48 protein-coding genes, 21 tRNA genes, 1 rRNA gene and 1 riboswitch are annotated in these 55,085 nt (G+C 59.8%); of the genes, 10 read left to right on the top strand and 60 right to left on the bottom strand.

From position 1 onward, the window contains the following. Positions 1-9: 9 nt before the first annotated feature. The 3 genes from MITSMUL_RS04380 to MITSMUL_RS04370 form a co-directional block, all read right to left on the bottom strand. Positions 10-222, bottom strand: coding sequence for a hypothetical protein (locus tag MITSMUL_RS04380; RefSeq protein WP_040635891.1), 213 nt, complete (start codon positions 220-222; stop codon positions 10-12). Between the two features lie 279 nt (positions 223-501). Beyond that, the gene (locus MITSMUL_RS04375; RefSeq protein ID WP_005840292.1) at positions 502-1,356 is read right to left on the bottom strand and encodes a histidinol-phosphatase; all 855 of its coding nucleotides are present in this window, start codon (positions 1,354-1,356) and stop codon (positions 502-504) included. Beyond that, on the bottom strand, positions 1,357-2,160 hold the full coding sequence (locus MITSMUL_RS04370; RefSeq protein ID WP_005840291.1) for an HAD family hydrolase: 804 nt from the start codon (positions 2,158-2,160) through the stop codon (positions 1,357-1,359). A 177-nt stretch (positions 2,161-2,337) separates the two neighbouring features. Between MITSMUL_RS04370 and nagA the strand changes: the two genes are divergently transcribed. Beyond that, positions 2,338-3,501, top strand: coding sequence for an N-acetylglucosamine-6-phosphate deacetylase (nagA, locus tag MITSMUL_RS04365; protein WP_005840287.1), 1,164 nt, complete (start codon positions 2,338-2,340; stop codon positions 3,499-3,501). A 48-nt stretch (positions 3,502-3,549) separates the two neighbouring features. Here nagA and MITSMUL_RS04360 read toward each other — a convergent pair whose 3' ends face one another. Then, positions 3,550-4,917, bottom strand: a complete 1,368-nt coding sequence (locus MITSMUL_RS04360; protein WP_040635454.1) for an MFS transporter — start codon at positions 4,915-4,917, stop codon at positions 3,550-3,552. A 210-nt stretch (positions 4,918-5,127) separates the two neighbouring features. Between MITSMUL_RS04360 and MITSMUL_RS04355 the strand changes: the two genes are divergently transcribed. Then, positions 5,128-5,367 carry a DUF4405 domain-containing protein gene (locus MITSMUL_RS04355; RefSeq protein WP_005840281.1) on the top strand — a complete coding sequence of 80 codons (240 nt, stop codon included), beginning with the start codon at positions 5,128-5,130 and terminating at the stop codon, positions 5,365-5,367. Between the two features lie 51 nt (positions 5,368-5,418). Here the strand turns inward: MITSMUL_RS04355 and nirJ2 are convergent, their stop codons facing one another. From nirJ2 to MITSMUL_RS04340, 3 genes are read right to left on the bottom strand one after another with little or no spacing between them, the layout of a single operon-like run. Then, complete coding sequence (nirJ2, locus tag MITSMUL_RS04350; RefSeq protein ID WP_005840279.1) at positions 5,419-6,417, bottom strand: putative heme d1 biosynthesis radical SAM protein NirJ2; 999 nt, start codon at positions 6,415-6,417, stop codon at positions 5,419-5,421. After that, positions 6,414-7,604 carry a putative heme d1 biosynthesis radical SAM protein NirJ1 gene (nirJ1, locus tag MITSMUL_RS04345; protein ID WP_005840278.1) on the bottom strand — a complete coding sequence of 397 codons (1,191 nt, stop codon included), beginning with the start codon at positions 7,602-7,604 and terminating at the stop codon, positions 6,414-6,416. The genes nirJ2 and nirJ1 overlap by 4 nt, the downstream gene beginning before the upstream one ends. A gap of 53 nt (positions 7,605-7,657) precedes the next feature. Next, the gene (locus tag MITSMUL_RS04340) at positions 7,658-8,257 is read right to left on the bottom strand and encodes a TetR/AcrR family transcriptional regulator (protein ID WP_040635890.1); all 600 of its coding nucleotides are present in this window, start codon (positions 8,255-8,257) and stop codon (positions 7,658-7,660) included. A 243-nt stretch (positions 8,258-8,500) separates the two neighbouring features. Here MITSMUL_RS04340 and MITSMUL_RS04335 point away from each other — a divergent pair. Then, positions 8,501-8,578: transfer RNA gene (locus MITSMUL_RS04335), tRNA-Arg, on the top strand. 89 nt (positions 8,579-8,667) lie between these two features. Further along, the gene (locus tag MITSMUL_RS04330) at positions 8,668-9,063 is read left to right on the top strand and encodes a hypothetical protein (RefSeq protein WP_005840274.1); all 396 of its coding nucleotides are present in this window, start codon (positions 8,668-8,670) and stop codon (positions 9,061-9,063) included. A 56-nt stretch (positions 9,064-9,119) separates the two neighbouring features. Here the strand turns inward: MITSMUL_RS04330 and MITSMUL_RS04325 are convergent, their stop codons facing one another. From MITSMUL_RS04325 to dcuC, 9 genes are all read right to left on the bottom strand, one after another. Continuing rightward, the gene (locus MITSMUL_RS04325; protein ID WP_005840272.1) at positions 9,120-10,523 is read right to left on the bottom strand and encodes a glycoside hydrolase family 1 protein; all 1,404 of its coding nucleotides are present in this window, start codon (positions 10,521-10,523) and stop codon (positions 9,120-9,122) included. Between the two features lie 108 nt (positions 10,524-10,631). Next, positions 10,632-10,717 (bottom strand) — tRNA-Tyr (locus tag MITSMUL_RS04320). Between the two features lie 4 nt (positions 10,718-10,721). Next, positions 10,722-10,799 (bottom strand) — tRNA-Arg (locus tag MITSMUL_RS04315). Positions 10,800-10,825: 26 nt separating this feature from the next. After that, positions 10,826-10,902 (bottom strand) — tRNA-Ile (locus MITSMUL_RS04310). 37 nt (positions 10,903-10,939) lie between these two features. Beyond that, positions 10,940-11,014: transfer RNA gene (locus MITSMUL_RS04305), tRNA-Gly, on the bottom strand. 3 nt (positions 11,015-11,017) lie between these two features. Then, a tRNA-Gly gene (locus MITSMUL_RS04300) sits at positions 11,018-11,092 on the bottom strand. A 147-nt stretch (positions 11,093-11,239) separates the two neighbouring features. Beyond that, entirely contained in the window at positions 11,240-11,905 is a 666-nt protein-coding gene (locus MITSMUL_RS04295) for a trimeric intracellular cation channel family protein (protein ID WP_005840271.1), read from the bottom strand. Between the two features lie 38 nt (positions 11,906-11,943). After that, the gene (locus MITSMUL_RS04290; RefSeq protein WP_005840270.1) at positions 11,944-13,077 is read right to left on the bottom strand and encodes a M20/M25/M40 family metallo-hydrolase; all 1,134 of its coding nucleotides are present in this window, start codon (positions 13,075-13,077) and stop codon (positions 11,944-11,946) included. Between the two features lie 60 nt (positions 13,078-13,137). After that, complete coding sequence (gene dcuC / locus MITSMUL_RS04285; protein WP_005840269.1) at positions 13,138-14,409, bottom strand: C4-dicarboxylate transporter DcuC; 1,272 nt, start codon at positions 14,407-14,409, stop codon at positions 13,138-13,140. A gap of 223 nt (positions 14,410-14,632) precedes the next feature. Here dcuC and MITSMUL_RS04280 point away from each other — a divergent pair, with 223 nt between their 5' ends. Further along, the gene (locus MITSMUL_RS04280) at positions 14,633-15,097 is read left to right on the top strand and encodes a low molecular weight protein-tyrosine-phosphatase (protein WP_005840267.1); all 465 of its coding nucleotides are present in this window, start codon (positions 14,633-14,635) and stop codon (positions 15,095-15,097) included. Between the two features lie 69 nt (positions 15,098-15,166). On the opposite strand, the gene rbr is transcribed toward MITSMUL_RS04280, so the two are convergent. The 3 genes from rbr to MITSMUL_RS04265 form a co-directional block, all read right to left on the bottom strand. After that, positions 15,167-15,715 carry a rubrerythrin gene (rbr, locus tag MITSMUL_RS04275; protein ID WP_005840266.1) on the bottom strand — a complete coding sequence of 183 codons (549 nt, stop codon included), beginning with the start codon at positions 15,713-15,715 and terminating at the stop codon, positions 15,167-15,169. A 141-nt stretch (positions 15,716-15,856) separates the two neighbouring features. Next, on the bottom strand, positions 15,857-16,441 hold the full coding sequence (locus MITSMUL_RS04270; RefSeq protein WP_005840264.1) for a hypothetical protein: 585 nt from the start codon (positions 16,439-16,441) through the stop codon (positions 15,857-15,859). A gap of 40 nt (positions 16,442-16,481) precedes the next feature. After that, a complete protein-coding gene (locus tag MITSMUL_RS04265; protein ID WP_005840262.1) occupies positions 16,482-17,438 on the bottom strand; it encodes a LysR family transcriptional regulator in 957 nt (318 codons plus the stop codon). Between the two features lie 146 nt (positions 17,439-17,584). Between MITSMUL_RS04265 and MITSMUL_RS04260 the strand changes: the two genes are divergently transcribed. Both MITSMUL_RS04260 and MITSMUL_RS04255 read left to right on the top strand, forming a co-directional pair. Continuing rightward, positions 17,585-18,595: a YeiH family protein gene (locus MITSMUL_RS04260; protein ID WP_005840260.1), complete on the top strand. Its 1,011-nt coding sequence runs from the start codon at positions 17,585-17,587 to the stop codon at positions 18,593-18,595. A gap of 82 nt (positions 18,596-18,677) precedes the next feature. Then, on the top strand, positions 18,678-18,905 hold the full coding sequence (locus MITSMUL_RS04255; protein ID WP_005840259.1) for a hypothetical protein: 228 nt from the start codon (positions 18,678-18,680) through the stop codon (positions 18,903-18,905). A gap of 46 nt (positions 18,906-18,951) precedes the next feature. On the opposite strand, the gene MITSMUL_RS04250 is transcribed toward MITSMUL_RS04255, so the two are convergent. Further along, a complete protein-coding gene (locus MITSMUL_RS04250; RefSeq protein ID WP_005840256.1) occupies positions 18,952-20,841 on the bottom strand; it encodes a M48 family metalloprotease in 1,890 nt (629 codons plus the stop codon). A gap of 172 nt (positions 20,842-21,013) precedes the next feature. On the opposite strand from MITSMUL_RS04250, the gene MITSMUL_RS04245 reads away from it, so the two are divergent. Both MITSMUL_RS04245 and MITSMUL_RS04240 read left to right on the top strand, forming a co-directional pair. Continuing rightward, positions 21,014-22,342 carry a threonine/serine exporter family protein gene (locus MITSMUL_RS04245; protein WP_040635452.1) on the top strand — a complete coding sequence of 443 codons (1,329 nt, stop codon included), beginning with the start codon at positions 21,014-21,016 and terminating at the stop codon, positions 22,340-22,342. 149 nt (positions 22,343-22,491) lie between these two features. After that, positions 22,492-24,036, top strand: coding sequence for an SLC13 family permease (locus MITSMUL_RS04240; protein WP_005840254.1), 1,545 nt, complete (start codon positions 22,492-22,494; stop codon positions 24,034-24,036). Between the two features lie 70 nt (positions 24,037-24,106). Here the strand turns inward: MITSMUL_RS04240 and MITSMUL_RS04235 are convergent, their stop codons facing one another. From MITSMUL_RS04235 to MITSMUL_RS04180, 12 genes are all read right to left on the bottom strand, one after another. Continuing rightward, positions 24,107-24,688 carry a hypothetical protein gene (locus tag MITSMUL_RS04235; protein WP_040635450.1) on the bottom strand — a complete coding sequence of 194 codons (582 nt, stop codon included), beginning with the start codon at positions 24,686-24,688 and terminating at the stop codon, positions 24,107-24,109. Positions 24,689-24,843: 155 nt separating this feature from the next. Continuing rightward, a complete protein-coding gene (locus tag MITSMUL_RS04230; RefSeq protein WP_005840252.1) occupies positions 24,844-25,527 on the bottom strand; it encodes a formate dehydrogenase subunit gamma in 684 nt (227 codons plus the stop codon). Then, complete coding sequence (locus MITSMUL_RS04225) at positions 25,527-26,339, bottom strand: 4Fe-4S dicluster domain-containing protein (RefSeq protein ID WP_005840251.1); 813 nt, start codon at positions 26,337-26,339, stop codon at positions 25,527-25,529. Before MITSMUL_RS04225 ends, MITSMUL_RS04230 begins: the two co-directional genes overlap by 1 nt. Continuing rightward, positions 26,340-27,269, bottom strand: a complete 930-nt coding sequence (locus MITSMUL_RS12085) for a formate dehydrogenase accessory protein FdhE (RefSeq protein WP_050751635.1) — start codon at positions 27,267-27,269, stop codon at positions 26,340-26,342. A 16-nt stretch (positions 27,270-27,285) separates the two neighbouring features. Beyond that, a complete protein-coding gene (gene fdnG, locus MITSMUL_RS04215) occupies positions 27,286-30,303 on the bottom strand; it encodes a formate dehydrogenase-N subunit alpha (RefSeq protein WP_005840247.1) in 3,018 nt (1,005 codons plus the stop codon). An 86-nt stretch (positions 30,304-30,389) separates the two neighbouring features. Further along, positions 30,390-31,190, bottom strand: a complete 801-nt coding sequence (gene fdhD, locus MITSMUL_RS04210) for a formate dehydrogenase accessory sulfurtransferase FdhD (protein WP_005840246.1) — start codon at positions 31,188-31,190, stop codon at positions 30,390-30,392. A 183-nt stretch (positions 31,191-31,373) separates the two neighbouring features. Next, a complete protein-coding gene (gene mobB / locus MITSMUL_RS04205; protein ID WP_005840244.1) occupies positions 31,374-32,474 on the bottom strand; it encodes a molybdopterin-guanine dinucleotide biosynthesis protein B in 1,101 nt (366 codons plus the stop codon). Between the two features lie 34 nt (positions 32,475-32,508). After that, positions 32,509-33,435: an MOSC domain-containing protein gene (locus MITSMUL_RS04200; protein ID WP_040635448.1), complete on the bottom strand. Its 927-nt coding sequence runs from the start codon at positions 33,433-33,435 to the stop codon at positions 32,509-32,511. Positions 33,436-33,484: 49 nt separating this feature from the next. Beyond that, positions 33,485-34,474: a GTP 3',8-cyclase MoaA gene (gene moaA / locus MITSMUL_RS04195; protein WP_005840241.1), complete on the bottom strand. Its 990-nt coding sequence runs from the start codon at positions 34,472-34,474 to the stop codon at positions 33,485-33,487. Between the two features lie 9 nt (positions 34,475-34,483). Then, the gene (locus tag MITSMUL_RS04190) at positions 34,484-35,683 is read right to left on the bottom strand and encodes a molybdopterin molybdotransferase MoeA (protein ID WP_005840240.1); all 1,200 of its coding nucleotides are present in this window, start codon (positions 35,681-35,683) and stop codon (positions 34,484-34,486) included. A 12-nt stretch (positions 35,684-35,695) separates the two neighbouring features. Continuing rightward, on the bottom strand, positions 35,696-36,727 hold the full coding sequence (locus MITSMUL_RS04185; RefSeq protein WP_040635446.1) for a molybdopterin-binding protein: 1,032 nt from the start codon (positions 36,725-36,727) through the stop codon (positions 35,696-35,698). Between the two features lie 93 nt (positions 36,728-36,820). Next, positions 36,821-36,948, bottom strand: a riboswitch (molybdenum cofactor riboswitch). Positions 36,949-37,140: 192 nt separating this feature from the next. Continuing rightward, a complete protein-coding gene (locus tag MITSMUL_RS04180; RefSeq protein WP_005840238.1) occupies positions 37,141-37,347 on the bottom strand; it encodes a hypothetical protein in 207 nt (68 codons plus the stop codon). A 209-nt stretch (positions 37,348-37,556) separates the two neighbouring features. Here MITSMUL_RS04180 and MITSMUL_RS04175 point away from each other — a divergent pair, with 209 nt between their 5' ends. Beyond that, positions 37,557-38,453: a LysR family transcriptional regulator gene (locus tag MITSMUL_RS04175; RefSeq protein ID WP_005840237.1), complete on the top strand. Its 897-nt coding sequence runs from the start codon at positions 37,557-37,559 to the stop codon at positions 38,451-38,453. A gap of 17 nt (positions 38,454-38,470) precedes the next feature. Here the strand turns inward: MITSMUL_RS04175 and MITSMUL_RS04170 are convergent, their stop codons facing one another. The 28 genes from MITSMUL_RS04170 to rrf all read right to left on the bottom strand — a co-directional run bounded on the left by MITSMUL_RS04170 (position 38,471) and on the right by rrf (position 55,029). Next, on the bottom strand, positions 38,471-39,652 hold the full coding sequence (locus MITSMUL_RS04170; RefSeq protein ID WP_040635442.1) for a DNA polymerase IV: 1,182 nt from the start codon (positions 39,650-39,652) through the stop codon (positions 38,471-38,473). 86 nt (positions 39,653-39,738) lie between these two features. Beyond that, complete coding sequence (gene fliB / locus MITSMUL_RS04165) at positions 39,739-40,680, bottom strand: flagellin lysine-N-methylase (RefSeq protein ID WP_005840235.1); 942 nt, start codon at positions 40,678-40,680, stop codon at positions 39,739-39,741. Further along, entirely contained in the window at positions 40,673-41,908 is a 1,236-nt protein-coding gene (locus MITSMUL_RS04160; RefSeq protein WP_005840233.1) for a phenylacetate--CoA ligase family protein, read from the bottom strand. The genes fliB and MITSMUL_RS04160 overlap by 8 nt, the downstream gene beginning before the upstream one ends. Before the next feature lie 27 nt (positions 41,909-41,935). Further along, entirely contained in the window at positions 41,936-42,523 is a 588-nt protein-coding gene (locus MITSMUL_RS04155; RefSeq protein ID WP_005840231.1) for an indolepyruvate oxidoreductase subunit beta, read from the bottom strand. Beyond that, entirely contained in the window at positions 42,520-44,364 is a 1,845-nt protein-coding gene (iorA, locus tag MITSMUL_RS04150) for an indolepyruvate ferredoxin oxidoreductase subunit alpha (protein WP_005840229.1), read from the bottom strand. Before iorA ends, MITSMUL_RS04155 begins: the two co-directional genes overlap by 4 nt. 138 nt (positions 44,365-44,502) lie before the next feature. Continuing rightward, complete coding sequence (locus tag MITSMUL_RS04145; protein WP_005840226.1) at positions 44,503-45,036, bottom strand: universal stress protein; 534 nt, start codon at positions 45,034-45,036, stop codon at positions 44,503-44,505. Between the two features lie 15 nt (positions 45,037-45,051). Next, on the bottom strand, positions 45,052-46,260 hold the full coding sequence (locus tag MITSMUL_RS04140; protein ID WP_005840225.1) for an ABC transporter permease: 1,209 nt from the start codon (positions 46,258-46,260) through the stop codon (positions 45,052-45,054). Continuing rightward, positions 46,235-47,347: an HlyD family secretion protein gene (locus MITSMUL_RS04135; protein WP_005840223.1), complete on the bottom strand. Its 1,113-nt coding sequence runs from the start codon at positions 47,345-47,347 to the stop codon at positions 46,235-46,237. The genes MITSMUL_RS04140 and MITSMUL_RS04135 overlap by 26 nt, the downstream gene beginning before the upstream one ends. 38 nt (positions 47,348-47,385) lie before the next feature. Next, positions 47,386-47,868, bottom strand: a complete 483-nt coding sequence (locus MITSMUL_RS04130) for a MarR family winged helix-turn-helix transcriptional regulator (protein WP_005840221.1) — start codon at positions 47,866-47,868, stop codon at positions 47,386-47,388. 116 nt (positions 47,869-47,984) lie between these two features. After that, positions 47,985-50,426: a bifunctional diguanylate cyclase/phosphodiesterase gene (locus MITSMUL_RS12080; protein WP_050751634.1), complete on the bottom strand. Its 2,442-nt coding sequence runs from the start codon at positions 50,424-50,426 to the stop codon at positions 47,985-47,987. A gap of 23 nt (positions 50,427-50,449) precedes the next feature. Next, positions 50,450-51,574 (bottom strand): DUF362 domain-containing protein, encoded by a 1,125-nt coding sequence (locus MITSMUL_RS04120; RefSeq protein WP_005840216.1) that lies wholly within the window; start codon positions 51,572-51,574, stop codon positions 50,450-50,452. Between the two features lie 393 nt (positions 51,575-51,967). After that, the gene (locus MITSMUL_RS04115) at positions 51,968-53,353 is read right to left on the bottom strand and encodes a lipase family protein (protein WP_005840214.1); all 1,386 of its coding nucleotides are present in this window, start codon (positions 53,351-53,353) and stop codon (positions 51,968-51,970) included. Between the two features lie 73 nt (positions 53,354-53,426). Then, a tRNA-Leu gene (locus MITSMUL_RS04110) sits at positions 53,427-53,512 on the bottom strand. Positions 53,513-53,518: 6 nt separating this feature from the next. Then, positions 53,519-53,605 (bottom strand) — tRNA-Leu (locus MITSMUL_RS04105). Positions 53,606-53,655: 50 nt separating this feature from the next. Further along, positions 53,656-53,741 (bottom strand) — tRNA-Leu (locus MITSMUL_RS04100). 24 nt (positions 53,742-53,765) lie between these two features. After that, a tRNA-Leu gene (locus MITSMUL_RS04095) sits at positions 53,766-53,851 on the bottom strand. A gap of 34 nt (positions 53,852-53,885) precedes the next feature. After that, a tRNA-Leu gene (locus tag MITSMUL_RS04090) sits at positions 53,886-53,974 on the bottom strand. Positions 53,975-53,994: 20 nt separating this feature from the next. Beyond that, positions 53,995-54,068: transfer RNA gene (locus MITSMUL_RS04085), tRNA-Gly, on the bottom strand. Positions 54,069-54,079: 11 nt separating this feature from the next. Beyond that, positions 54,080-54,155: transfer RNA gene (locus tag MITSMUL_RS04080), tRNA-Thr, on the bottom strand. An 8-nt stretch (positions 54,156-54,163) separates the two neighbouring features. Then, positions 54,164-54,239: transfer RNA gene (locus tag MITSMUL_RS04075), tRNA-Phe, on the bottom strand. A 48-nt stretch (positions 54,240-54,287) separates the two neighbouring features. After that, positions 54,288-54,364: transfer RNA gene (locus MITSMUL_RS04070), tRNA-Asp, on the bottom strand. 20 nt (positions 54,365-54,384) lie between these two features. Beyond that, positions 54,385-54,460 (bottom strand) — tRNA-Val (locus MITSMUL_RS04065). 6 nt (positions 54,461-54,466) lie between these two features. Next, positions 54,467-54,542, bottom strand: a tRNA-Lys gene (locus tag MITSMUL_RS04060). 7 nt (positions 54,543-54,549) lie between these two features. Beyond that, positions 54,550-54,624: transfer RNA gene (locus MITSMUL_RS04055), tRNA-Glu, on the bottom strand. A gap of 28 nt (positions 54,625-54,652) precedes the next feature. Continuing rightward, positions 54,653-54,728 (bottom strand) — tRNA-Lys (locus MITSMUL_RS04050). Positions 54,729-54,732: 4 nt separating this feature from the next. Next, positions 54,733-54,809: transfer RNA gene (locus MITSMUL_RS04045), tRNA-Gln, on the bottom strand. A 23-nt stretch (positions 54,810-54,832) separates the two neighbouring features. Next, positions 54,833-54,908: transfer RNA gene (locus MITSMUL_RS04040), tRNA-Asn, on the bottom strand. A gap of 4 nt (positions 54,909-54,912) precedes the next feature. After that, positions 54,913-55,029 (bottom strand): 5S ribosomal RNA (gene rrf / locus MITSMUL_RS04035). Positions 55,030-55,085: the final 56 nt, after the last annotated feature.

The raw sequence follows: 55,085 nt of genomic DNA, 5'->3' as shown, positions 1-55,085 counted from the left end.
TGAACGGTCTCAGGCAACGCCCTCGGAAGCGACTGCTGCCGAGCGCTTGTTGATCCAGGTCGCGACGAGCTGGCGCTCATCGGCCCCATCGGCTTTCACATCCGATGCCGCAGCGTACTCTTCAAAGCTCTTGCCCATGAGCTTCGCGGCCTTAGCGAACTGTCTCACGCGGACCGGTACATAAACTTCTTCCATCCACTGCGAATAAATCTGTACTTTCACGATAATCTCTCCTTGAAACTGCATGAATAACAAAAAAGTAATGGTAACAAACACCCACGACTCACTTCTGTCAATCATCCAGACCACAAGACAAACTTCCCTACATGTGATGGCTCTCAAGAAGAACTCGCATGTGGCTCATCAGTCTGTGCCACCATCTTGCTAATCAGATGACTTTCCTCGAGCGGAGTTGTTTTTCTCGGTTCTTGTTTATTATAACGTTACCGGTTCCATTCGTCAAGCAAAAAGCAATAATGATTATGATACAATATGCGAAATTCATTTCAAATCGAACGGAACAAGAGTCCTCTTGCGCTTGTCAAAGCGGATGCTGCCCTCGTAGCCGAAGCGCTTGGCGTAGTCGACCGCCATCTGGTTGTAGTTGCCGCAATCCTCCGGCCTGTGCGCATCAGAGGTCGTGATGATGGGCAGGTCGTATTTTGCCGCAATCTCCATGAAATCCGGGTACGGCGAGATCTCATGGATGGGATAGCGGTAATACGTGCCCGTGTTGACGTCGATGACCATGTTGGCCTTCTTGAGTGCCTTCGCCACGCGCGTGAGGTACGGCGTCACATCGAAATCCGGCAGGTAGCGGAACAGGCGGATGTTGAACGGATGTCCAAGCACATCGTAGAGGCCCGAGTCTGCGAGCTTCTCGACTTCCTCCGTGTACCACTCGTAGATGTCCTCGAGCGGATGCTTCTGCCACTCCGCCTTGATTTCCGACGAGTCATAGGCCCAGCCGTGCAAGAAGTGCACCGAGCCGATGATGTAGTCGAAGTCATAGTCCTTGAGGATGTCCCGGACCTTTGCCTGGTCCTGGAAGTTGCAGACCTCGATGCCGATCTTGACCTGGTGCTTCTGCTGGAGCTTGTGCATGAAGGCGAAGTACTCGTCGAGCGTGTACTTGAACTTGTTCGTCTTGAGCCACTGCTGCTGGAACTTGCCGATGAACGAGTCATCGAGCACGAGGTCTTCGTAGTAGAGGTCCTTGAACTCCGGAAAGGTGTGCGAATGCTCGGAGATGCCGATCTCCGCAAGGCCGCGCTTCTTCGCCGCCTCGAAGAAGCCCTCGACCCATGCCTCATCGTAGGAACCCTTCTCGAAATGCATGTGATAGTCCATGCGCATTTAAATCAGTCCTTCCTTTATCAGGCGCTCGATGCCGCGCAGAACGCCGTGATCGACATTGCTCTCCGTCTGGAAACGGGCGAGCTTCTTGATTTCCGGATAGGCATTCGCCATGGCGAAGCTGTAGTAGACCGACTGCATCATCTCCGCATCATTCATGTAGTCGCCGAAGGCCGCACATTCCTCCGGCCGTATGCCGAAGCGCTTCTGCACCTCCTGGACAGCGACACCCTTGTTGATGCCGGGATTCATGATGTCGACCCAGTAGTCGCTGGCCAGCACGACCTGCAGGCAGTGCTCGAACTGGCGCATCGTCGGGTAGATCGTCTCCTCGGCATGGCCCGTCGGGTCGAAGAACGACACCTTGACCGGTTCATCGGGAACATCGATGAACGACGGGATGGGCGCCGAGTGCGTGTAGTACTTGTGGAGCTCCGCGAGGAATTCCTCGGTGTACTGGTGCTTGAGCACATAGCCGTTCTTCGTGCCGCAGAAGACGCTGTAGACGTTCTCGAGCGGCTCTGCTGCCTTGAGGACCTGCTGCGCGAGCTGCTTGTTCATCGGGCACGTGAAGATCTTCTCTCCCTTGTACATGACGACCGTGCCGTTCTCCGCGAGGAACAGGAAGCGGTCTTTGTACTTCATGAAGCTGTCCTCGAGCGAATAGTACTGCCGCCCGGAAGCCGGCGCAAACATCACGCCGCGCTTCTCGAGCTCCGCAATGATCTCGTCGAAGCCCTCTGGCACATTGCCGTGCTCGTCGAGCAGCGTCCCATCCATATCCGAAAAAATGATCTTGATCATACGGTCCCTCACAATCTCAAAATCTCAAAACGCCGCCCGCAGCGGCCATACAATACCATAAAATCACCCCCATTATAACAGGAACCGACCGTTCTTTTCAATTCCTTCCCGAAGATTGGGTGAGGGTGTATAATGGAAACGATTTTGAGCATAGTGAGCTAAGTTAGGAGAGTATCCATGAAGGCAATCATCAACGGCAGATTCATCATCCCCGACGAGACGGGGCGCTTTACGGTCGAGGGAGGGCTCGCGCTCTTCTTCGACGAGAAGATACGGGCTATCCGCTCCGCCGCCACCGTCTCGGCGGCCGAGCGCGAGGAGCTCGAAGCGTGCATCGATGCGCGCGGGGCCTATGTCTCGCCGGGCTTCCTCAACGTCCACATCCACGGCTGCGTCGGCGCCGACACGATGGACGATGACCCGGAGGCCATCCGCAAGATGCAGCTGTTCCAAGCAAGGACAGGCGTGACCGCCTTCCTGCCCACGACCATGACGTACGACTTCCCGACGCTAGGCCGTGCCTTCCGCCACGTGCGCGAGGCCATGGCGCGCGAGGAAGGCGCCCGCGTGCTCGGCTGCCATATGGAAGGGCCGTTCATCAGCCCTGCCAAGAAGGGCGCACAAGCCGAGAAGAACATCGCCAAGGCAGATTTCGCGAAGATTGCGCCGTATCAGGACATCGTCAAGATCATCACCGTCGCGCCGGAAGAGCTGCATGATGGCGGCCAGTTCATCGCCGACTGCCACGCGCACGGCATCGTCGTCTCGCTCGGCCACACAGCGGCCGACTACGCTACGGCACGCCAGGCCATCGAGGAGTACGGTGCCAAGCACATCACGCATCTCTTCAACGCCATGACGGGACTGCACCAGCGCCACCCCGGCGTCGTCGGCGCAGCGCTCGACACGGATGCCAACTGCGAGCTCATCGTCGACAACGTCCACATCCATCCGGCGGCCCAGCGCATCGTCTACCGGCTCAAGAAGGACCACCTGATCCTCATCACCGACTCCCTGCGCGCCTGCGGCCTCGGCGACGGCCCCTCCGAGCTCGGCGGCCAGAAGGTCTTCGTCAAAGGCACGCTCGCGACGCTCGAGGATGGCACGATTGCCGGCAGCGTGCTCTGCATGAACGACGGCCTGCGCATCTTCCGCGAGAACACCGGCGCGCCAATCGAGGAGGTCGTCACCGCCGTCACCAAGACACCAGCTAAAGAGCTTGGCCTCTACGGCGAGCTCGGCTCGCTGAGCGCCGGCAAGAACGCCGACATCACGATCTTCGATGATGCGCTAAAGATCCAGCGCACGATTGTCGCCGGCCGCGACGCCTACTCAGCCTGAACGCACAAAAAATGGCGCCTCCCTCAGATAATGAAGGAGGCGTCATTTTTATTGCTCTGTCCCACGCGCGACGGACGGCAGGATGCCGATGAGGCAGAGAAGCGTGAAGACGATGAACGAGATCTCGATGTTGCGCACGAGCCCCTCTAGCTGAGGCAGCCAGTTCCAGTCCAGTGACAAGACCATCGTCACGATGGCCACCGAGATGACCTGTCCGACGAGGCGCACGGTGCCGATCATCGACGTCGCGAGGCTGTAGTACCGCTTCGGCACCGCGCCCATGATGGCATTGTTGTTCGGCGCTGCAAACAGAGCAAAGCCGATGCCGATGATGACGACGACGGGCACGACAAGCCAGAGCGATTCAAGGTGGACGACTGCGACGAGCCCGAGGATGCCAAGGGCCGTGATGGCCATGCCAACCGTCACGATGCGCGTCGGCGAATGGCTGTCAGAAAGCTTACCAGCCGTCGGTGAGAGCACGGCCATGACGATGGGCTGGATCAGCATCACGAGGCCTGCCTCGCGCGAGGAGAGGCCGAGCACAGACTGCAGGTAGATGGACATCAGGAAGCTGATGGCAAACGTCGCGCTGTAGTTGATCATGGCTGTGAGGTTCGACAGCGAGAACTCGCGGTTCTCCACGAGTATGTAGATGGACAGGATGGGGTCTTTCGCCTTCATCTCGTGGCGGACGAAGGCGATGAGCAGCACGAGGCCGAGGACTAGTGCCAGCCAGCCCCAATCGAGCTCCGCGAGCTCTGAGAGACCGAACATCGCGAGAATCATGGCCAGTCCGTAGAGCAGTGCGCCGCGTCCATCGACGCCCTTGACCGCCTCTTCGCGCCACTCCTGATGCAGGTAGAGCTTCGTCATGACAACACAGGCCAGGCAGGCCGCCGTTATGAAGACGAAGATGCTCTGCCAGCCCGCATAGTAGTTCAGGAGGCCGCCGAGCACCGGGCCGCAGGCAAGCCCCACGTAGACCATCGAGACCATCCAGCCGAGCGCGCGCCCGCGCTGCTCAGGCGGGAAGCTCAGCGCGACAATCGACATGTTCGTCGCGTAGAGCATCGCCGCCGCCACGCCCTGCAGCGCACGCGCCGCGAGCAGGAAGCCCATGTCCGGCGTCACGATGCAGAGCGCTGACGACAGCGTGAAGAGGACCGTACCCCAGAGGAAGACGCGCCGCTTGCCGAAGCGGTCTGCCAGCTTGCCCATCGGCAGCAGGAAGACGATGGAGGCGAGCAGGAAGATCTCGAGCACCCAGCCGAGTTCGTTGGCCGAGGCGCCGTAATCCCGCCCGATGTCCGGCAGCGAGAGCGTCAGCGCACTGCTCGTGAATGGCGTCACGAAGGACGACATCATCATCGTGAGGAGGATCTTCGTGCGGTCCGTGAGTTGCGTAAGTATCATAGCATCACCTATTTTCAGAATTCGTGGATGTAACACGGCGTTCATTGTAGCAGAGCGTCCTGAGAATCACATTATGGCAGCAGCGGCGGGCAGTCGCTCCCTCTAAGATAAGAAAATGTAATTTAATTTTCATAGATTCACCATGCATTTTTCAGCGAGCTCCCGTAAACTGGAAGTATCGAGATACCCAGTCAGAAAGAAGGGATCACCATGAAGAAGAACTTTTACCTGGACCTGCTGCTGTTCGTCAGCGGGCTCCTCTGCATCGTCACGGGCATCGTGCTCGACTTCCACCTCTTCGCCGGCTTCGGCGACGGCCGCGCCCTCAAGGGCATCATCACAAATATCCACACCTACAGCGGCTACATCATGATGGTCGGCCTGCTCTTCCACATCGTCTGGCATTGGAAGTGGGTCAAGGCTGTGGCCAAGAAAGAAATCGGTCAATAAAAAAACGCGGTCCCAACGGATCGCGTTTTTTTGCTGCAAAATTGCGCTGCTTCATTCGCCGCGGCGGCCATGGTAGAGGCACCAAGGCTCTTCACTCATGTAGTCGCCGCCGTGGTAGTAGGCTGCGCGCGCGCGGCAGCCGCCGCAGGCGCCCTTGTAGTTGCAGGAGCCGCAGCCGCCGCTGTAGTCGAGCGTGCGGAGCTTCTGAAGGACTTCGTTCTTAGCCCAGATCTCGTCGAACGGCGTCTCGCGTACGTCGCCGAGCTCCATGTTGAGGTAGGCGCACGGCTGCACCTTGCCGCGCGGGCTGATGATGCAATACGAGAGGCCGGCGAGGCAGCCGCGGTGGAAACGCGTCTTGTAGCCGAGCTGATCGGCGATGCGCAAGAACTGCGGCGCGCAGGTCGGCTTGAGCTCGATGTCGACTTCCTGCTGCTTCTTCATGATGCGCGTGAGCACATCCTCATACTGCTCGGCGCGCAGCGATTCCTCCTCGATGGTCTTCGCACGGCCCGTCGGCACGAGGAAGAAGAAGTGATGCGCCTTCGCGCCGATCTCGACGGCGAAGTCCGTCATAGCCTCGAGCTCACTCTGGTTCCAGTCCATGACCGTCGTGTGGATCTGGAACGGCAGGCCGACGGCCGCACAGTTCTTCATGCCCTGCACGGCGCCTTCCCAGCCACCCGGGAAACTGCGGAACTTGTCGTGCTTCTTTGGGTCGAGCGAGTCGAGCGAGATGCCCATCGCGCGCGCACCGGCTTCCTTGAGTTTCTTCGCCATGTCGAGCGTGATCAGCGTACCGTTCGTGCCGAAGACCGGGATCATATGCAGGTCCGAGGCGTACTTGACGAGCTCGAGGATGTCCGGGCGCATCAGGGGCTCACCGCCCGAGAAGATCATGATCTTGAAGCCGGCCTTGGCAATCTCCGAGAGGAGCTTCTTTCCCTCTTCCGTGTTGAGCTCCTCCTCTGCCCGGCAGCCGGCATCGCGGTAGCAGTGCGCACAGTACATGTTGCAGGCATTCGTCGTATTCCACGAGATGATCTTCATTTCTTCTCCTCCGTCAGTCCAATCTCTTCATCCGTTAGGTAGCAGCTCGGGTCCGACTCCCAGAAGTCGCCCGTGCGCGCCTCAGCGCGCGTGCGGAAGTTGCCGTTGCAGTTGTCGAGCCACTTGCACTTCGCGCAGCGTCCCTTGAGGAGCGGCTTGCGGTCCTTGAGGCCCGCCATGATGGGGTTCGAGGTATCCTGCCAGATGTCGCCGAACTTGCGCTCGCGCACATTGCCGAACGTGTGATGCTGCGTGAACTGGTCCGGATGGACGTAGCCAAGAGGATCGACCTCGCCGAAGGCGATGCCGGAGCGGTTGCCGCCGTTCATCGAGATGTACTTCTTGATCTGCGCTGCCGTCTCGAGGTCGCCCGCCTCGAGCGCCTTGAGGTACATGTACGGCCCATCGCAGTGGTTGTCGACCGTCAGGATCTCCTTCTTGAGACCGCGCTCCTCGAAGTCCTTCGTGCGGCGGATGATTGTGTCCATCGCGCGGCGCGACTCCTCCGGCGTGACATCCTGGTCCATCATCTGCTCGCCGCGGCCGGAGTAGACGAGATGGTAGAAGCAGACGCGGTTGATGTTCTCCGCCTCGATGAAGTCGAAGATGCGGTCGAGCTCCTGGATATTGTGGTGGTTGATCGTAAAGCGCAGGCCGACGCGCTGGCCGACGGCCACGCAGTTCTTGATGCCCTGCATGGCCTTCTCATAGGCGCCGTCGACACCGCGGAACTTGTCGTTGACATCCTTGAGCCCGTCGAGCGAGATGCCGACATAGCCGACGCCGATGTCCTTGATGCGCTGGGCGACCTCGCGCGTGATCAGCGTGCCGTTCGTCGAGAGCGTCGGGCGCACGCCTTTCTCCTGCGCGTAAGCCGCGAGCTCGAAGAAATCCGGGCGGATCAGCGGCTCGCCGCCCGAGAACAGCAGCACCGGCACATGGAAGTCCGCGAGATCATCGATGAACTTCTTGGCCTCTTCCGTCGTCAGCTCATCCTTGTATTTCTTGGCATCCGACTGCATGTAGCAGTGCATGCACTTGAGGTTGCAGGTCTTCGTCGAGTTCCAGACGACGACAGGGCCGACGCCCTCCGCCGCGCCATTGCGCATCGTGTGTGCATTCTTCGTGTAGCGCAGGCGGTCACCGAAGTAGTCCCGTGCGAATAAGAGTTTCGTTACACTGATCATAAAACTTCTCCTAAAATCCGATAAACAACATCATCTCACCATGCGGCATATCGTCACTGCTTGCGTATCCCCGCGAGCAGCAGGCGCGTCTTGAGTGCCACATTCTCCTGAAAACCAATGGAGAGCTTGCTGAACGCCGCCGCCTGATAGATCGAGTGGAACATCTCGGCGATGAGCTCTGCCGAGACATCGTCGCGAATCTCCCCGGCGAGCTGCCCCTCGCGCAGGATATCCTCGAAGATTGGCTTGAACCTCGGCGTCACCATGCCCTTGGGCATCTTGGCCTGCGGCTTTGCCGAATGCTCCGCCGCGGCGAGGAACAGCGGCAGCAGGAAGCGGTTCTCGTCGAGGAAGCGCGCCGTGATGCGGCTGCCCGCCTCTAGGAGTTCGTACGAGGGCCGCTTGGCCGCACGCATGCCCGCGAGCGCCTCATCGACTTCGTCCACGAGACGGCCGAGCAGGCACATGAGGATCTCTTCCTTCGACTCAAAGTAGTTGTAGAAGGTGCCGATGCCCAGGTCTGCGGCATTCATGATATCGGCCACAGAAGTCTCCTTGAAGCCCTTGCGCGAGAACTCGCGGACGGCGGCATCCAGGATTGCCTTACGCGACAGCAGTTTCTTTCGCTCTCTGCGCCCCATCTTCTCTTCCATGTCCATCGCTCCAGTCCATAAGAATTCATTCCCTTTATCATTGACTCTTCTATTATAAAGGAAAACGCGCACTTTATAAAGAGAAAAATGAATAGAATTCATCTTTTTATATCCAGCCTCCCCTTCTCCAAGAATTTCGCCATGTTTCGCTATGACGGATTTTTTTCGAAAAAAGTGTTGACATAGGCAGCAAAGGATGCTATTATAATATGCGTTGACAGCGATAAACGCCAACAAGAACATGACTCAGTAGCTCAGCTGGATTAGAGTATTTGACTACGAATCAAAGGGTCGGGGGTTCGAGTCCCTCCTGGGTCACCATTTGAAATCAGAAGCACTTGCTATGGCAAGTGCTTTTTTCGTATATCTGTACTATAATAAGAACATCATCGACAGAAAGGAACGATCACATGCTCTACATCATCACGAAACTCGTCACGGAAGGCCAGCAGAAGGCCTTCTCCATCATCGGTGCTTCCGAGGACAAGAAGCGTGCCGCTGCCATCGCCGCAGACGTCTACAAGGACTACAACAAGAACGCTTCCTTCCAGAACATCGAGATGATCACGGAGTGGCTGGCCACGCGCCAGAACTACTCCTTCCGCAAGGACAAGGACCACCGCCTGCAGCTTGCCATCACGGCGCTCGAAGGCGAAGTGCAGCCGGAGAAAAAGCAGCTCGTCTTCAGCGCCGCTGCCGAGGAAGAAGAGCTCATGCGCCGTGTGAGCCAGGCGCTCTTTGAGGGCAAGCACACGGCAGAACGCGGACAGAATGTCCAGACGCACTCCTGCCCGCTCGAATCGTGAAATCATGCGCACACAAAAAATCCGCTCTACATTGAGCGGATTTTTTGTGTGCGCATTTAGGCTTTGAGCACTGCGCCGTTGGAGGCGATGACGTCCCTGTACCAGTAGAACGACTTCTTGGGATAGCGCGCGAGCGTGCCCGTGCCGTCGTCATTACGGTCGACGTAGATGAAGCCATAGCGCTTGCTCATCTGCGCCGTCGAAGCCGAGACGAGGTCGATGCAGCCCCAGGTCGTGTAGCCCATGACGGGCACGCCGTCTGCGATGGCTTCGCCGACCTGCACGAGATGGTCGTTGAGATAGGCGATGCGGTAATCGTCCTCGACCGTCTTGCCGCCCCTGCCGTCATCGACGAGCACATCGCGCGCCCCGAGGCCGTTCTCGACGATGAAGAGCGGCTTCTGCCAGCGGTCGTAGAAGCGGTTGAGCGTGTAGCGAAGCCCCTGCGGGTCGATCTGCCAGCCCCATTCACTCGTCTTGAGGTAGGGATTCTTCTTACCGCCGAGCAGATTGCCGCCGCCCGCCTCGCCATCGCGCCCCTCGCAGATGCTGACGTAATAGCTGAACGACACGAAGTCGACCGTATTCTCGCGCAGCAGCCGCTCTTCCTCCGGCGTCATCTTTATCGTGATGCCGTTCTCGCGGAAATAGCGCTTCATGTAGCCCGGATAGCGGCCGCGCACGTGCATGTCGCCGAAGAAATCGTTGAAGTGATCCGCCTGCATCACCGCGATCATGTCGTCAGGCGCAGGCGTCAGCGGATAGACCGGCATCGCGAGGACCATGCAGCCGACCTTGGCGTCCGGCATGATCTCGTGTGCGAGCTTCGTCGCAAGTGCCGAAGCGACGAGCTCATGATGGCAGGCCTGATAGAGGTCAGAGAGGCTCAGCTCTTCCCGCGGCGTCATGATGCCGCCCGAGAGCAGCGGCTGGTGCAGGACGGAGTTGATCTCATTGAAGGTCAGCCAGTACTTGACCTTGCCCTTGTAGCGCGCAAAGATCGTGCGCACATAGCGCTCGTAGAAGCCGATGAGCTCGTGGCTGGCCCAGCCGTTGTAGGCCTTCGCGAGGTGCAGCGGCGTCTCATAGTGCGAGATCGTCACGAGCGGCTCGATGCCGTACTTGTGGCATTCGTCGAAGAGGCGGTCGTAGAAGGCCAGACCCTTCTCGTTCGGCTCCGCATCATCGCCGTTCGGATAGATGCGGCTCCAAGCGATCGAGGTGCGGAAGACCTTGAAGCCCATCTGCGCGAAGAGCTTGATGTCCTCGGGATAGCGATGGTAGAAGTCGATGGCCTCGAGCTTGAGGTTGTCGGACGTCGGCTCCGCCGTCGGCCCCGAGAGGATGCCTTTCGGCATGACATCCTGGATGTCGAGCCCCTTGCCGTCCTCACTGTAGGCGCCTTCGCATTGATTGGCGGCCACAGCGCCGCCCCAAAGGAAATCGTTCGGGAAATTCATCAGTAAGCCTCCTTGAATAGCTGTTTTTCCCCTATCGTACCATCTTTCCCCACGAGCGGCAAGAAGACATGAAAAAAGCGTCGCTTGCGCGACGCTATGCATTCAAGGTGGTGGGCAGGGATGGATTCGAACCATCGTAATCCGAAGATGACAGATTTACAGTCTGTTCCCTTTAACCACTCGGGCACCTACCCACAATGGTGACCCAGGAGGGACTCGAACCCCCGACCCTTTGATTCGTAGTCAAATACTCTAATCCAGCTGAGCTACTGAGTCATGTGTTTGGTTATAAAGTTGTATTTTGGTGGGCCCACTTGGACTCGAACCAAGGACCGACCGGTTATGAGCCGGTTGCTCTAACCAACTGAGCTATAGGCCCATTGATATATGTGATCCGCAGAGCGGAATCAGGCAAATGGAGCGGAAAACGAGGCTCGAACTCGCGACCCCCACCTTGGCAAGGTGGTGCTCTACCACTGAGCTATTTCCGCAAATGGAGCGGAAAACGAGGCTCGAACTCGCGACCCCCACCTTGGCAAGGTGGTGCTCTACCACTGAGCTATTTCCGCATCTCATCTTTTGTTCTCATCAGCTTCAGAAGACCTTGTGTCTCGCTGACTGACAGAAACTATTTTACTCATTCTATCCCCGTTTGTCAACACCTTTTTGGAAAAAAGATAAAAAATATCGCCTCAGTGTGAGGCGATATCCCGTACTCATGATTTGGGCGGTTTCCTGCGGCGGAAGATGCGGCTGCTGGGCCTTGGATGATAGAGCTGCCAGCCGTAATGGATGGCGCAGCCGCGCAGCAGCAACACGAAAAGGAAGCAGAGCCACGAGGAGACGTCTGCACCCCAGCGCGGCCAGCTCCAGCACATGAGCCAGGCACCGGCCAGCGAGGCCACGGCGTAGACGTCCATGCGCAGGACGACCGGCACGCGCTGTGCCATGAGGTCGCGCAGCATGCCGCCGCCGACGGCCGTGATGACGCCGAGCATCATCGGGAACACGTACGGATCCCCCGTGCCGAGCGTCAGGCCGCGCAGCGTCCCCGTGACCGTGAACGAGGCCAAGCCGATCGTGTCCGACAGCTCGTAGAGCATTGTCATCGTATGGCGCTGCTTGCGGTCGATTGAGACGGCCGCATAGACGCATGAGACGATGACGGCCGTCGCCACCGATAGCAGCAGGTCCGTCGGCTCGGTCAGGGCCACAGGCGGCGTGACGCCTGCGAGCACATCGCGCACCATGCCGCCGCCGACAGCCGTCAAGAGCGCCAGCACCGTGACGCCGAAGATATCCATGCGGCGCGACAGGCCGACCATCGCGCCAGATACGGCAAAGGCCAGTGTCCCGGCCCAGTCAAATAAAATCCAGGTCATGTGCGCTCGTCTTCCCCTCTCCTGTTCCGTTTCCTATCTCAGCACGTTTCCCCGGCAGCTTCGCAGACAATGGCCAGGGCCCACTCTGCCGCATCGTAGAGATCTTTTTCCTCGATGTACTCATCTTTCGTGTGACTCTTCGTCATGCCGACGCCGAGCACGGCCGTCGGCACGCCATACGTGTTGAAGTGGTTCGCATCAGAGCCGCCGCCCGACTCCTCAAGCTCGATCGGGAAGCCGAGCTTCTCTGCGGCCCGTCTGGCCACCTCGATGGCGGGCGCATCCTGCGGAATCTCGTACGGACCGTAGTCCGGACTGACCTCCGCCGTGATCTTGCAGCCCGTTCCCTCCTCGCCGAGCTTGAAATGGTCGACGATGCGCTGCGTGATCGTGTCGAGCTTCTCCTTGTCGCGGCTGCGCGACTCGTAGTAGATGTCGCAGGAATCTGCGACGACGTTCGTCGCACTACCACCCACGATGCGGCCCACATTGCAGGTCGTCTCCGCATCGATGCGGCCCTGCGGCGCATCGACGAGCAGCTCGCCTGCGGCCTTGATGGCGTTGATGCCCTTCTCCGGCTCGACACCAGCATGGGCAGCCTTGCCCGCAATGTGGATGTGGATCTGGTTCTTGCCCGGTGCCTTGTAGCTCATGACCCCCGGATGGCCGTGCGTGTCGAACGTGAAGCCCATATCCGCATGCAGCAGGCTGCTGTCAAGATGCTGCGAACCATGAACGCCGTTCTCCTCCGCGATCGTGAAGACGACCTGCAGTGGGCCGTGTGGCAGAGCGCGCTCGCGCAGCTGCCGCAGCGCTTCAAGGATGGCCGTAACGCCGGCCTTGTCGTCGGCACCGAGAATGGTCGTGCCATCGGAGCGGATGATGCCATTCTCCCGGATGGGATGGATATCCGCGCAGGGCTCCACGCAGTCCATATGAGCTGTCAGCATGACGGTCGGCCTGTCCTCCTGCCCCTCTGTCGCCGGGAAATCCGCGACGAGATTGCCGCAGTTGCCGCCCAAGGCCTCACCGGCCTTGTCCTCATGGACGGTACCGCCGAGTTCCTGCAGGCGCTTTGTCAAGAGATCGCCCATCTCGCGCTCTTTGTGCGTCGAGCAGCGGATGCTGACAAGCTCAAAGAATTCCTGGAGTACACGTTCCCGATTGATCATTTCACTGACTTCCTTTCTTGCTTTCCTGTATGATGATGGCAAAGCATCATCTGAGATTCATTATAACAGAAGCATCAACACAATGGCAGATGCCAGGCATGGCAGGGCATTGCGCTTCGACACCTCGATCGGGTTGACCTTGGCGAGGCCGGCGCAGATGATGGCAGCGCCAGCAATCGGCGACATCGAGCGGCCCATCGCGCCCGCGATCTGCGCGAGCGAGCCGAGGTCCATGATGGACAGGCCAAACTGCTCCGCAAACGGCGTGATGGCGCCGTTGAAGGCAAAGGCCGCCGCATCACCGGAACCCGAGATGACAGCGATGAAGAAGGGGCCGAACGTGCCGGCTGCAGCCGCAGCGGCCTGCGAGCCCTCCATGAGCTCCGTCAGCGCACCCGTGAGGCCGATGGCCGTCATGCCCGTCGTGAAGACGCTCGCGCAGACGATGAGGCCGATGACATCGGCATAGGCATTGCCCATGCCCTCAAAGAATTTGCGGCAGATCTCCTGCGCATCCTTCAATGTGACAAGGAAGCCCAGCGCGACGCCGATGAGCATCGACAGCGGCACGCTGATCTCCGGCAGCAGGCCGACCTGCTTCGAACCGAGGATCAAGAGGAACAGCGGCACGAGCGGCACGATGGCCAGCAGCGGGCGCACGTGGAAGGACGCTTCCTTGACCCCTTCCTCACCGATTTCCCTGAGGTACGCGAGGCGGCGCTCTTCCGTCGCACCCTCTTTGCGCAGGACAGCATAGGCCGTCATGACGACGACACAGGCGATCGAGGCGATGACCGAGGCCGGCGTCTCATTGATGATGACCGTCATCATGTCCGTCCCCGCGAGATCCGCCACGAACGGATTGTGCGCATTGCCCGGGCTGATGGCACTGCCCCAGGTGCCGGCGAGCACCGTCGCCGCCGCCATGGCCGGATGGACACCCGCCGCAATCAGTGTCGGTATGAGGATACTGCCGACAGCAGCCGAGCAGCCCGATGCCGAGGGGATGGCCAGGCTGATCCACCAGGTCAGGAAAAACGAGATCGGCACGAGGATGGCCCGGCCGCGCTTCAGGATGCCCGAGATGGACTGCACAAGGTGCTGGTCGCACGTCGTCAGGCGCATGACGTACGAGAAGCCCATGACCGTACAGATCGTCGGCACGAGCGAATTGTTGACCATCGCCTTCGTGAACGCCTTCATGACATCGCCGGGCAGCCCTCCGATTAGGCACATCAAGAGGCCGGCCAAGAACAGCACGAGCCTCGCTTCGTATTTCTTGACGATCAGCACGAACGTCAGGATGACGATAAGACCTCCAACAAGCAACATAGTGAAAACCTCCGTTCTTACTTGTTTGACTTTTCAGTTGATTGCTATGTATATATTTTATATATTTTCCATTTATCTTTCAATAACTGTAGATAATTTTATTATCCATTGGAGGCGTACATCACCTGATATCGTTCTTGTAATCCTGTATCAAAACAGTCATTTCTTCGCGAAAAATGGCATGCTATAATAAAAAGACAAGCATAGAGAAAGGATTTTTACGATGCAGAAACAGAAACTCCTCTTTGTCTGCCACGGCAACATCTGCCGCTCGACGATGGCAGAATTCGTCATGAAGGACCTCGTGCACAAGGCAGGGCTCGATGATGCATTCACGATCGACTCAGCCGCCTGCCGCCGCGATGAGATTGGCTCGGATACGCACTGGGGCACGAAGCAGAAGCTCCGCGAGATGGGCGTGCCCTTCGCGCCGCGCCACGCGCGCCAGATCACGAGCGCCGACTACGCAAAGTACGACAAGATCATCGGCATGGACGGCGAGAACATGCGCGACTTAGAGCGCCTGACACACGGCGACCCCGCGCACAAGACGGCCCTGCTGCTCGATTTCGCCGGCGAGCACCGCGAGGTCGCCGACCCGTGGTACACCGGCAATTTCGACGCCACCTACGACGACGTCCTCAAGGGCTGCCAAGCACTGCTGGCCTCCCTGATGAAAAAAATGTGACAAGAAAAAAGCCTTCCCGAGAGATTGCTCTCTGGAAGGCTTTTTCAAGATGAGGCAGGCATCTGCTCATCAATAATTCTCGGCGTGAACCTCGAAGAAGCTCTGCGGATGTGCGCAGGTCGGGCAGACAGCCGGTGCTTTCGTGCCGATGACGATGTGACCGCAGTTGCGGCACTCCCAGACCTTCACTTCGCTCTTCTCGAAGACCTGAGCCGTCTCGACGTTCTTCAGCAGGGCGCGATAGCGCTCTTCGTGGTGTTTCTCGATCTCTGCCACAAGGCGGAACTTTGCGGCCAGTGCCTTGAAGCCCTCTTTCTCTGCCGTCTCAGCAAAGCCCTTGTACATGTCCGTCCACTCGTAGTTCTCACCTTCAGCGGCGCTCTCGAGGTTTGCTGCCGTGTCGCCGATGCCGAAGAGCTCCTTGAACCAGAGCTTTGCATGCTCGCGCTCGTTGCTCGCCGTCTTGAGGAACAAAGCGGCAATCTGCTCATAGCCGTCTTTCTTCGCGCGGGAAGCAAAGTAAGTGTACTTGTTCGTCGCTTCACTCTCACCTGCAAACGCTGCTAAAAGATTTTTCTCAGTCTGTGTACCTGCGTACGGATTCTTCTTTTCTGCCATTTCGTTTCCTCCTAATCAATAATTGTTATTTGTTATTTCGAAATTATTATAACACACTCCGTTCAAGGATGTCCAGCAATTTTTGAAGGATTTGTTCGAAAGATTTGAAGGAGATGTTCGCTGACTCCGATTGCGCTGCTTTCAATCCATGCCGATAACCGATGTGACCGCGGGGATGCGGCAGAGTCGCTCTGTACCCGGGTCGTGGTGATGGTATGCGGGCAGGTACTGGCTCTCGATGCGGTAGACGTCGATGTCGAGGCAGGCCGCTGCCATCGCCGCAGCCGGTGCCGCAAGGGCTGAGCCGCCCGTGATGTCGATGGCCGTGCGCCCGACTGAATCCCAGATATCGTGCTGCTTCTTCATGACGCGGTAGAGCGAGGGGATGTCCTCCCCCTGTATGTAGGTACAGCAGAGGCTGCCGTCGTCGAGCCCGAGGTTCTGCTGCAGCAGCTTGACCTGCAGGGCCTGCTCTTTCCGGCAGAATATGTGTACGTTCTGCGGCTCGAAGAGCGCGACCGAGAAGGTCGAGAGCTCCCAGAGCGGTCCCATGAGCAGGAACAGGCCGTAGTAATCCCCCTTCTCCGATGCATAATGCCCGCGGAAGCGCTCCTGTGCCATCGGTATGAGCTCTGCATCGTAGTAATTATCGGCCCATAGCTGTTGTTCCGGCGTTTCCTGAGGCATGCCGCGCCATATCTCTTTCTTGTCTGACAAACTCATCATGCCGCATCCCTCCTGAAAAAACGAAAAACGAATACATGATTTACTCTACAGGAGTATTCGACCCCGCCCCCGCTCTTCCCTGCCTGTCTGGAAAATTCGAGGAATCCTGCTCCCCTGCAAGGGAGCGCAGCTCCTGACAGAACGAAGTGTAGGCATCCGTGTAGATGCTGCCCTTCTCCCAGATGAAGTCGAAGTCGTGCTGCATGGTAAAGCCAGCGAGCGGAATCTCGCGCAATTTGCCTGCCCGCAGCTCCGCCTCGACGGCAATCCGATAGAGAAAGGATATGCCGGCATCGCGCAGCAGGAGGCCGATGATCGTGTGCATGTTGCCGACCTCTGTGTAGTGGATGAAGTCGCTGACCTTCATGCCGTAGAGCGCGAGGTTCCGCTCGAGGATGTTGCGCGTGCCGGAGCCCTCCTCGCGGATCAGCAGCCGCTCCTGCAGCAGGTCGTGGAAGCGATGCGGCGGCATGGCGAAATGGTGCGCGGCCGCGCAGACGCCGATGTAGTCCTCCGTGCTGTAGCGTGTGTGCTCGTACTCTTCCTGCGGGTAGTAGCCCTCGACGAGCGCGAGCTGGATGCTGCCCGCAGCGAGCATCTGCAAGAGCTGCTGCGTGTTGCCGAAGACGAGCCGGACATTGCGCTCTGGATGGGCGCGGAGCATGCGCGCAAGCGGGTCCATGATGGCGTACTCGCCGACCGTCATCGTCACGCCGAGCGAGATCTCCTCGATGCCGGACACCTGGCTCCGAAGCTCTGCCAGGAGCTCCTGTTCATCATTCTTCATCGCGACGAAGCGTTTGCGCAGGATCTGCCCGGCCGCCGTCAGCGAGAGCTTCTTGTTCTCGTAGCGAAAGAGCGCCATGCCATACGCTTCCTCGAGGAAGTGGATGTGCTGCGAGACGGCGGGCTGCGTGATGTTCAAGAGCTGCGCCGCCCGCGTGAAGTTCATCGTCTGACAGACACAGAGAAAGGTGGCAACGCGGAAGTCCAGCATGTGATCTCCTCCTTATCGATAAGATTATCTTATTGATATATTATAATACATCATTTTACATATTCAATCTCCTCATCTATAATTCGGATTGTCGCAATCGCATTGCACGGAAATCTGCAACTATCACGAAGATAAGGAGTCATATCATGCAATTATCCAAGCTCTATTGGCGCCGCGCGAGCATCGGGCTCATCGTGACGCTCGTCTGCTCAATCGCCGGCCAGTTTCTCGCCAAGCTGCCGGGCTTCTCGCTGATCGGCCACCTTGTGCTCGCCCTCCTGCTCGGCATGTGCCTGCAATTTGCGCGCTCGCTGACGGCGGCCGCGCAGCAGAGCACGCCGTTCATCGCCAACAAGTTCCTGCGCGCCGGCATCATCCTCTTAGGTTTCAAGCTCAACCTTGTCATCCTCATGAGTGCTGGCCTCAAGAGCCTTGAGGCCGCCGTCGTCATCGTCGCCGTCATGATCCCGCTCAATTACTTCGTCGCCCGCTTCTTCAAGGTCGAGCACACGCTCGCCCTGCTGACGGCCTGCGGCTGCAGCATCTGCGGCGCGGCGGCCGTCATGGGCGTTTCGGGCGCCGTCCGGGCCAAGACCGACCAGTCCGTCCTCGCCGTCGCCATCGTCGCCATCCTCGGCACGCTCTTCACGCTGATCGAGGTCGGCCTGCAGCCATTCCTCGGCTTTACGGACGCGCAGTTCGGCGTCATGGCGGGCCTGAGCCTCCACGAGATCGCCCATGCCGTCGCCGCCGGCGGTGCAGCCGGCCCCGTCGGCACGGACAGCGCCATCATCGCCAAGCTCTCCCGCGTCCTGCTGCTCGCCCCTGTCGCCATCATCGTCGGCATCCTCGAGGCGCGCCGCTTCCGCAAGCAGGACGGCGCAGGCGAGGGCAGGATGTCCGTGCCCATCCCGTGGTTCATGGGCGGCTTCATCCTGGCCAGCGCCATCGGCTCCTACCTGCCATTCGTCAATGACTTCGTCCCATCTCTCGTCCAGCTCGCCTACCTGCTGCTCGGCATGGCCATGGCCGCCCTCGGCCTCAACGTCAACTTCAGCGTCATCCTCCAGAAGGGCCTGCGCCCGATGGTCGGGGCACTGCTCTGCTCCTTTGTCATCACGGGCCTTGCCTTCAGCATCGTTCACACATTCTTCTAACGGATAAAATACCGCTGAGATACACAAAATATTCTCCGCTTTTGGTATAATAGAGATGAATGCATGGAAGGGAGGAACCATCATGAAAAAGATCATCATGGCCGTCATCACAGCCCTGCTCGTGGCCGTCGCTGTGCCTGTCCTCGCTGCTTCATCCAAGGACAACACCTGCCCGGTCAGGAGCTGCTGGCAGAACAATGCCTCCTGCAACAACGGAGCATATTGCCGGAATGACCGGTCCTACTGCGGGGATGATTCGTACGGCTGCGCGCCAGCCCGCGGTTGCGGTGGCTCGCGCTACTGCCGCTGAGCGGCAACAAAAAGAGATGCCTCATGGCATCTCTTTTTTTATTGCCTTATTTGCTTTTCGCCGCCTTATCGGCCGTCGCAGCACCAGATTTTTTCACGTCTTTCGCCTTGCCCGCATTCGCCTGCTTGGCCTCCTGCTTCTTCTTCCAGGCTTCTGCCCGCGCCTTGTCCTTCTCGGCCTTCTCCTTCTCGTACGTCTTGTAGTCCTTCGCCGAGATCTTCTCGAGGTATTCCGGCGGAATGTGGCGGAATGCCGCAGGGCGCAGGCGGTGGAACTCCTTGTAGTCGGCCAGCGCCGCCTCTTTCCACTCCATCTCATCCTCGATCTGCGCACCGATCAGATAGCTGTAGGGATTCTCTGCATCGACCTTCTTCGCCGCAGCGCAGTCCGCGAGCGCGGCCTCGCGGTCGCCCATCATGCGGTAGATATCGGCGCGGTTGAGGAAGTTGTAGGCGTTCTTGCTGTCCATTGCGACGCCGCGGTTGGCATAGTCGAGAGCGCCCACATAGTCGCCCTCGACCGCCTTGGCGCGGCCGCACATGACGAGGCTCGCCGCCTCGTCATCCAGATTCTTGGCCGCAAACACGCGTGCAAATTCCCAGAGTGCCTGCTTGCCCATGCCGTAGTCGCTGTAGGCGTCGCCGTTCTCGCGCATCTTCTTGACCGCCTTTGCATCGGCCTCATAGACACTCTGGAGCGCCTCAGAATGTTCCTGCCGGCGCGCCGCTTCCGCTGCCTTCATCTTCTCCCGCGCGCCCGAGGAGGCTTCCTTCGCGTAAGCCTCTGCCACGAGCTGCTGCAGGCGGCTGCCGAGATTGCCAGCCGCCACGAAGTGGCGCAGCGGACCGTAGACGCGGTCATCCGTCAGGAAGTCGAGGCCTCCCTCGCCGTCGGGACGGAAATCCCAACCTGAAAGGGAATCGTAGTCGTGGAAGGCCTTAGAGAGGCCGCCCGCAACGTAGTAGGCGTTCTCGACCGTATTGTCGTAGTCATCGCGCGTCCAGTCCACCGACAGGAGGTCCTGCCCGTCGAGACAGACGGTCTTGCGGTCCTTGACCGTCACATGGCCGCAACCGTAATCCGTCATCATCTGCGCCAGGCGCTTCTCGCGCAGCTCCGTCTCCGGATGGTCGGAGAACGTCTCTTTCTCTTTCGCTTTCTCGTCGAGGTCCTGGTACTCGAGCACATTGCGCGTCTCGTACGTCAGGTAGTAGGCCATGCGGTACATGGCCGCCGCAGGGCCGCCCGGATTGAAGCCCGCGCTCGTCATGATGTAGAAGCCTCCAGCATCGGCATCGTACTCCGTCGGCAATGTGACATTCTTCGCGATGGAGTAGCTGGCCAGTGCATTGAGCTTGTTCCAGTCCATGAGGCCAGCATCCATGTTGAGGAAGCTCATGCCGTAGTACTGGGCGACGGCCTTCGCGTAGTTCTTGGCGCTGTGCTGCTCGATGCCGTGCGTCATCTCATGCGCGAGCACGGCCGCAATCTCATCCTCGTCGCACTCGAGGCCGCGCACGAGCGCCCGATTGACGCTGATGTAATCCGTCGGGAAACACGAGGCGTTAAAGTCACTGCTGTTGTTGACGCCCCAGGTGAACGGCAGCGAATTGACCTTGAGCACGTAGTCGCCTTTGCTGATGAGCTGCTCCATGACGCGGTTGACCACTTCGACATCGTGATGGTTCTCGTCCGCGCCGTTCTCATGCAGATCCTGCCGCGCGCTCTGCACCTGCGCGCTGACATCATTGCCGAGCGCGAGGATGCTCGCGAGGCTCGACTTGTAAGCCGCCAATACGCCGAGCGACTGCGCGGCAACGGCCCAGGCATCGACGGCTTCCGCCCGGCTGGCCGGCAGAGCGATTGCCGAGAAGCTCAGCGTGCCGCAGACGAGCGCCGCCAGCAATTTTTTCTTCCAGGAATACAAATAGAGCACCTCCTCTTTTCTACTGCCTCGATTATAGCAAACAGACGGTCGTATGGGAATACTTTGTTGAGTCAATCATTAAAGCGCCTTGAAAGCCCTCTGTCCGCATTGTATAATCTTAATGGTATTTTATCTAGCATAGTCTCTCTTCATGAAGAACAGCAGAAAAGGGGGCAGAATCATGGAGACGAAAGACGAGAAGGTCCTCAAGGAGCCTTTCGCCGAGATTGGCAGGAAGATGCATCTCCTGTTGCACACGGGACAGCTTCTGATGGAGAACGGCGCAGACAGTGACCGCACCGTCCGCGACATGATGCGCACGGCAGCCTACATGGGCATCCCGAAAGACCGCATCCACCAGCACGTCATGTACACGACGCTGATGCTCAACGTCAACGACGAGCAGCATTCCTACACGGAGTTCCGCAAGTGCACGAAGCACGGCATCAATATGACGACCTTGACGGCCATCAGCAAGCTGACTTGGCGGGCACTCGAGAAGAATTATTCCCTGCACGAATTCGAGCGCCATCTCCTGCGCATCAAGAACAGGCCGCGCAATTACCCGGTCTGGCTGACAGCCCTTGGCGCCGGCGCCGCCTGTGGCGGCTTCTGCAAGCTCTTCGGCGGCAGCTGGCTCGATTTCCTGCTCACAGCACTCTGCGCCTTCCTCGGCTTCTACGTCAGGAAGATCTGCGCCGGCTACGCCTTCAATACGTACGCCGTCATCGCCATCACCTCGTTCGCGACGACGATGTTCGCCTGGGCCACGCAGTTCCTGACGGGCACGATGAACTGGTATCCGCTGATCTCCTGCACGCTCTTCCTCGTCCCAGGCATCCCGCTCATCAATGCCGTCGATGACTTCCTCAACAACTTCATCGTCTCCGGCATGACGCGGGCCATCCACACGCTGCTGATCGTCGGCGCGATGACCTTCGGCATCGTCGTCGCCATCCGACTCGGCAATGTCGCGGACTTCACAACGGTCAGCCTGCGGCCAGACAACATCTACTTCTCGCAGGCCATCGCCGCCGCCATCTCCTCGATGGGCTTCTCCATCATCTTCAACATCCCGAGGCGCTTGCTGCCCGTCGTCGCGGTCGGCGGCATCATCACAGTCCTGCTGCGCAACGTCATGGTCCTGCAGCTCGGCTTCTCGCAGACGGCCGGCTCCTTCCTCGGCGCTGCCGTCGTCGGTCTCCTCGCCCTCAAGGCCATCCACTGGTTCCACGCGCCAAACATCATCCTGACCATCCCGTCCGCCATCCCGATGATCCCGGGCGTGCTGCTCTACCGCGTGCTCTTCGCCCTGCTCAACATCCAGGACATCACGGCATCCACACTGCTCGCGATGATGCGCAACGGCGTTGAGGCCATCACGATCATCATCGGCATCGCCATCGGCGTCGCCATCCCGAATATCTTCATCCACCGCTACATCGAGAACAACAAGCAGCGCACGGTCAAAGACCTGCTCGACAAGCGCTATCTCAAAGACGACGAATGATGTAACTATCACCATGCTATCCAACTATTCCTAAAAAGAATCGTTTGGATAGCATTTTTCTATTGAAAAAGTTCAGATATTTCTATATCATAAGAAATGTAACACGCATGCGCAATCATCCCCCAAACCATATCGAAGGAGGAATATCCATGAACAAGATCAACCAAGAAGCCCTGGCCGTCAAGCGCGCAGAGCAGTTATTCGACCGCCGCCGCCGCACGATTGGCCTGTTCGGTGGCCCGCTGCTGGCCCTGCTCGTATTCTTCACCCCGATTGCAGGCCTGACACTCGAAGCGCATAAACTGCTCGCCATCATGGTTCTCGTCGCGCTCTGGTGGATCACGGAACCCGTCCCCATCCCCGTCACCTCCCTGATTGGCCCGACGCTCGCCGTCGTGACGGGCGTCGTCCCGGTCGGCATGGCCTTCGCCGCCTTTGCCAATCCCATGATCTTCCTCTTCATGGGCGGCTTCATCCTCGCGAAGGCCATGATGACACACGGCATCGACAAGCGCTTTGCCTACTGGCTGCTCTCGCGGTCCTGGGTCGGCTCCAATCCGCGCCGCATCTTCCTGGCCATCGGCCTCGCCGCCGCGCTCTGCTCCGGCTGGATCAGCAACACGGCCACGGCAGCCATGATGTTCCCGATCTGCCTCGGCCTGCTCGCCTCCATCAAGGAGATGTTCGCAGCAAACGGCCGCAATATCGACCTCTATGACTACAAGTACGCGACCGGACTCATGCTCATGACGGCCTACGCCTGCTCGATTGGCGGCGTCCTGACGCCAATCGGCACGCCGCCGAACCTCATCATGCTCGGCTTCCTCGACCAGATGTGTGACATCCATGTCTCCTTCTTCGAGTGGATGACCTGGGGCATTATCGCGATGGTCCTCTACTTCATCATCGCCTACGTCGTACTCGCGCGCATGTTCCCGGCCGATGTCACGAAGATCGAGGGCGCGGAGCAGTTCATCCAGGAGAAGATCCGCGAGCTCGGCCACTGGACGCGTGCCCAGAAGAACACGGTCTTCTGCTTCGGCGTCGCCGTTGTGCTCTGGGTCCTGCCCGGCTTCCTCTCGATCGCACTCGGCAGCACCTCGCCGGTGCTCAAGATGTACAACCGCCTGTTCCCTGAGGCCGTCGCCGCCATGCTCGGCGCACTGCTGCTCTTCCTGCTGCCCGTGAACTTCAAGAAGCGCGAGTTCACGCTGAACTGGAAGGATGCCAAGGACGGCATTGAGTGGGGCACGCTGATCCTCTTCGGCGGCGGCCTCGCGATGGGCGGCATGATGTACAAGACGGGCCTCTCGAAGTGGGTCGGCGACGGCATCATCGCGATGATGGGCGGCGAGCCGTCCGCCATCGCCATGGTCGCGGTCTTCTCCGTCATGGCCCTGCTGCTCTCGGAGCTCACGAGCCACACGGCCGCCACGAACATGATCGGCCCCCTGGCCATCACGGCCGCCATCTCCGCTGGCATGAACCCCGTCCCCGTCACGGTCGCCATCGCGCTCTCCGCATCGCTCGGCTTCATGCTGCCGGTCTCGACGCCGCCGAACGCCATCGTCTACGCTTCGGGCTACATCCCCATCACGAAGATGATCCGCACGGGCGTCTACATCGACGTCATCGGCATTGCCTGCGTCACCATCCCGCTCTGCATCTACTTCGTCTCGTGGATCATCGGCTGAGCAACTGAAAAATCGCAACAAAAAAGCTGCACCATGAACATGGTGCAGCTTTTTTACGGTAAAGCGCGTCTCAGTTGTTGATGCGATAATCCTCAAACGAGGCAATCATGCCGGAGTCGAGGCCCGCGATGAGCTCGCTCAGCACGGAAGGCGCCGTGTAGTCGAGCGGCAGGAAGCAATCCTTCGCCTCGTTGTAGTGGCGGCGTATCGTGTTCTCAATCTCGCGGATGGCGCGCTCATTCGCCGAAAGGCCCGACGCATAGTGCGCGCACGAACGGCTGTAGCCGAAGTACGCGATCACGCCCCAGAGCACGACAAAGATCCAGACCGCCATCGCGGGCAGATGGATGCCGACGAGCAGGTAGAGCAGCAGCGCCAGCAGGAAGCCGCCGACAGCCCAGCGCACCCTGGACGGCGGCTGCCAGCATGCCGACTTGAGCCAGAGGTCCGCGAGCGTCGCGTACTTGGTGTCGAGTTCTCCAAAATATGATTCGAGCCGGCGCAATTCTGCGAGCGTTTCCTCCCGCGTCGCAGGGACCGGTGCCAATTCGTTCAAGAGAACGAGTTCCGGCAGCCCCTCGACAACGGGGCTGGCTGCCAAGGTTGCCGGCTCGCCGCAGAAGGGACAGATCCGCGTCCCCGATTCCAGCATACAGCCACATTTCCTGCAGATCATGATGATCCCTTCTTTCTCACTCATTTGTATTCGTGATGCTCATCTTATACATTACTATACGTTTACATTCGCCAGCCCATGAAAAAATCCTGCCGCAGGAAAGCGCGGCAGGACTTGATTTTCATTCTTTTTTATTTAACGATGCGTTCAACCGTCTCGAGTTTTCCCTCTTTCTCGAGGCTGTCAACCCACTTAGCATGGTGATGCTTAGCGTAGCTCTCTTTGACCGTGCCGTCGCGCATGCCCTGGAACGAGTCGGGATTGACGCCGATGGCCAGGTAGATGTGGCCGATGGCAGCGGCAAAGCCGAGATCAGCGCAGAGGCTGTGCAGCGGGATCATCCAGGTGCGGATGGTCGGCGAGATGTGGCCGGCACCGAGCCAGAGCGTGAGGCCCGAGACGACGAAGCCGAGCCACAAGAGTGCCTGCAGCAGGATGTTCATGCGCTCACCGCCGTTGTAGAAGCCCTGCTTCGGCATGCCTTTCGGCTCTCTGCCGATGAGCTCAGCGGGGAACTTCACGAGGAACTTCACATCGTCCTTGTCGAAGCGCAGGACTTCGCGGATCAACGTGAAGATGCCGGAGCGCGCCGTGATGAGCAAGGCGACGATCGGATTGAGGATGAAGATGACGCCGAGGATGTGGTGCATGGTCTGCAGCGTCTCTGCGCCGAACGCCTCGTAGAGGAACAAGAACTTATTGGTGTAGAGCGGCATTGCCGTCAGGAACAGCAGGAAAAACGTCACTGCATTGATCCAATGGAAGTAGATGAACCCCTTCTTATGGCGCTTGATGTAGGTTATGCTCTTAGACATCAATGCTCCCCCTTCCCGTTCTGGTCATCGTCCTGCTTCTTCTTGCCCGTCAGGCCCTTGACGGCAGCGAGGCCGAGCACGCCGACGAGAGCGCCGGCGCCGGCGAGTTTGCCGAGCGGGCGCACGACATCCTTCCAGATGTCGATGGAGACCGGCGTCTTGCTCTGCGGATTGAACCCGTAGACCATCGGTTTCTCCGGCAGCACGTAGATCATGTGGACGCCGCCGACACCCTGCGGATTGTAGACATTGGCATCCGGATGGCCTTCTGCCTTGAGCTCCGCGACGCGCTGGCGCGCGATTTCCTCGATTTCCTCATACGGTGCGAACTGCAGGGCATCTGCCGTGCAGGTCTTGGCGCACGACGGCGTTATGCCCTCTTCGATGCGGTCGAAGCAGAGGTCGCACTTCGTCGACTTATGCGTCTGCGGGTTGATCTTCGGGACGTCGAACGGGCAGTTGGCCACGCAGTAGCCGCAGCCGACGCACTTCTCTTCATTGATGACGACTGCGCCCGAAGCCAGCTTGTCGATGGCTTCTTCCGGGCAGCCCTTCGCGCAGGCTGGGTCGCCGCAGTGCATGCACTGCGTCTTGACGAAGTCCCAGTTGAATTTTCCCTTGTCATCCGTGTGCTCAGTCATGCGGATGAGCGTCCACGTCGTCGGGGTCAGCGTCGCATGCGACTGATACTGTCCCTCAAACGGTGTCGACATGTCAGCCGGCAGGTCATGCCACTGCTTGCAGGCGACCATGCAGGCTCTGCAGGCGCTGCAGCGTGCGATGTCGTGCAGCATTGCCATTTCTTGTGCCATTTACTTTTCCTCCCCTTCATCGGGACCCGGCGCAGCGGCCAGCAGAGCGCTGCCTCTCTTCACGAGTCCCTGCTCCTGACCGGCAAGGTCGAGATGGAGCGTCGCCCAGTCGTGCCGATAGATTTCCTCACATTCGTCCGGACCGTCCGGCGCCGCCTGGTTGATCTGTTTGCATCCCTGATACGTCTTGAGGTATGCGTGGCATTCCTCACAGACATCGAGGCGCATGGCCTCTTCCCCCTCTGGCTCCAGGATCTTCATCTTCTTGAGGTCCTGGTTGCCGCAGTAGACACAGCCGACGCGCGCATACGGCCAGACGGTATGGCAGCCGTCACAGACGAGGAAGCGCGCGCGGCCATGCTGCTCCTTGCGCAGGACGGCCATCACAGGCTGGCGTCCGCAGACCGGGCAGTAGTTGCGCGTCCAACCTGCCTCTTCCCAGACGGCGGCGTCCTTTGCCTCAGCCGGCACGAGCACATCGATGACGGCCCAGCCGAAGAGGCGCAGGCTCGTCTCCTGCAGCCCATGCTCGGCAGCGAGGCGGCGGATTGCCGCATCATCCTGCTGCAAAAGTGCCGTGAAGAGCGCCGTCGCTGCCTCCTGATTGGCCGCAAAGGCACGCAGGTCCGTGAGCGACTGGTGCATCTCCTCCGGCGTCTCGATGTCCTGACTTCCCAGCACGAGCGAGAGAGCGCCGTCGAGCCGCCCGGCAGCAGCTGCTGCCACGCACGGCAGGAGATCTTCGTGCTGCAGGAGAGGCAGGCCGTCTTTCGTCAGCTCCTGCCAAGATTCCTTCGGCGGGAAGGCGACAGGCGTCAGTGCCTCACCGAGCAGTCTCTCGAGCGAGAGATGCCAGCCGCCCGTCTCTTTCAGATAGGCATGCTGCTCGAAGAAGGTCTGCCAGAGCGCCTCCTTTTCTTTATGCTTCAATTCCACTCACCGTCCCTCATGCTTTCTGGACATTGACGAGGCACGCCTTGAACTCCTGCTCTTCCGAGTTCGGGTCAAGCGCATCGTTCGTCAGGTAGTTCGTGCTCGGTCCCGTCGAGAGGCCCTTGAAGCCGAACGAATACGGCATCCAGACCATGTGCGTCTCCTCGCCGTTGACCTTGAGCGGCTGCGCGCGCTTCGTGACCATCGCCTTGACGACGATCTCGCTGCGTGCCGAGCTGACCTTGACCTTGTCGCCGGCCTTGACGCCGATCTTCTTGGCGAGCTGCTCGCTGATCTCGACGAAGTTCTCCTTGACGAGCTCGTTGAGCCACGGGATGTTGCGCGTGACCGTGCCGGAGCACCAATGCTCGGCGATGCCGGAGCTGCAGAGCACGTACGGGAACTTGTCCTTCGTGCCGATTGGCTGCTTCTCGGGCAGGCGCGGGTACTTGATGCACGGGTTGTGCTGTGCATTCTCGTTCTCGTGCATCGCGTTGTGCGTCGGGCTCTCGAACGGCTCGTAATGCTCTGGGATTGGGCCGTCAACCGGCGTCGAGGAAGCGTCGCGCGTCGTGCCGTCCGGATTCTTGTCCTTGTACGGAGCTGCGTAGATGCGGGCAAAGCCCTCGCCGTTCATGCGGAACGGCTTCTGGCCAGCCGGCGTCGACGGGCCGGCCGTGCGGTTGCCGACATCCGGCACATCGTAGCCCGTCCACTTGCCTGCGGCCGCATCCCACCAGACGAGCGGGTGATCCTTGTCCGCCGGGCTGCCGTCTTCGAGGCACGAAGCGCGGTTGTAGAGGATGTGGATGTTGTCCGGCCATGCCCAGCCGAACTGCGGGAAGATGCCGATATTGCCCGGGTCATCCTGGCCGCGGCGCGCCGTCATGTTGCCTTCGCGGCCGTAGTAGCCCGCGTAGATCCACATGCCGGAGGCCGTCTCGCCGTTGTCCTTGAGCTCGCCGATGCCGTTGACGACCGTGCCCGTCGCGACATCGTAACCGCTGATCTCCTTCATGATGTCCTCGAGGTAGTGGTCCTTGCGGTAGTTCCACGTCATGAACTTGATCGGCTCGTCCTTCTTGTCTGTGGAGTCCGCATAGAGCTCGCGGATGCGCTTCCAGAGCATGTCGTTGATCTCGTAGTCCGGCTTCGAGTCGCCGAGTACATCCGGGCCCTTCATGCGCCACTGGATCAGGCGCATCGAGTTCGTGATGGAGCCTTCGCGCTCGAGGTAGGAGCAGGCCGGCAGGAAGATGACTTCCGTCTGGATGTCTGCCGGGTTGTCGCCCGGGCGGTTCCAGAACTCAGCCGTCTCATTGACGAAGATATCCTGCACGACGAGGGAATCCATCTTGCAGAGGCCGTCGTGGACGAGGCCTGCGTTGGCGTTCGTGACATGTGGGTTCTGGCCGCAGAGGTAGAGCGCATGCATCGTGCCGCGCCAAGCGTCCTCGAAGATCGCGTAGATGGAGTCCGGATGGTTGCCGTTGCGGATGGCACCGTAGTTGAAGCCGTAGTCGTTCTCTGCCGTCGCGTGCTCTCCGAACCATGCCTTCGTCATGTTGACGTACCACTTGCGGCGGAACGTGCCAAAGGCATCCGTCCACTTCGCGAGCGTGTTCGTCTTGTGCGTCGGCGCAACGAGGTAGCCCGGCTGCATGTTGAACTCGATGCCGAAGTCGGTCGAAGCCTGGACGTTTGGCTGCCCGCGCATGGCGATGATGCCGCCACCCGGGATGCCGATGTTGCCCTTGAGCAGCTGCATGATGGTGAAGCAGCGGATGTTCTGGACGCCGACCGTGTGCTGTGTCATGCCGAGCGCGTACATGATGATGGCCGGACCCTCGTGATTGACCCAGATGTCGGCTGCACGCTGGATTTCCTCTGCCGGCATGCCCGTGACGTTCGAGACCATCTCGACCGTGTAGCGGCTGTAGAATTCCTTGAGACGCGAGAGCACCGTGTTCGGCGCAAAGAGGTCATTGGCCTTCTGCGGCTTGCCGTCCGCGCCGAGCGCATAGCCCCAGCTCTCGCGGTTCGTGTAGGACTTCTTAGCCTCGTCAAAGCCGGAGAACAGGCCGTCGTGGAACGAGAAATCATCGCGCAGCAGGCAGGCAGCGTTCGTGTTGCGCAGGACGTAATCCTTGTTGAACTTCTCACGCTCGAGCATCTGCGAGATGATGTAGCCCATGAAGGCGATGTCCGTGCCCGGACGCAGCTGGAAGAACTCGTCCGCGATCTTCGACGTGCGCGTGTAGCGGACGTCAACATGGACGATCTTCGTGCCATTCTGCTCGCGGGCCTTCATGACGTTCTTGAGGCCCATCGGATGGCACTCTGCGAGATTCGAGCCCTCGATCCAGACGAGCTTCGTGTTCTTGAGGTCGCCCCACGGATTCGTCATGGCACCGCGGCCGAAGGCAGCGCCCATGGCTGGCGGCGTGTTGGCATGGCAGACGCGGGTCTGGTTGTCGATGTAGACAACGCCGAGTGCACGGGCCATCTTGATGTTCTGGTAGCATTCCTCGTTGTTGATCTGCGAACCGCCGATGAAGGACAGGCCGTCCGTGCGGCGGACCTCATACGTCTCGCCGTCGATCTCTTCCGTCTGCTTCCAGCCCTTCTCGCGGGCGTTCTTCATGGCCTTCGCCGCGCGGTCGATTGCCTCATCCCAGCTGATCTCCTCCCAGTGATCGCTGCCCGGTGCGCGGTAGAGTGGCTTCGTCGCGCGCTCCTTCGAGTTCGGGATCACCGCATAGCCGAGGCCCTTGCTGCAGAGTGCGCCGCGGTTGATTGGGCTGTCCGTCGAACCCTCGAGGTTGATGAGCTTGCCGTCCTTCACGTAGCCGATGACGCCGCAGCCGCAGGCGCAGAAGTGGCAGATTGACGTGAACTCACGTGCCCCTTCGAGCTTGAACGTATGAGCTGCTGCCTTGGCCTCCTTGAGGTCAAAGCCGAGGCTGGAAAGTGCCAGACTGATGCCGCCGATACCGGTGGCCTTTAGAAAATCGCGTCTGCTCAAATCCATCTTATCTCTCTCCTTTGATATTGATATATCTATTGATGCAAATGGAACTTATCCATATTACATGCGCGAATGCTCCCCCACACCGGTCAGCAGACGATGCGCTCCGGGTTCGTGTAGACACAGAAGCTGCCCGGTGCCATGCGCGCGACGAGCGTGATGCCGAGCTTCTTGGCAAGCGCCAGCGAGAGCGTCGTCGGCACGGACTTCGCGGCCACGGTGGAGATGCCCATGCGGCCGAGCTTCATCATCATCTCCGACGAGCAGCGCCCGCTGAAGATGATGATCTTGTCCGTGATGTCGACATGGTTGCGCAGCGACCAGCCGTAAAGCTTGTCGAAGACATTGTGGCGGCCGATGTCCTCGCGGAAGACGAGGATCTTCTCCGCCTGCTGGTCCCAGATGATGCCGCTGTGCACGCCATTCGTCTTCTCGTGCGTCGCGGCGAGCTCTGCGAGCAGCTTGTCAGCACAGGCGAGGATATCGCTGGCCTTGAAGCGCACGTCGCGCGGACGCTCGAAGATCTTCTCCGGCTCGCAGTCCAGGATCTCACGGGCGCGGAAGTAGCGCGGGTCCGTCGCGTTCTGCGCCGCCCATGCCTGCGCATCTTCCGTCGTCACGACCGTGGCCTGCAGGTTCTCCTCGTCGATGTCTAGGCGGACGATGTCGTCGTAGGTGCGGATCTGGCCCATCTGCGCGAGGATGCCGATAACGAGATCGACATGGTCGCCCGGCGAGCAGAACGACGTCGTGAAGCGCTTGCCGTTGAGATCGATGTCGAGATAGCATTCCATGGACGTGTACTTATGGTCGTCCACAAAGGCATCCTTCTCTCTCACATAGCGGATGACGGGATAATCGATGAGTTCTTCCTCTCTTGCCTGTGCCATAGCTGCCTCCTATTTATCATTGTTGTAATTTATTATTCTGTATTCGTATCATTTGTTATGATTATCTCACGTCCTCATCTGTTTGTAAACAACTTTTTTCACAGTTTAAGATGGCCGACGGTATATGCAAGCAAAAAAAAACAGCCTGCTCAGATGGAGCAGGCTGCTTCTAAAATGGCAATCCTATGCGTTTTTCTTCTGATGGCCCATCAGGAATGTGATGATTCTCACAGCTGTGTCGCTGTCGTCAAGAGGATACTCGTTGACATCCTTCACATCCTGCTTTGTCTTCGTGAAGCAGGCGGCTGTATCCTCCTGCAGGGCGAGCTCGCCGCAGTCGCGGTAGAGCTCGATGCGCGGTGCCGTGCCGTGGCGGCGGCTCTCGATCAGCACGAGGTCGACATCGGTGAGCCGCGCGGCAATCGCGACGAGGTCCGCCCGCGTCTCAGTCCGCTGTTCGATGAAGTAGCCGTGCGGCGAGACGACGGCGACGCCCGCAGCACCGGCTGCCTTGAAGCGCCAGCTGTCCTTGCCCTCTTCATCGACATCGTAGCCGTGGCAGTCGCCCTTGACGACACCGGTGCGGATGCCCATCTCAGAAAGCTTCGGCAGCACGCGTTCGATGAACGTCGTCTTGCCCGTGTTCGACACCGGCGCCGAGATGGTCACGAACGGAGTCGGACGCTGCTCGTTCACGAGTCGGCCGCAGGCCATTCGCCAGTCGGCCGCTGTGTTGACATTGAAGAACAGCGCCTCATCCGAGAAATCCACGAATGCATGCGGCACCTCATCGATGACCTTGCCGAGCTTGCGCTCACCTTCTTTGAGTGCTGCCGCAAAGCGGTCGGCCAGCGCCCGGTGATAGAGCGCCGCAAGTGGCTGGCGGCGCCCGGTGCGCGGCAGTATCACCTGGAAATCATTTCCCTCAACTGCCTTGAGCAGCGGCCGGAGCTCTTTAAGCTCGAGGAACGGCATGTCGCAGGAGATGGCCAGCGCATAGTCCGTCTTGATACGGGACAGGCCACGCGCCAATCCTTCCATCGGTCCCCTGCCCTGCACGCCGTCTTCAACGAGCGTCAGGCCATAGCGCTCAGCGATTTCCTGCAGGGCAGGCGAGCTCTCCTCCACGCAGAGGAAGCGCGCGGCAAGCGGCAGGGCCGCTGCCTTGCGCGCGAGGTGCTCGAGCAGTCCTTCGCCGCCATACATCAGGAAGCGCTTATCCCGGCCCATGCGCGAGCTCTTCCCGCCCGCGATGATCAGCAGGGTAACATCCGAAAATTCCACGATACCTCTCCTCTATCTCATCACCATCAGCCAATCACTTGCGCGCACATTCGCTGGCGTCGCCGCGCAGGATATCGATACCGTGCTGGAGCTCCGGCAGGACGAAGCCGAGGCACTCCTCGACGGCCTTGCTGCTGCCCGGCAGGTTGACGATCAGCGTGCGCTTGTAGATGCCGGCCTGTGCGCGGCTCAGCATGGCGCGGTGCGTCACCTGCATCGAGAGCGCACGCATCGCCTCGGGGATGCCCGGAGCCAGGCGCTCGCAGACGGCGAGCGTCGCCTCCGGCGTGACGTCGCGGACCGAGAAGCCCGTGCCACCCGTCGTGACGACGAGCGCGATGCCGCGGTCGCCGAAGGAGCGCATCTTGTGCTCGAGGTCGTGCTGCTCATCCGGCAGGATGACCTTCTCAGCCACCGTGTAGCCGGCTTTCTCGAGCATCTCCTGCACCTTCGCGCCGCTCTTGTCCTCACGCAGGCCCTTGCTGCCCTTGTCGCTCGCCGTGACGATGGCGGCGTCGAGCGGCATCTTCTCCTGCACGATCTCGAGCGTGTCGCCTTCCTCGATCCAGCCGCCGTGCAGCACGCGCGCGAAGACGCCCTCGCGCGGCATGATGCAGTCGCCGACCTGGCTCCTGATCGCACAGCTCTTGTGGCATTCCTTGCCGATCTGCGTGATCTCGAACCAGACCTCGCCGGCGCGCAGGCGCGTGCCGATCGGCAGTTCCTTGAAGTGGAAGCCATCCGCGACGATGTTCTCGCCGAAGGCGCCGAGCTTGACGTCGATGCCGCGCTTGCGGAATTCCTCGATCTCCGCGAGGCCGAGGAAGCTGACCTGACGGTGCCACCGGCCGGCATGTGCATCGCCGACCATGCCCCATTCCGTCTGGAACAGTGCCTTGTGTATCGGCGTCTTGAGCGTGCCCTTCTTCTCACTGATGCAGAGTGCCTTGATCGTTCCCATGAAAATCCTCCTGTCCGTTCTCAATCTCATCTCATATCATGTATCGCGATCAGCCGCCGACCTGGTACATGGCCCGGCTGTCCTTCTCTTCGTATGATGCCGCCTTGAAATGGTGTTCCTGCGGCTTGCAGTAGATGGCCTGCTGCAGTGCCTGCCGCAGTTCTTCGTCGCTCATGCCGCTGCGCAGCAGATGGCGCAGGTCAACGCCCGTCCTGGCATTGAGGCAGAGCTTCAGGAAGCCCTCAGCCGTCAGCCGCACGCGGTTGCACGAGGAGCAGAACTGATGCTCCATCGCATCGATGAAGCCGATCTGACCGGCAAAGCCTGCGGCCTGATAATAGACGGCCGGGCCGTGCACGCCATGCTCTGGCAGCACGGGGCGCAGTGGGCCGAATGACGCTTCGAGCCGGCTGCGGACCTCTGCCATCGGCACGCCCGTGAAGCCAGCCTCGTAGGCGCAGCCGATCGGCATGAGCTCGATGAAGCGGAACTTCCACGGGCGCTCGCGCGTAAAGCGCGCGACGAGGTCCGGCAGTTCCTCTTCATTGACGCCGGCAATCGGCACGCAGTTGAACTTGACATCCTTGAGCCCCGTCGCTGCGATGGCCTCGATGCCGTCCTCGACGCGCGTGAAGAACGGGCGCCGCGTGAGCTCTGTAAACGAGGCAGCCTTCAAGGTGTCGAGGCTGATGTTGATGCCCGTGAGGCCGGCCTGCACGAGGTCCTCGGCCATATCCGCGAGCATGACGCCGTTCGTCGTCATCGCGATGGTCTCGATGCCTGGCACGGCATGGATCTCGCGCACGAGCTCGACGATATTGCGCCGGATGAGCGGCTCGCCGCCCGTCAGGCGGACCTTGCGCACACCGAGAGAGGCGAGCGCCCGCACGATGCGGACGATCTCGTCAAAGCGCAGGATGTCCTCGTGCCGGAGCTTTTCCACGCCCTCTTCCGGCATGCAGTAGCGGCAGCGCAGGTTGCAGCGGTCGGTCAGCGAGATGCGCACGTATTCGATTTTTCGTTGATAGCGGTCGAACATGTTTTCACCTCACAGAAGGACGCCCTTGACGCGCGTGCCGGCCACGAGCGGCTCCGTGCCTGCAGGGATGTCGATCAGGGCATTGCAGCCGGCTGCGGAAAACAGCGAACCCGAGTCGTGCTGCGCAGGAATCGAAAAGACGCCATCCGCATAGTGCGCGCGGATGAAGCGGCGCCCGTAGCTCGGCTTCGGGAACGCATCGGCGAGGAAGCCCTCTGCCGCGCGGTACGCGACATCGCTGCGGCCCGCGAGCGCGGCGAGCACGGGGCGCGTCAGGAGCTCGAACGTCGCATAGGAGGCAAAGGGATTGCCCGACAGCGCGATGCCGAGCATATCGCCTGCCGTGTAGGCGATGACCGGAGCACCCGGCTTGATGCAGACGCGCCAGAAGAGGCGCGTGCCGATGCACCGGACGACCTCGTGCATGATGTCCTTCTTGCCGACCGAGACGCCGCCCGTCGTCAGGAAGAGGTCCACCTTCTCCCGCCAGCCTGCGATGAAAGAAGCCGCCTTTGCGGCGTCGTCCGGCAGGATGCCGAGCACTTCCGGCTCGAAGCCGAGCTCCCGCAGCCTGCCCGCGAGCACGTAGAGATTGCTGTTGTAGATCTTGCCGGGGCGCAGCGGCTCGCCCGGCAGCACGAGCTCGTCGCCCGTGCTCGCGATTGCGATGCGCGGACGGCGGCGGACTTTGACCATGCCGAGGCCGAGGCTCGCGAGCACACCGAGGTGCGCCGCCGTGAGTTCCGTGCCCCGTTTGACAGCCAGCGTGCCCTTGCGGACATCCTCGCCCGCAAAGCAGTAGTTCTCGTGATGGTGAAGCTCATACGGCACGAGGATGCAGTCATCCTGCACCGTGACGTCTTCCTGGCGCACGACGCAGTCACAGCCCTTCGGGATGGCCGCGCCCGTCATCAGGCGCACGGCCGCGCCCTCTGGTACTTCCTGAGCGAAGAAATCGCCGGCACACTCCTCACCGATGATGCGGAAAGAAGCCGGCACCTCTTTCTGCGCCCCCTTCGTGCCAGAGGCAGCAAAGGCATAGCCGTCGAGCGGCGAGCGGTCGAACGGCGGGTTGTCGAAGGTGGCGACGGCATCTTCAGCGAGGATGCAGCCGAGCGCCTCTAAGAGAGGCACTTCCTCGACGGCTTCGATTTTTTTCGTATGCTCAAGCAGGACCGAGATGGCCTGCTCCAATGAAATATCCTGCATAAGTACCTCTCTTTACTTCTGGAACGGGCAGATCGGATAACGGCAGACCTCACAGCGCATGCAGAGGCCGCCGATGCCGAAGTGGCGGATCTCCTTGCGCGTCACGCGGTCGCCGGCGATTGCGCGCGGCAGGATCATGTCGAAGATCGTCGCCTTGTCGAACATGACGCAGCCCGGCAGGCCCATGACCGTGACCTCGCGGCCTTCGCGCTCACAGTAGCCGAGCAGGAACATCGCGCCCGGCAGTACCGACGCCCCGTACGTCACGATGTCGACGCCGGCATCGCGGATGGCGGCCGGCGTGCGGTCGTCCGGGTCGACGCTCATGCCGCCTGTGCAGAGGATGATGTCCATGCCGAGGTCTAAGAGCTCCTCGATGGCGGCCTTTGTGTGTTCCGTCACATCGTCTGAGAGGCGGTGCTCCGTGATTGTCAGTCCGAATTTCTTGAGCTTCGCCTCGATGACCGGCGTGAACGTGTCCTTGATGCGGCCGAGGAAGACCTCGGTGCCCGTCGTCACGACGCCAACCTTGAGGTCCTTGCGATACGGCAGCAGGCGCAGGAGCGGCTCAGAGCCCGCCGTGCGGCGCACCTCTTCCATCTTCTCGCGCGCGATGAAGAGCGGCGTCACGCGCATGCCCGCGAGCTTCATGCCCTTCTTGACCGGCATGTTCTGCGCAAGCGTCGCAATCGTGATGTCCTCGAGCTCGTTGACGGCATCGAAGCGGTCCTCGTCGACCTGGAAGACGCCATCGCAGGTCGCGACGAGCTCGATCTTGCCTTCTTTCGGCTCCGTCGCCGTCATATGGTCGTTCTGGCAGAGCTCGCGCAGCACGTCAGCCGCCTCATTCTCGTGCATCTCCTGCGCGTTCTCTTCCCAGATGTAGATGTGGTCTTTGCCGAGCGACAGCAGCACGGGGATGTCCTCTTCCTGTATCACATGGCCCTTGCGGAACCGCGCGTTCTTTGTCACACCGCGCACAATCTGCGTGATGTCCTGGCAGAGCACCTGCCCGACTGCATCGACTGTTCTCATTTCCTTCATCGCGCTCAACACTCCTATCTTGATGCACATTGTGCGAATCATCAAAAATCAATAAAAAAGGCCACCCTCCCGCAATTGCAAGAGGATGGCCTTCGCCCCTTGGATTTCGCCCCTTTTCAATCACGGAAGGCCCCGGCGTTTCCCCCGGGACCCTGGCTCATCCACATAGCCAGCCCATGATGTCCGGCCTTAGCGGATTTCGCTCGGAGTCGTATCGTATCTTTTCTTATTTTAGCAGACTTGCTGCCCTTTTCCTATAATATTTTTCACACCTTGCCATCTTTATCGCCGTCGCCTGCACGGTCTTGCATAAAAAAACTCCGCGCGTCAAAATCAAGTTTCGACTACACGGAGTACCTGTTATCATACCGTATCAATTTTTTACCTGTCCTACATGCTCTTAAGCGACTGTCTCAGCGATCAACGCCACGAACTTCCAACATATAATCAGGTGCCAGCGTGTCATCAGCATAGCTGCAATTTCCTGCATAAGGCTCTGTCAGGACCTGCTGTTCGGACACGCTTGCCTCCGTTCCCGCTGAAGCGATATTGACAAATGTCGGCAGTACGAGAAGAATTGCTGCGCCAATACCAACCAAGATGTTTTTCGTCGTCATCATAATCACACTCCATTCAATTCGATTCCGATGTTCAGGATCCTTCTGAACTTCTTTCCTTTGACGATTCTATTATCGCATAATCCCAGCAATTTGAAAAATGGCTATATCCGATAAAATAATCGGTAAAACCGATTGATTTTCACAGTGCTATGCGCTACAATCATCCTAATGATAAAAAGACTGTCCTGTCACAAAGGAGAGGATCGCTCATGACAATCTTGCAGATGCGCTATTTCCTGACGGTCTGCCGCCTGCAAAACATCACACATGCAGCTGCCGAACTTCACCTGGCACAATCAACGCTAAGTCAGGCCATGCAGACCATTGAGGAAGAAACAGGGCTCAACCTCTTTCTGCGCAGCGGCCGCACCATCCGGATCAGCCAGGACGGGCAGAAGCTCGCACAGAAAGTCACAGTCCTGCTGCGCGAAATCGATGTATTCGAAGAAAATGTACGCGAAATGGGAAACCGCCATGGCAAGGTGAGCCTGGCCGTGCCGCAGCAGCAGGCTTCCTTGCTGATTCCGCGCCTGCTCAGCATCTTCCAAAAGGAGCACCCCGAGATCCAGCTCGACATCGTCGAATCCTATGGTCTTGAAGCCGCTCGCTTGGTACGAGAAGAAAAGACGGACCTCGCTGTCGTCAATTACGATGGCTCTACACTGCCGGACCTCCATTACCATGGTATCACCTCACGTCCTGTCAAATTCATCGCCTGGCCAGGACACCCGCTCGCCCGGAAAGGGTGCATCACATTAGAAGAAGCCTCACAATTTCCCCTCGTCCTTCTGTCCGAGGAATTCTATGTCACGCGCATGCTCTTGCGCACGTTTGCCGCGGCTCACATCGAACCCAACATTGCCTACTTCTCGCCGCATCTCTCCACGCTCTACAGTCTGCTGCGCACACACACGGCTCCAAGCATTCTTTTCGAGCCCGCCGTTGCTTCCCTCGATGGCCTCGTCACAATCCCATTTGACATGCCACTCTCATTGACAAGCTGCATCATCACAAAAAAGAACCGCCAAATCTCAAAAGACCAGCGGCTCCTCATCAAGTTCATCCGGCAACAGCTGCTCGACGATTGGGCGACACCATCCTCATGAACCTTCACGAATATGTTTCACACCTCATCGCCGTTATCTTTATCCTCATCACGCTTCTTGAGCAGCTGCGCCTTCGTGATGCCCTGCTCACCGAAGCGCTTCTTGATGGCATCGATGGCCGCGTAGAGGTTTTCCTTGCGCGCTTCCTCGTGGAAGAGTGAGATGGCGCCCGATGTGTCGAAGCCGGAGACCGAGATGCCGAGCAGCCGGATGCCCTGCTTCACGCCGAGCGCCCGGTAGAATGCGAGTGCCGTCTCGTAGATCTCCCGGTCGTAGCACGTCGCCTCCGCCAGGGTGCGGCTCCGCGTGTAGGTGCGGAAGTCGCCGAGGCGCAGTTTAAGCTGGACGGTCCGCCCCTTGCAGCCATGGCGGCGCAGGCGATAACCGACCTTCTCGGAAAGAGCGAGCAGGACGCGCTCCACCGCCTCGGCCGACTCGATGTCTGTGGGGAACGTGACCTCCTTGCCGATGGACTTCGCCGGTTCGCGCGGCGCCACCGGCCTCGTATCGATACCCGAGGCCAGCGCGAGCAGATGGTCTGCCATATGCGCGCCGAAAGCGCGGACGAGCCGCTCGCGCGGCGTCCGGCGCAGCTGACCGATCGTGCGGATGCGCAGGGCCTCGAGCCTTGCAGCCGTCTTCTGCCCGACGCCCCAGATGCGGCCAACCGGCAGCGGGTCCAACACGGCCTGCTTCGTCTGCTCCGTGATGATGACGAGCCCGTCCGGCTTCTCGAGATCTGAGGCCAGTTTCGCAAGGAATTTATTCGGCGCAATACCGACAGATGCAACAAGGCCCGTCTTCTCGCGGATCTCTGCCTTGAGCTTCTCGGCGTAAGCGCGCGGCGACTCCATCAGGAGCTCCATGCCCGTGAGGTCGAGGAAGGCCTCGTCGATGGACAGCGGCTCGACGACAGGCGCATAGCGCGCAAAGATGGCAAAAATCTGCTGCGACACCGCCTTATAGTTCGCATAATCACCTTCCACGAAGATGCCCTGCGGGCAGAGGCGCCGCGCCCGCACGATCGGCATGGCCGAGTGCACGCCGAAGCGCCGCGCCTCGTACGAGCACGTCGAGACGACACCGCGCCCCGAAAGCCCGCCGACGATCAGCGGCTTCTCGCGGTATTCCTCATGATCGCGCTGCTCGATCGAGGCAAAAAACGCATCCATATCCACATGCATGACAAGCCGCTCCATACTCATCCCTCCTGAAAACAAAGATGCCCCGCCCTGAAGGCAGCCCCCTCAGCACGAGACATCTCTCCTATCCACTTCTCCACTTCTCAAAAGAACATGGCCGGCACCTGGCCGCACGCTTCGATGAGGCGTGCGGTATTCTCCTCGTCATACTCGATCTGCTCGGACCAGCGGCGCACGGCCTCGGGCAAATCATGCGTCTTGGCGGCCAGCAGGTAGATGAAGGCCGCATTGCAGCGTGCGTAGCGGCAGAGCGCCTCCATGCCGTACGCATCCGCCTTGCTGAGCTGGCGGTAGAGCAGGTACGAGACGAGCTTCTCTGCCGCCCTCTCGCCCCGCTCAGACAGCAGCTTCGCGTAGCGCGGCAGCAGCTGCCGGCAGTCCAGACGCAGAGCCGTGAGCTGCTGCGGCCATACCGCGTCGATGGGCTCGGTATCCTTCATCTGCGCGAGCAGGAACGAGAACTGCGCGAGTGTCAGCTCGCGCGGCGGCAGCAGCCACTCGCGCGGCACCTCCCTGCCCAGAAAGGCCAGCAGGGCGCCAAAGTCAAAGGACTTGCTCTCGCCCTCCGCCCGCAGGCGCAGGCTGTCTGCCGCGAGCAAGAGCTCGACCGCCTTCTCGCAGGCCAGTCCGAAGCCCGCGAGCTCCAGCTGACCGCTCATGATGAAGAAGCGCGGGTGCATCGTGCAGACCTCGCAGAGTGCCTCTTCCCCGAGCGTGCGGATCAGGCGGCAGAGGCCGTCCTCACGCAGGAAGGGGCAGCGCTCATCCTGCGTCAGATGGAACGAATGCGTGCCGTCTGCCTGCGCGTCGATGTTCTCGCGCAGTTCCTCGCCGATGGGGCCTTCAAGCGAATCATAATACGCGGTCGTCGCCGCATCGATGTCGATTTCCCAGCCGCGGCAGCACGTGTGCTGGCACCTATCAGCCTTGCAGACGAAAGCGTCCGCGAAGTCGGGCCAGACCGTGATGATTTCCCGCGGCTCATTGCTATCGCACTTATCATCCATATCGTTCACATCATTCATAGCGCGTATCGATCACGCGCTTCGTCTTCTTCTCGGAACGCGGCAGGACGCCGATCTCGACGACCTTGACGAGCGGCGTGAAGCCGATGCGGCTCTTGACGCGCTCGGCGATGCGCTTCGCGAGGTCGAGGAAGTCGATGCTGCCGTTCGTCTCCACGTAGAGGCGCATCGTGTCCTTGCCGTCGAGATGCGAGATGTGGATCTGGTATTCGCTCGAGACCTCGGGGAAGGTCTTGAGGATTTCCTCGATCTGCGCGGGGAAGAGGTTGACGCCCTTGATCTTGACCATGTCGTCCGTGCGGCCCTGGATCGTGTCGAGCCGCGGGAACTTGCTGCCGCACGGGCAGTCGCCCGGCAAGATGCGCGAGAGGTCGTGCGTGCGGAAGCGGATGAGCGGCGCGCCCTCCTTGCGCAGCGTCGTGATGACGATCTCGCCCCACTCGCCGTCAGGCAGCGTCTCGCCCGTCTGCGGGTCGATGATCTCGACGTAGATGAAGTCATCCCAGTAGTGGATGCCGTCGTGCGCATCGCAGCTGATGCCGATGCCCGGGCCGTAGACCTCCGTCAGGCCGTAGATGTCGTAGGCATCGATGCCGAGTTTCTCGCAGATGGCCTTGCGCATCTTCTCGCTCCAGCGCTCCGAGCCGATGATTCCCTTGCGCAGGTGGATCTTGTCCTTGATGCCGCGCTTCTCGATCTCCTCGGCCAAGAGCAGGGCATAGGAGCTCGTCGCGCAGAGGACTGTGCTCTCCATGTCCATCATCATCTGCAGCTGCTTCTCCGTATTGCCGGGGCCCATCGGCACGGCCATGGCGCCGAGCTTCTCGCAGCCGGCCTGGAAGCCGATGCCCGCCGTCCAGAGGCCGTAGCCCGGCGTGATCTGCACGCGGTCGCGATTCGTGACGCCCGCCATCGCGTAGCAGCGCGCGAACTGCGTGGCCCAGTCCTCGACGTCCTGCGCCGTATACGGGATGATGACGGGCTTGCCCGTCGTGCCCGACGAGGAGTGCATGCGCACGATCTTCTCCTCCGGCACGCTCATGAGACCGAGCGGATAGGCGTCGCGGAGGTCCTTCTTCTCCGAGAACGGCAGCTTCTTGAATTCCTCCGGCGTTGCGACGTGGTCGATGCCGTATTCGCGCAGCCGCTTGCCGTAGAAGCTGTCTGCCTCGAGGAGCTGGGCGATGCGCTCATTGACGAGCGCGAGCTGTTCATTTGAGATTTCCATATGATTCCCTGCCTTATCTTTGATTCCTTACACCAGCGACGAAGCGTAGCGCAGTGCCTTCTCGTTGAGCGCGACGAACTTCGGCTTGACCTTCTGGCGGATGGCCGCGAGTACATCTTCTTCCGTCAGGAAGTCAAGTGCACCGCTCGCGAGCGCTGCGCCGAGCATGATGACGTTGAGCGTCTTCGGGTTGCCGATGGCTTCGACCGCCTTCTGGCCGTCGAGCACGAGGACGTGCTCTGCATGCTCCTGAAGGTACGCGACCATCTCCGCCCCCGTGTAATCCGTGCCCTGCAGCGCTGCTGTGACGGGCATGATGGGGTGCGAGTTGACGACGACCATGCCGCCCTTCCTGAGGTAGGGCAGCATGCGCACGGCCTCCGCCGGCTCAAAGGCCAGCAGCAGATCCGCCGTGCCGCGCCGGATCATCGGGCTCTTGACGCCTTCGCCGATACGCAGGTGGCTGAAGACCGCGCCGCCCTTCTGGGCCATGCCGATTGTCTCCGCGCTCATGACGGGCAGCCCCTTGGCCATGGCCGCCGCCGCGATGAGCTTCGAGGCGAGCACCGTGCCCTGGCCGCCGACGCCCGTCAGGATGATATTCTTCTGCATCATTTCGCGCCCCCTTCTCTCTTCGCAAACGGTGTGACTTCGATGGCATCGAACGGGCAGATGTCCGCGCAGATGCCACAGCCCGTGCACTGCGAAGCGTCGATCTTGATGTTCCCATCCTCCACGACGATGCCCGGGCAGCCGATCTCGCGAATGCATTTCTTGCACTTGCGGCAGGCATCCTGCAGGACCTCGGCCCTGCCGAGCGGCTTGACGATCGCGATGCACGGCGACTTGAAGATGATGGCCTTGACACCCGGCTCTGCAACCACCTCTTTGACCGTCGCGATGGCAGCCTCGAGGTCGAGCGGATCGACCGTGCGCACCGTCTTGACGCCGATGCCCCGAAGCGTCGCCTCGATGGAGACCTTGTCGACGATCTGGCCCATCATCGTATGGCCCGTGCCCGGATGCGGTTGGTGGCCCGTCATGGCCGTCGTCGAGTTGTCGAGGATGCAGACCGTGAGGTCCGCCTGATTGTAGACACCGTTGATGATGCCCGTGATCGACGAGGCGAAGAACGTCGAATCGCCGACGAAGGCAAAGCACTTCATACCGGGCGTCACAGCGCCGATGCCCTGCGCGATGTCGATGCCTGCGCCCATGCAGAGGCAGGTGTCGACCATGTCGAGCGGCATAGCGTTGCCGAGCGTGTAGCAGCCGATGTCGCCGCAGAAGACGCTCTTCTGGCCTTTCATCGCGCGCTTGACTGCGTAGAACGAAGCGCGATGCGGACAGCCGGCACAGAGCACCGGCGGGCGCACGACGGAGACTGGTGGTTCCGGCAGCGCCGCGGGCTCCGCCTTGGGCCACCCCATGAACGCAGCGATATCGTCATAGACCGTATCGCGCGTGTTCTCGCCGGCCCGCTTGACGTCGCCTGTGAGCTTGCCGCGGATCCTGACAGGCAGCTGGTACTTGCCGCAGAGGAAGATGAGCTCGCGTTCGATGACGGGGTCGAGCTCCTCGAGGCAGAGCACCTCGTCGAGCCCCTGCAGGAATTCGACCGCGAGCTTCTCAGGGAATGGGAACGGCGTCGCGACCTTGAACACGCGCGGCATTTCCTTCCCCTCTGCCGCCCGCTCTGCGAGCGTCTCTGCGGCGTACGAGTAGCTGACGCCCTGCGTCGCGATGCCGCGGCGGCAGGCGCCCTGCTCCACCTGATTGCGCGCATACGAGGAAAAGACCTCGCTGAGTTCCTCGTTGCGCCGCTCGATCTCCTGATGCGCCCGGTACGAGAGGCGCGGGAAGATGACCCAGCGCGCTGGATCGCGCACGAAGCCCTCGGGTTCATGGACGCGATACTCGCTCTCGTCCTTGACTGTGATGGAGGCGTAGCCGTGGTCGATGCGCGTCGTCGGGCGCAGGAAGACGGGCGTGTGGTAGCGCTCCGAGAAGTCGAACGCTTCCTGGATCATCTCATAGGCTTCCTGCACGCTCGCGGGGTCGAAGCACGGGACCTTGGCAAACGAGGCGAAGTGGCGCGTGTCCTGCTCCGTCTGCGACGAAATCGGCCCCGGGTCATCGGCGACGAGCACGACGAGGCCGCCCTTGACGCCGAGATACTCGAGGCTCATCAGCGGGTCCGAGGCGACGTTGAGGCCGACCTGCTTCATCGTCACGAGGGCGCGGGCGCCGGAGTAAGCCGCCCCTGCCGCCACCTCCATGCCGGCCTTCTCGTTCGTCGACCACTCCACGTGGATCTTCCCATCCGGATTGTGCCGGGCAACTGTCTCGAGGACTTCCGTCGACGGCGTGCCCGGATAGCCGGCGACGACATTGACGCCGGCCGCGACCGCCCCCATGGCGATGGCCTCATTGCCCATCAGATATTCTGCATGCATAGCTTTCTCTCCCCAAATTTCGATAATACCCCTTTATTATACTATGTGACGCAACAAGATGCCACCTGCTGTAGATGGATTTTACAGCAGGTGGCATCTTTCTGGCAAAATATAGCAACTCTATTTCACGACTATCTCTCAGTCGTCCGATTCGCCGAGGTAGGAGTCCTCCTCGTCCCAGTCATCCGGCATGCCCTTGACGATGAGGACGGGGCAGTGCGCCTGCTGCAGGACGTAGTGGGAGACAGAGCCGACGAGCATGCTGCGGAACGTGCCGAAGCCGCGCGAGCCCATGACAATGAGGTCGCTCTGCTCCTCGTCGGCCACATCAACGATCACTTCGCCGGGATTGCCGACCTCGACGCGCGTCCTCGCCTTGATCTCCGGCGGAATCATGTGCATGAGATCCGCGAGAAACTGGTAGGCTGCGATCTTGAGCTCCGCCGGCACATAGCCGCTGAGGCTGACCTGCTCAAAGGCGGCCACGTGCTTGTTGAGGTCGACGACCATGAGGACCGTCAGGTGCGCGCCCGTCATGGCCGCGATGTGGATGGCCTCATTGACGGCCCGGAAGGCCTGCCCCGAGCCGTCCGTCGGCACGAGGATGCGGTCGCAGTGGATGGCCTGCGGCTCTCGGGTCTGTATCTCCTCAATCAGTTTATCCCTTTCCATCAGTTTTCTCCCCCCTTATTCCGCCTGTCCGGCAGCTGCGCTCTCCTCGAGGCTCAGCTGCTGCATTTTCTGGCGATGAAGCTCGTCCTGCGCCTGGCGCTTCAGAAGCGCACGCCGCGCCGAGAAGAACTTGGCGCAGAACAGGATGAGGACGACGGCCATGTAGAGCAGGAAGGCACCGAACTCCTTCGAGATGTCCGCAAAACCGGCGCCGCGCGCGATGATGTCGCGCACGAAGTGGAACTCCCAGGTCAGCGGGAAGAGATGCGACGCCGCGACGACCCAGTCCGGATAGAAGGAAATCGGACCCGTCGGGCCGCCGAAGATGAAGCCGCCCGGGATGAACAGGATCATGCGCGAGGAGGCGATGCCCGGGTTCGCCGCCGTCCAGCCGAACAGCACGCTCATCGTGCCGACCGTCAGGACGTAGAAGACCTGCACGAACAGGAAGGTCAGCAGGCTGCCCGAGAACGTCATGTCGCCCAAGAGCCGCAGGATCGCCATGCCGAAGACAAAGGAGACGGCCAGGCAGGCGCCGTACGGCACGAGGCGCACGAGGATGTCCCACGGCGTGCCTTCGAGCAGGATCTTATCGAGCTGATGCGAGAGGCGCAGCCTCGGCACCATGCCGATCGTCGCGAACGTGAAGAACATCGACCCGAAGAAGAACAGGAAGCCCTGTACCTCGACGTTGTAGTTCGAACCGCTCGGGTTAAAGAGGTTGCGGTCCGCAAGGCCAATCGTGCCGCTAATGCTGTCGTTCGTGCTGCCCGTATCGCCCTGTTCGGCCGCATTGTCGAGGCCGATAAGCTCGTTGAGCGCGATCTTGATATCAGAGGTCTGCGCTGTGTTCGTGTTATCGTAGAAGACGCCGACGTGATTCTCCGCGCCCGTGTAGCGGTCCTTCTCGAGTCCCCGCGGGAAGTAGATGACGGCGACCGCCTGATCGCGGTAGAAGAGCGTCGAGGGATCGACCGGCGTGTTGAGCACGGCCGTGACCTTCATGTACTCCGAGGCGTCGATGCGGCTCGTGAGCTCATGGCTGTAGGCCGAGTTGTCGAGGTCGATGACGACCACGCGCGCATCGTGCGAGAAATTGCTGCTGAGCATGAGGCCAAGGACGATGCAGACGACGGCTGCGACCATCAGGCAGACCTTCTCATACGGCATGCCCTGCCCCGAGAACAGGAAGCGGACTTCATCTCTTAGTGAATTCACGTTCATTCACCCCAATCGTCATGCCCGGCATCACGCCGTCCTGCGGGTCCACATCGATGCGGACCTGGAAGGCCGTGAGGTCCGCCTGGCCCTTCTCGCGCGACTGCTTGAGGTCTGCAAAGCCCGGTGCCTTCGTCAGCAGGCGGATCGTGCCAGCCACTGGCTTATCGCCCGCTACCGTGCGGCCCGTGATGGTATCGCCCTCCGCGAGTCCCTGTGCCTGCTTCTCGCTGATGTAGATATCGTAGTAGCTGCGGTTGCTCTCGAGCAGCACGACCGGCGTGCCAGCGGCGACCATCTCGCCCTCTTTCGCGAGGACCTTGATGATGCGGCCGTCTTCCGGTGCGCGCAGCGTCAGGCGCTCCTTCTGGACCTCGAGCTGCTTGAGCTGCACGACGAGCGCCTGTTTCTGCTGCATGAGCGCGTCGATATCATTGCTCATGTTGCCGGCCGCTTCACGCTGCTGCGCAATCGTCGGCAGGTTGATGGAATCCGTATTGCCTGTATCCTGCGCGCCCGACAGCAGTTTGTCGAGGAGCTGCTGCTGCTGCGTGACATTGGCCTCAGCGACGCTCAGGGCCATCTCCGCATCGTCGAGCTGCGACTTCGCGATGGCGCCGGCATCGAGCAGGGCCGCCTTGCGGTTGTAGTCGACCTGGCTGTTCTTGAACGTGGCCTGCGCTGCCGAGACGGCTGCGCGCTGCTGGTCAATCTGGCGGAAGCTCTGCTGCTCATCCGAATCCGCCTTCATGTAGTTGACGGACTGCGTGCCGCCCGTCGAGCGGATCTGCGCGTCGAGCTGAGCAATCTGCGCCTTCGTGCGCTCGATCGAGAGGTCCGTGTCCGTCGGGTCTAGCTCCATGATGACGTCACCGGCCTTGACCGTATCGCCCTCCTTGACGGCTTCCTTGAGCAGGCGGCCGCTCACGCTATCGAACGACATCTTGACCTGCTCTGCCGTCAGGATGCCCTCTTTCTTCTCCATGCCCAGTGCGACGGCATCGTTGCCTCTGTACATCAGCAGGATGCCGGCAATCACCAGCAGCGCGATGAAGATGGCCCCCGTGCGCAGGGCTTTCTGTCTTGTATTCATCCCAATATCCCCCTTGTTGTCTTTCTCACTAGCTCTTGTCAGCCGGACAATTTCTTGAGCAAGCGTATGAGTTCGTGCTGCTCCTCTTCGCTTAGCTTCTCCGTGAGCTTCGTGACGCGAAGGTAATGCGGCGGCAGGATCTCATTCATGAAATCCCGTCCATCCTGCGTCAGGCAGATTCGCTTAGCCCGTGCATCGTCTGGCGATGGCTTCTCCACAACCAGGCCGTCGCGCTCCATGCGCACGAGCATATTGCTGACCGTCGCCTTCGTCACGCCGAGTTTTGTGGCGATCGTCGATGGCGCGATTCCCTCTGGATTCTGATGCAGCACGATGAGCATGCAGAACTTTCCTTCCGACAAGTGGTATTCCTGCTGCAGGACATCCATGATGCCGTGCTGGATATCTTCACCGACCTGCTTGATCTCGAGCATGGCGATGACCGCCGCCGGCTTGATCTCCGGCACGATCTTCTGATGCCGCTCGAGTTCCTCCCAGCTCGGTATGAGTTCTCGTTTCATGATAGAGCCTCCACTTCGCTATGATTGATTCCCTATTAGTTAGCTTGCTAACTAATAGTATAGAGCCTCCGACCAAAAAAGTCAAAAAAAAGAGCTGCTGCAATAGCAGCAACTCCTCATTTCTTTCGTGAGCGCCCCAAGAGCGCCGTGATGATGTCCTCGTAGAAATCCGACTGGTCCTGTGGGTACGCCATGTGCAGCTCGACGAACAGCGTGCAGCTGCGCTGGCCGAAATTGTGGATGGATTCGATGCCTGTGCGCAGGCGCTGCCCGAGGTCGCGCACCTCTTCCTGCGAGTTGTACTGGCTGAAGACCAGGAACTGATTCCGTCCGAAGCGGCCCGATGCGCCGACAGGGCCGAGGACGCGCCGTATCTCTTCCGCGATGCAGTGGAGTAGTTCGTCGCAGGCCTCCTCGCCATAGCGGCGCAGCAAACGGTCAATCGCGCGGATCTTGATGAAGATCGCGACGAAATTCCGATGGCCAAACCGGTATTCATCGAGGTACTGCGCGAGCAGGAACAGCAGGCCCTTGACATTGGCAGTTCCCGTCACCGCATCGACAAAGGCGGCCTTGTGCGACTGCTGCTGCACACGGGCCAGTGCCTCAGCAGAGACGAAGTAGCCCATGAGCCCTGCGATATTCCCCTTCGCATCGTAGATTGGCCACTTCGTCGCAAGGATGTCGCGCTGCACGCCGCGTGCCAGGCACTGTCCCGGTACATCGCGCAGCGTAATGCCCTTCTCGAGCACGTCATGCTCATCGCGCGCGAACGGCTCGGGATGGACATGCCAGTTCATGTCCTCATCCGTGCGCTCCGCGAGGTCCTGTACCGAATCGAAGTCATAGAAGTCCAGGAACCTCTGGTTGACGCCACAGAAGCACCGCTTGGCATCCTTCCAGAAGGCCGGCAGCGGGAAGCCCGTGATGAAGTTGCGCCAGAGCAGGTCTGCACTGTCCACGCCTGTATCGGCTCGCAGGACATACTGGTTCCAGCATTTCGCATCGTAGTCCGCGAGGTCCTGCGCATCCGATACGCGCACGACGCAGAAATAGATATCGCCCCGGCTACTGGAGATACGCGTCAGCCGATGCGTCTTCCAGATCAAAGAACCGTCCGGGCCCTTCGTGCGGAAGGCTTCGACGATGCTGCCGAGCTTTGAGGCCGCCACGCGCTCTGGGATGGTCTTGACATCGAAGAATTCCGCAAAGCGCTTGCGGTCCGCATGGTAGACCTCCTGCTCGCGGTATTCCCGCAGCGCCTCATCGAGCGGGGCCTTGCGCAGGCCCGACCTCAACTGCGGCTGTGTCAGCTCGATGGCCTCATTCTTCGCGAGGTTGAACGTCGCCACCTTGTCGTAGAGGTAGAAGAGGTTGCGCAAGAGATACGCAGGGCGGAACAAGTCGCCCTCGTGCGCGACCTTGTGCAGGCGGCAGTTCACCGAAAGCAGGCAGCGGCCGTTGTACGCAATCACGCGGTGGCAGTCCATCATGATGAAATCGCCGTCAAGCGGATAGGCAAGCTCCTCATCCTCGCCGCTGAGCATGACGCGCCGCAGACCACACCGCAGGTAGCGCACGGCCGGCTGATTGTAGGTGTTGAAGGCTTCCTCCCACTTCCTGCACTTCTCCGCATCACCCTGCCAGAAGAGCTCGCGGCTCTTCTGGTTGGCGAACAGGATGTGGTAGGCGTGGTCACGGTATTCGATGAGCAGCAGGGCATGCCCCGTGAGGAAGTCGACTTCCATGATGGCATCGTAATAGGCCTTCCAGCAGTTCAGCTCGACGGAGATGCCCTTCTCGAGGCAGTTATTGATAGTCTCATCGTAGGGGCGCGGGCGCCCGAGGTAGTAGCCCTGGATCTTCTCGCAGCCGATCTCGCGCAGGAATTCGAATTGCTCCTGCGTCTCCACGCCCTCTGCGAGCGTCCGGTTGCCGATGCGCTTGTCCATCGAGATGATTGAGATGATGATGTCGCGCGCCCGCTGTGTATCGCTCTTGAGGAAGTCCATGTCCATCTTGAGGACGTCAAAGCGCTGGTCCTTGAGGAACTTGAGGCTCGAGTACCCGCTGCCGAAATCATCCATCCAGATCTCATAGCCTGCCGCGCAGAAGCGGTCGAGCACTTCGCCGATCTTCTTGTTGCGGTCGGTCAGGATGTTCTCAACAATCTCGAGATGCAGGAGGTCACGCGGCACGTTGTACTTGCGCACGGCGTTCTCGACAACCTCAAAGATATCGCAGTTGATGAAGTCCAGACGCGAGAGGTTCAGAGAGACCGGCACCGACGGCAGCCCTGCCTTCCTGACGCGCGCCTGATTGCGGCAGACCTCCTCAATGAGGAAGGCATCGAGCTTGTGGATGAGATTGTGCTGTTCGAGGATGCCAATGAAAAATGGCGGCATCAGGAACCCCCAGTTCGGATCATCCCAGCGCGCGAGGCCTTCCATCGCGCAGAGCTGCCCCGTGATCGTGCGCATGATGGGCTGGTAGTGAACCCTTACCCAGTGCTTCTCAATGGCCTCGTCGAGGTGCTCGATGACATAGGATGGCGGCATATCAATCTGCCTTCGCTTTTTCCTCATTTGATCGTCACCAATTCATAGTTGCGCGTGCCCATGCCAATCTTCTCACCGTGCTCGAGCGTCTCTTTCCAATGGATGTTCGGATTGTTGTCGAGGAAGTGGTCGTGATGATGGTGCCAGTCCGGCTTTGCGAGGTTGTCCGCGAGCTGGCTGTTCGGCAACGGGGTTGCCTTGAGGCAGGCATCCGCACAGGCCTGATCGAGCGCCACCGGATCGAACGAGGCGAACATGCCCTGGTCCGGCAGGATCGGCGCATCATTCTCGCCGTGGCAGTCACAGTTCGGCGAAATGTCGCGCACGATGTTGATATGGAAGCACGGGCGGTCCTGCACGACAGCCTGTGCGTACTCCGCCATCTTGCGGTCGAGCAGGTCGCCGGCATCCCACTGCTCATTGCGGATGGCGTCATACGAGCAGGCGCCGATGCAGCGGCCGCAGCCCTTGCAGAGGTCCTCATGGATCACAGCCTTGTTGTTCTCGTAGGTGATGGCATCCGAGCCGCATTCCTTCGCGCACTTGCGGCAGCCGCGGCAGAGCTCTTCATTGACGACGCACTTGCCCGACGAATGCTGCTCCATCTTGCCAGCGCGGCTGCCGCAGCCCATGCCGATGTTCTTGATGGCGCCGCCGAAGCCCGTCGCCTCATGACCTTTGAAATGTGCGAGGCTGATGAAGACGTCGGCATCCATGATGGCGCGGCCGATCTTGGCCTTCTCGATGTACTCACCGTTCTTGACCGGCACCTCGACATCGTCCGTGCCGCGCAGGCCATCGCCGATGATGATCTGGCAGCCCGTCGTCGTCGTGTTGAAGCCGTTGAGGTTCGCGCAGTCCATGTGCTCGAGCGCGTGCTTGCGGCTGCCCGGATAGAGCGTATTGCAGTCCGTCAGGAACGGCATACCGCCCTGCTCCTTGACGAGGTCTGCGACGACCTTCGCGTACTGCGGGCGCAGATAGGCCATGTTGCCGAGCTCACCGAAGTGCATCTTGATGGCGACGAACTTGCCGTCCATGTCGATCTTCTTGATGCCGGCAGCTAGGCAGAGTGCCCGGAGCTTCTGCATGATGTTGCGCCCGACCGGCACGCGGAAATCTGTAAAATAAACTTTTGCCTTTTCCATGATGTAATGATCCCCCTAAGATATACAAGATGAGTTACACGAAAAAGGAGGCCTTGCGCCCCTCTTTACTTCTAATGTTATTAACGTTTTTTAAATTCGACGCGCTGCGTTATTTTCCTGTTTTTCAGACTCAAAAAAGTAAATAAAATAACCATCAGCAGCTTTCTCGTCACCGCTGATGGTTATCTGTGAGATAGTAACCTTCCGTTCGTGTTGTTCGTGTCATGCATGGGATACACTGTGTTCCACTGGACTCGTTAACTAGCCCATTGGACTCTCCTCCATCCTGAGTAAGTAAATCGGCTGTCTGGAAAGGGTGAACCTGACCTTTCCTTGGCTTATCTTTATTGTACAGGATGCACGACCGAAAGTCAAGATAGTTTTCAGAGAATTTTATGTATTCTGTATTACGAATACGGTATCGAGATCGCGCAGCGTAGAAAACTGCAGGTAGCAGACCGCCTCCAGTGCCGTCATACGCTTGGTCGTCGTGCTCTTCGATGCGGCCGTGACGAGATTGCCCTTTGCATCGTAGACAGAAGTCTCGAGGATGACGCGCACGACATCGTCCTCGTCGCGCACCCGCTCGACCGACACGTGCTGCCGCACGAGATAACGGCAGTTCGAGCGCCGCGCGGCGGCAGACAGGGAAGTGATGTCAGACGGCTCCGTTGCAGACCGCACGAGACAAGGCGCATAGCGGTTCTGCCATGCTCCCTGCAAGGCCTTTGCATCAACCGCAGCATCGTCTGCAACGAGTGGGTCGAGTTCCAGTGTCGGCGCGGCGACCAGGATGCCGCCAGCGACTGCCTTCGGCTGGCTGTCCAGTACACCCCGGGCAATATCGTCAATCTCAGCGGTGGACGCATCTGCACCATCATCCACCAGATAATGGCGCAGGGCCTTGTCGAGGTAGACGACCATCTCGTGCTCGAAGCGGGCTGAGCTGCGGTCCTGCTTCCAGACCGTGCGCGTTCCGAACTGCACGTAGCGCGTGCCGAGCGACTGCAGGGCCGCCGCTACCGGGTCGCCCGCGACGACGATGCGCGTGAGCTGCATGCGCTTCTCGTAGCGCCGCGCGAAGGCCGTATTGCCGACAGCCGGTGAGCCGAACGTAATGACGCGCAGCTGCTCTGGGCGAACGCCCATATCGCTGAGACGGGCAGCCGTCAGGATAGCGGCCGCACCGCCGAGGCTATGCCCCGTCAAACAGAGAATCTCTTCCGGATGCTCGCGGAGCTCCGCAGCAAGCGCCTCTCCCATGGTCTGCCCCACCGCTTTATTTCCCCCATCCTCAGCGGACTCGATGGGATCGTGGAACAGCGCCGTCATCGTGTAGTCGTCAAATCCCTTGTGGACGAGCGGATACGCTGTCGCATGGCGGTCCTGCTCTGCGATGGTCCGGAATTCCTCGACCTTGGAGCCGCCGAACGGCACGGACACCGTGCGCAGGTCGACCTTCGCGTCGCTGACATTCTCCGTGCCGGGGAAGGCCAGCAAGACGGTGCGGCGGCCATCGGGCAATTCTTTCACCACGAGATGATAGCGCCCCTGCGCCAGAGACGTCGACGTCGTCTGGCTCTGGAACTGCCAGCCCGTCTCCGTGAGCCACTCGCGCGCAAGCAGGCTGAGCTCATCCGAGTACGAGGCCATCGCCACGAGCGAGGAGGCGAGCTCGAGCTCCTGTTCGCCTGTGGCCGCCATGGCGCGTGCCGGGCAGAACAGGAGCATCACCAGTAAGAGCGGCAGAAAGAGCGCCGCCAGAACATGTCGCATCATGATTTCCCTCCAGATCTACAACTGCATAGATACAGAAAAAGCTCAGATATGAATCTGAGCTTGATATTTCAAATGGTGCGGTCGATGGGACTTGAACCCATACGTCTTGTGAACACTACCCCCTCAAAGTAGCGCGTCTGCCAATTCCGCCACGACCGCGAGATATGGTGCGGTCAAGAGGACTTGAACCTCCAAGGTGTTGCCACCACTAGCGCCTGAAGCTAGCGCGTCTGCCAATTCCGCCATAACCGCATGATATGTAATTTTTTATGAAAACAGCACCAAGTGCTGCTTTAAGCAAATGGTGCGGTCGATGGGACTTGAACCCATACGTCTTGTGAACACTACCCCCTCAAAGTAGCGCGTCTGCCAATTCCGCCACGACCGCATGATACAATATGAAGATTTTAGATGGTGCGGTCGAGAGGACTTGAACCTCCATGATGTTGCCATCACTAGCGCCTGAAGCTAGCGCGTCTGCCATTCCGCCACGACCGCGTAATATGAAAATGAGAGGTATTGATACAATTGGTGGTGCCGAGGACCGGAATCGAACCGGTACGGTTGTTTCCAACCGACGGATTTTAAGTCCGTTGCGTCTGCCAGTTCCGCCACCCCGGCAGTATCAAATTGCTGACTAATGGAGCGGGTGATGGGAATCGAACCCACGTGATCAGCTTGGAAGGCTGGAGCTCTACCATTGAGCTACACCCGCATAATGCAAAGTGGAGCTGGCGAGAGGAATTGAACCCCCAACCTGCTGATTACAAGTCAGCTGCTCTACCAATTGAGCTACACCAGCTTGATAAATGGTGCCTCAGAGCGGAATCGAACCACTGACACGGGGATTTTCAGTCCCCTGCTCTACCGACTGAGCTACCGAGGCATTTACAAGTTAGATAATATTATAACACATTGCTGTGTAATAAACAAGTGGCGACCCGAATGGGACTTGAACCCATGACCTCCGCCGTGACAGGGCGGCATTCTAACCAACTAAACTACCGGGCCGTATAAAAATTAGGTTTTAATGGTGGGCGATAACAGGATCGAACTGCTGACATCTTGCTTGTAAGGCAAGCGCTCTCCCAGCTGAGCTAATCGCCCATAAAATGGTGACCCACCACGGAATCGAACCGTGAACCTACTGATTAAGAGTCAGTTGCTCTGCCAGTTGAGCTAGTGAGTCATGATGATGGTGACGCCAATGGGATTCGAACCCATGAACCCGCCGTGAAAGGGCGGTGTCTTAACCGCTTGACGATGGCGCCAAGAAAAAATCAAGTGGACATATATAAATGGTGGCTCACCCGGGATTCGAACCCGGGACACCCTGATTAAAAGTCAGGTGCTCTACCAACTGAGCTAGTGAACCGCACTGGCTGGGGTAGTTGGACTCGAACCAACGAATGCGGGAGTCAAAGTCCCGTGCCTTAACCGACTTGGCTATACCCCAATCACCCCAGGGGTTTTAAAAATTGGCTCCTCGAGCAGGATTCGAACCTGCGACAGCCTGATTAACAGTCAGGTGCTCTACCGGCTGAGCTATCGAGGAATGAAACCGGCAACTTCCTATCCTCCCAGTCCGTCTCCAGACAAGTACTTTCGGCCTCTGAATGCTTAACTACTGTGTTCGGTATGGGAACAGGTGGAACCATTCAGGCATCATCACCGGATATTCTATTGAATGCTTGCACATTCAAAACTATACAGAAGAAACTACTTTGCGAAC

The organism is Mitsuokella multacida DSM 20544 (assembly GCF_000155955.1).
Classification (GTDB): Bacteria; Bacillota; Negativicutes; order Selenomonadales; family Selenomonadaceae; genus Mitsuokella; species Mitsuokella multacida.
Note: the sequence above shows the minus strand (reverse complement) of the source record. Positions and strands in the feature narration are given on the sequence as shown.

What these genes read in the sequence shown, in the direction of transcription:
- MITSMUL_RS04375 (WP_005840292.1), bottom strand. Translation starts at nt 1,356, where the DNA reads ATGCGCATGGACTATCACATGCATTTCGAGAAGGGTTCCTACGATGAG.
- MITSMUL_RS04370 (WP_005840291.1), bottom strand. Translation starts at nt 2,160, where the DNA reads ATGATCAAGATCATTTTTTCGGATATGGATGGGACGCTGCTCGACGAG.
- nagA (WP_005840287.1), top strand. Translation starts at nt 2,338, where the DNA reads ATGAAGGCAATCATCAACGGCAGATTCATCATCCCCGACGAGACGGGG.
- MITSMUL_RS04360 (WP_040635454.1), bottom strand. Translation starts at nt 4,917, where the DNA reads ATGATACTTACGCAACTCACGGACCGCACGAAGATCCTCCTCACGATG.
- MITSMUL_RS04355 (WP_005840281.1), top strand. Translation starts at nt 5,128, where the DNA reads ATGAAGAAGAACTTTTACCTGGACCTGCTGCTGTTCGTCAGCGGGCTC.
- nirJ2 (WP_005840279.1), bottom strand. Translation starts at nt 6,417, where the DNA reads ATGAAGATCATCTCGTGGAATACGACGAATGCCTGCAACATGTACTGT.
- nirJ1 (WP_005840278.1), bottom strand. Translation starts at nt 7,604, where the DNA reads ATGATCAGTGTAACGAAACTCTTATTCGCACGGGACTACTTCGGTGAC.
- MITSMUL_RS04340 (WP_040635890.1), bottom strand. Translation starts at nt 8,257, where the DNA reads ATGGAAGAGAAGATGGGGCGCAGAGAGCGAAAGAAACTGCTGTCGCGT.
- MITSMUL_RS04330 (WP_005840274.1), top strand. Translation starts at nt 8,668, where the DNA reads ATGCTCTACATCATCACGAAACTCGTCACGGAAGGCCAGCAGAAGGCC.
- MITSMUL_RS04325 (WP_005840272.1), bottom strand. Translation starts at nt 10,523, where the DNA reads ATGAATTTCCCGAACGATTTCCTTTGGGGCGGCGCTGTGGCCGCCAAT.
- MITSMUL_RS04295 (WP_005840271.1), bottom strand. Translation starts at nt 11,905, where the DNA reads ATGACCTGGATTTTATTTGACTGGGCCGGGACACTGGCCTTTGCCGTA.
- MITSMUL_RS04290 (WP_005840270.1), bottom strand. Translation starts at nt 13,077, where the DNA reads ATGATCAATCGGGAACGTGTACTCCAGGAATTCTTTGAGCTTGTCAGC.
- dcuC (WP_005840269.1), bottom strand. Translation starts at nt 14,409, where the DNA reads ATGTTGCTTGTTGGAGGTCTTATCGTCATCCTGACGTTCGTGCTGATC.
- MITSMUL_RS04280 (WP_005840267.1), top strand. Translation starts at nt 14,633, where the DNA reads ATGCAGAAACAGAAACTCCTCTTTGTCTGCCACGGCAACATCTGCCGC.
- rbr (WP_005840266.1), bottom strand. Translation starts at nt 15,715, where the DNA reads ATGGCAGAAAAGAAGAATCCGTACGCAGGTACACAGACTGAGAAAAAT.
- MITSMUL_RS04270 (WP_005840264.1), bottom strand. Translation starts at nt 16,441, where the DNA reads ATGATGAGTTTGTCAGACAAGAAAGAGATATGGCGCGGCATGCCTCAG.
- MITSMUL_RS04265 (WP_005840262.1), bottom strand. Translation starts at nt 17,438, where the DNA reads ATGCTGGACTTCCGCGTTGCCACCTTTCTCTGTGTCTGTCAGACGATG.
- MITSMUL_RS04260 (WP_005840260.1), top strand. Translation starts at nt 17,585, where the DNA reads ATGCAATTATCCAAGCTCTATTGGCGCCGCGCGAGCATCGGGCTCATC.
- MITSMUL_RS04255 (WP_005840259.1), top strand. Translation starts at nt 18,678, where the DNA reads ATGAAAAAGATCATCATGGCCGTCATCACAGCCCTGCTCGTGGCCGTC.
- MITSMUL_RS04245 (WP_040635452.1), top strand. Translation starts at nt 21,014, where the DNA reads ATGGAGACGAAAGACGAGAAGGTCCTCAAGGAGCCTTTCGCCGAGATT.
- MITSMUL_RS04240 (WP_005840254.1), top strand. Translation starts at nt 22,492, where the DNA reads ATGAACAAGATCAACCAAGAAGCCCTGGCCGTCAAGCGCGCAGAGCAG.
- MITSMUL_RS04235 (WP_040635450.1), bottom strand. Translation starts at nt 24,688, where the DNA reads ATGCTGGAATCGGGGACGCGGATCTGTCCCTTCTGCGGCGAGCCGGCA.
- MITSMUL_RS04230 (WP_005840252.1), bottom strand. Translation starts at nt 25,527, where the DNA reads ATGTCTAAGAGCATAACCTACATCAAGCGCCATAAGAAGGGGTTCATC.
- MITSMUL_RS04225 (WP_005840251.1), bottom strand. Translation starts at nt 26,339, where the DNA reads ATGGCACAAGAAATGGCAATGCTGCACGACATCGCACGCTGCAGCGCC.
- fdnG (WP_005840247.1), bottom strand. Translation starts at nt 30,303, where the DNA reads ATGGATTTGAGCAGACGCGATTTTCTAAAGGCCACCGGTATCGGCGGC.
- fdhD (WP_005840246.1), bottom strand. Translation starts at nt 31,190, where the DNA reads ATGGCACAGGCAAGAGAGGAAGAACTCATCGATTATCCCGTCATCCGC.
- MITSMUL_RS04200 (WP_040635448.1), bottom strand. Translation starts at nt 33,435, where the DNA reads ATGGGAACGATCAAGGCACTCTGCATCAGTGAGAAGAAGGGCACGCTC.
- moaA (WP_005840241.1), bottom strand. Translation starts at nt 34,474, where the DNA reads ATGTTCGACCGCTATCAACGAAAAATCGAATACGTGCGCATCTCGCTG.
- MITSMUL_RS04190 (WP_005840240.1), bottom strand. Translation starts at nt 35,683, where the DNA reads ATGCAGGATATTTCATTGGAGCAGGCCATCTCGGTCCTGCTTGAGCAT.
- MITSMUL_RS04185 (WP_040635446.1), bottom strand. Translation starts at nt 36,727, where the DNA reads ATGAAGGAAATGAGAACAGTCGATGCAGTCGGGCAGGTGCTCTGCCAG.
- MITSMUL_RS04180 (WP_005840238.1), bottom strand. Translation starts at nt 37,347, where the DNA reads ATGATGACGACGAAAAACATCTTGGTTGGTATTGGCGCAGCAATTCTT.
- MITSMUL_RS04175 (WP_005840237.1), top strand. Translation starts at nt 37,557, where the DNA reads ATGACAATCTTGCAGATGCGCTATTTCCTGACGGTCTGCCGCCTGCAA.
- MITSMUL_RS04170 (WP_040635442.1), bottom strand. Translation starts at nt 39,652, where the DNA reads ATGGAGCGGCTTGTCATGCATGTGGATATGGATGCGTTTTTTGCCTCG.
- fliB (WP_005840235.1), bottom strand. Translation starts at nt 40,680, where the DNA reads ATGAATGATGTGAACGATATGGATGATAAGTGCGATAGCAATGAGCCG.
- MITSMUL_RS04160 (WP_005840233.1), bottom strand. Translation starts at nt 41,908, where the DNA reads ATGGAAATCTCAAATGAACAGCTCGCGCTCGTCAATGAGCGCATCGCC.
- MITSMUL_RS04155 (WP_005840231.1), bottom strand. Translation starts at nt 42,523, where the DNA reads ATGATGCAGAAGAATATCATCCTGACGGGCGTCGGCGGCCAGGGCACG.
- iorA (WP_005840229.1), bottom strand. Translation starts at nt 44,364, where the DNA reads ATGCATGCAGAATATCTGATGGGCAATGAGGCCATCGCCATGGGGGCG.
- MITSMUL_RS04145 (WP_005840226.1), bottom strand. Translation starts at nt 45,036, where the DNA reads ATGGAAAGGGATAAACTGATTGAGGAGATACAGACCCGAGAGCCGCAG.
- MITSMUL_RS04140 (WP_005840225.1), bottom strand. Translation starts at nt 46,260, where the DNA reads ATGAACGTGAATTCACTAAGAGATGAAGTCCGCTTCCTGTTCTCGGGG.
- MITSMUL_RS04135 (WP_005840223.1), bottom strand. Translation starts at nt 47,347, where the DNA reads ATGAATACAAGACAGAAAGCCCTGCGCACGGGGGCCATCTTCATCGCG.
- MITSMUL_RS04130 (WP_005840221.1), bottom strand. Translation starts at nt 47,868, where the DNA reads ATGAAACGAGAACTCATACCGAGCTGGGAGGAACTCGAGCGGCATCAG.
- MITSMUL_RS12080 (WP_050751634.1), bottom strand. Translation starts at nt 50,426, where the DNA reads ATGCCGCCATCCTATGTCATCGAGCACCTCGACGAGGCCATTGAGAAG.
- MITSMUL_RS04120 (WP_005840216.1), bottom strand. Translation starts at nt 51,574, where the DNA reads ATGGAAAAGGCAAAAGTTTATTTTACAGATTTCCGCGTGCCGGTCGGG.
- MITSMUL_RS04115 (WP_005840214.1), bottom strand. Translation starts at nt 53,353, where the DNA reads ATGATGCGACATGTTCTGGCGGCGCTCTTTCTGCCGCTCTTACTGGTG.